We start from the raw sequence: 56,483 nt of genomic DNA, 5'->3' as shown, positions 1-56,483 counted from the left end.
GCGCGGTGGACTGGTATCGCCTGTCGGTGAATGCGCCGCTCTCGAACCCCGCGTATGAATGGCGCACCCGCACCGCATTGCTCGCAGGCGACTGGACGATGGTGCGCTGGTCGATCGAACAGATGCCGGCGGCGCTGCGCAACCAGCCGTCGTGGGTGTATTGGCATGCGCGAGCGCTCAAGCAGGCGGGCGACACGACCACGGCCAATCAGGAGTTCGAGTCGATTTCGCAGGGCTACAACTTCTACGGCCAACTGGCGGCGGAAGAACTGGGCCAGAAGATCACGGTCCCGCCAAAAACCGCGGTGAGCGACGCCGAGGTCCAGCAAGCCGGCAACACGCCCGGCTTCGACCTGGCGCAACGGTTCTATGCGCTGAATCTGCGGCTCGAAGGCAATCGCGAATGGAACTGGCCGCTGCGCAACATGAGCGACCGGCAACTGCTCGCCACGGCCGAATACGCACGCCGTATCCAGCTGTATGACCGCACCGTCAACACGGCGGACCGCACGAAGAGCGAGCACGATTTCTCGCTGCGCTATCTGTCGCCGTTCAAGGATATCGTCGAGCGTGATTCGCAGTCGAATGGGCTGGACGTGGAATGGGCATACGGGCTGATTCGCCAGGAGTCGCGCTTCATCATGAACGCGCGCTCGGAAGTCGGCGCGAGCGGGTTGATGCAGTTGATGCCGGGCACCGCGCAACTGGTCGCGAAGAAGATCGGCCTGGGTCCGATCTCGCGTGAGCAGATGAACGACATCAACACCAACATCCTGCTCGGCACGAACTATCTGTCGATGATCTACAATCAGTTCGACGGGTCCGCCGTGCTAGCCACCGCGGGCTATAACGCAGGCCCGGGCCGTCCGCGCAGCTGGCGGCAATCCTTGCAGCATCCGGTGGAAGGCGCGATCTTCGCCGAGGCGATTCCGTTCCAGGAAACGCGCGACTACGTTAAGAATGTGTTATCCAACACGGTCTATTACGCGGCATTGTTCGAAGGCCGTCCGCAATCGCTGAAGGCGCGTCTGGGTTATATCGCACCGTAAGCGCCGTGCCGCCGCCGCCTCGTTTCGAGCGGCGGCGCGCCACGCCAGCCGTTGCCGCGGCTTCCACCAGGGAGTCGAAAATGCGACACAAAGCCATTGCGATCATCGGCGGTTCCGGTTTTATCGGCAGCCATCTCGTCAACGCCCTCGTCGAAGCGGGCAAAGACGTGCGGATCGCCACCCGGCGGCGCTACAACGCCCGCCATCTCACCCTGTTGCCCATCGACGTGATCGAAGCGGACGTGTTCGATCCGGTTCAACTCGCGCGCTTTGTCGAGGGCGCCGATTGCGTGATCAACCTCGTAGCCACGCTGCACGGCAAACGCGGCACGCCGTACGGCCCGGAATTCGCACGCATGCACGTGGACTTGCCGACCAAAATCGTGGCGGCATGCGAAGGCAAGGGCGTGCACCGCCTGATTCATATCAGCGCGCTCGGCGCCGACTCGAATGGCCCGAGCATGTACGCGCGCTCGAAGGGCGACGGTGAGAAGGCCGTGCATGCGGCCAATCTGGCGTGGACGATTTTCCGGCCGTCGGTGGTATTCGGCCCCGAAGATCAATTCCTCAACAAATTCGCGTTCCTGCAGCGCATGTTTCCAGTGATTCCGCTCGCGATGCCGGACGCCAAATTCCAGCCGGTGTATGTCGGCGATGTGGCAAAGGCAATCGTCAACGTGCTCGATCTGGATGCCGCCAGCGGCCGCACCTACGAACTCGGCGGCCCGACCGTCTATACGCTCGAAGATCTCGTCAAATATTGCGGCGACGTGCTCGGCAAGCATGCACGCATCATCCGTTTGCCGGAAGCGTTCGCGCGCCTGCAGGCGCTGACTTTCGAAATGGCGCCCGGCGAACCGGTGATCTCGCGCGACAATCTCGATTCGATGAAGGTCGACAACGTGTTGAGCGGACCGCTCGCGCCTGAACTCGGCATCGAGCCGGCCAGTATCGAAACGATCGCGCCGATCTATCTGACCGGCGCGTCGACGCGCTCGCGCTTCGACACGTTTCGCGCCAGCGCGGGACGCTGAATTACCTTCACTCATTCCAGATACAAAGCATGAAGCTGATTATTGGTGACAAGAATTATTCGTCATGGTCGATGCGTCCGTGGCTGCTGTTCAAACACTTCGGCATTGCGTTCGAGGAAGTGCTGATTCATCTGAATCAGCCCGACACTAACGCGAAAGTGCTTGCGCTTGCGCCGTCGGGTCCGGGCAAGATTCCGTGCCTGCTAAACGACGACGGGTCCGCCACGTGGGATTCGTTGGCGATCGCCGAAACGCTGGCCGAACGCTTTCCTCAGCATGCGCTATGGCCGCGCGACGCGGTCGCGCGCAGCCATGCGCGCAGCGTGAGCGCGGAGATGCACTCGGGTTTCGGCGAATTGCGCTCGAACATGTGGATGAACATTCGCGCGTCCTTCCCCGGCAAGAATGCCACGCCGGGCGCGCTGGCCGATATCGCGCGGATCGAGGCGCTCTGGCGCGACTGCCTCGACACCTACGGCGGCCCGTTTCTATTCGGCGAGTTCAGCATTGCCGATGCGATGTATGCGCCGGTCGTGATGCGCTTCAGGACCTGGCAGCCGGCGTTGTCGGAAGTGTCCAAAGCTTACGTGCAGCGCGTGAGCGAATTGCCGGCAGTGAAAGCGTGGATCGACGCCGCGCTGAGCGAAACGCATGCGATCGCTTATCAAGACGTATGCCCATGAACATCTATGCAGTAGGCGGCGCGATCCGCGACGAGCTGCTGGGCGTACCGGTGCAGGACCGTGATTATGTGGTGGTCGGCGCGACGCCGGAGCAGATGGTGGCGCAAGGCTACCGTCCGGTGGGCAAGGATTTTCCTGTGTTCCTGCATCCCGAGACACATGAGGAGTACGCGCTCGCCCGCACCGAGCGCAAGACGGCGGCCGGCTATCACGGCTTCCAGTTCTTCTATGCGCCGGACGTCACGCTCGAGGAGGACCTGGCGCGCCGCGACCTGACCATCAACGCGATGGCGCGCGAGGTGCGCCCGGACGGCGAGTTGACCGGCCCGGTGATCGACCCGTTCAACGGCCAGGGCGACTTGCAGGCGCGCCTGTTTCGCCACGTCAGCGACGCGTTTCTCGAAGACCCCGTGCGAATTTTGCGGATCGCGCGGTTTGCGGCGCGCTTTGTCGATTTCACGGTCGCACCGGAGACACTGGCGCTCATGCGCAAGATGGTCGCCGACGGCGAAGTGGACGCGTTGGTGGCCGAACGCGTGTGGCAGGAAGTGTCGCGCGGTTTGATGGAAAAGAAGCCGTCGCGCATGTTCCAGGTGCTGCGCGAATGCGGGGCGTTGGCGCGGATTCTGCCGGAAATCGACGCGCTGTTCGGCGTGCCGCAGCGCGCCGACTATCACCCCGAAGTGGATACGGGCGTGCATGTGATGATGGTGGTTGACCATGCGGCGCAGCAAGGCTATACGCTGCCGGTGCGATTCGCCGCTCTCGCGCACGACCTTGGCAAGGCGACCACGCCCGAAGACGTGCTGCCGCGGCATATCGGCCATGAGGGGCGCAGCGTGGATCTGCTGAAGCCTTTATGCGAGCGGCTGCGCGTGCCCAATGATTGCCGCGACCTGGCGATTCTGGTTGCGCGCGAGCATGGCAATATTCATCGCGTGATGGAGATGGGCGCGGCTGCGCTGGTGAGGTTGATCGAGCGGTGCGATGCGATTCGCAAGCCCGCGCGATTTGCCGAAGCCTTGCAGGCTTGTGAAGCCGATGCGCGTGGGCGGCTTGGGTTTGAGATGCGGGATTATCCGCAGGCCGAGAGGTTGAGAGTGGCGCTCGTCGCCGCGCGTGCCGTGGACGCCGGTGCCGTGGCCAAACGACTTGCCGATGCGCCGGCCGGAATCAAGGACGCCGTGCATCTGGAACGAGTTCGGGCTGTGGAAGGGGTTGTTGGGTGAGGGGTTTTTGGCCTGCCTGGCGGGTTTTTGGGGGTTCTTCGGGCTTTGGCCTTTCCTTGTTTTGTTTGTGGTGTATTAGCGTTGCCCCTGTGCGGGGCGGCACCTACTTTTCTTTGCCGGCCGCAAAGAAAAGTAGGCAAAAGAAAGCGGCTCACACCGCTAACTCTTAAGCGGGTCCCTCGCGCAGTCGCGGTTGTGGTGCATCTGGAATCAGTGTTCTCGCACATTACGCCTCAGTGACAAAGCACTCATTCTTCCCGCCTCGCGCAATGCGCTCGCCGGAAGGGGCTGCTTGAAATGCGTTGGTTTCTCTGTGCGCACGGGGAGCCGTCGGCTCCGCCTCGGCGATGTGCTGTTCAAGAATTCCAGCTTTTTAGCGTGGTTGCGTCAGGGAAACGTTAGCGGTGACCAGTACATTCGCGGTCGCCGCGGCGCGCGCTTCGCGTCGCGCCGCAGTACCCTCGGAATGCGAACGACACATGCGCCTTTCTTCATGGCCGCAGTGCGGTGCCGCGGATCTTCGTCAGTGTGCAGTCACTGTGCGACGTGAAACCGTTTTGAATTGCATTGGCCTGTTATGCGTCCCCCTCGTTGCTCCGATTCGTGCACGGCTATTCGCCGCCGTCCGCGTAGCCTTTGCCAGTAGGTCCGCTGCATGACGCGCCGTGATGCGGCTCCGCGGAATTCCCTTCGCGTCAAGTGCGATGACCTGATACAACTCACAATCATTCTCGACTTCGCGTCGGTAGTCCTCGACGGTGTCCAACAGCAGTTCCAGTAGCCTCCGCTGCCGATGTCTTTCTTCTCGCGTCACCGCCGGACTCCTAACTATCGAAGCCGCAAACGTGGCCAGCTTGTCCAGTTGACTTAGCTGCCGGTCAATCATTCCGAAAGCAGATAAGGCCAGTTTTTCGTATTGAAGTGCATCGACGGGTGGGCGCGGCGTAGTGCGTGAATTCTTGACGGATTTAATCATGGCGCGATCTCCCTGAAACTTACTTGGATCGCCCGACACGCGCTTGCAAGGTGGTGAGCGGGCACAGTGACAAGGTTGGCGGCCGTTACCAAACCGGCAGGCCCGAAGGCCTCCCCATCAAGGCCCGCCCATAAGACGCGCTGAGATAGACACACGCCCCCGCCAAAGCGGGCGCGTGTTTGGTAGCAGGCCGCCAAGCCTGGCCGTCGCTGTCTTGACGGCGAATTGAGTTTAAACGTCTTGCTTCGCGAGTGATCACCCATGCGAGCTAAAAGCTGCGCACCAGCACGATTTCCGAAATTTCCCAAGCACGCCCACGCACGAAATACTACGACGCAGCAGAAACGCCGGGAAGAAACGAAGCGATCGGTTGAAGCCAGACCGCCACGGCGCGCGCAGCGCCGCCGGAAGAATGAGCGCCTTGTCACCGACGCGGAATGTGCGAGAACACAGATTCCAGATGAACCACTACCGGGACTGTGCGAGGGACCCGCTTAAAAATTAGCGGTTCAAAGCGGCTTTCTTTGCCTACTTTCTTTGCCGCGGCAAAGAAAGTAGGTGCCGCCCCGCACAGGGGCAACGCCAATAGACCACGAAGCTAGCAAGGAAAGGCCAACACCCTAGGCGACCAGCAAAAGGACCAACACCCTGGCCAAAACGCAAAAAAACCCTAACCTACAAAAGCCTGGCAACAATCGACAACACCATAGAAAGCACCAACGTCGACATAAACGGAAACGGGTACTCCCGCCCAAAGAGCCGCAAGGTCACGTCGCCTGGCATGCGTCCAATGCCAATTTTCCTGAGCCAGGGCCAGCAGGACGACAACACCGCCACGGCGATAAACGTAGTCAATAGCCAGCGGATCATGGTCAGCTCCTGAAGGCGGAGTTCACAGCGTGTGCGACCGGTCGCCGCTGGAGAACGCTTGCAGCGTGTCGTCCAGCCCACGCGAGAATGCGATCACCTTGAACAGTTCGCCCATCTCCGCCTCAGACAACAGCTTCTGCACCGCATTCGCCGCGGGCAAATATTGTTTGGTGTCCGTGGGATCGATCTCCGATAACGCCTCGGTAATCCCCGCATTGAGCAGAAACCGCGCCTGCGACGTGAACCCCAGCAAGTCCGCGCCGGTTTCGACGCCGGCTTCGGCGATACCGGTGAATTCCACGTGCGCCGTGATGTCCTGCAGCCCCGGATAGAGGAAAGGATCGCCGTGCGCCCGGTGCCGGTAGTGGCACATCAACGTGCCTTGCGCGCGCTGCGCATGGTAGTACTCGTGACGCGGAAAACCGTAGTCGATGAAGAAGGCCGCGCCGCGCGTGAGCATCGTGCAGATGGTGCGCGTGAATGCGCTGGCGGCTTCGTGCGTTTCCGTCACGTAGTCTTCGCCGGCTGCGTCGATCTCAGACAGCAGCGCGAGGTCCGCCGCGGCGGACACAGGCCGGTCGTCGAAGGTGAACGCGTCGCCGCGCCATGCCACGCCGCGCTCGTGCCAGGCGCCGCCGGTAAAGGCGAACAGCCGCACAGGCATCGCGTCCAGCACCTCGTTGCCGATCACCACACCGTCGAACCGCTCCGGCAAAGCGTCCAGCCAACGCACTTTGGCGGCGAGCGCGGGCGCGGCGGCTTCGATCGTCTCGCGTTGGCGCTCGCGAAGCTCACCCGAAAGATCCACGATCGAGTAGCTGTCGAATTGCGCACCCAAAGCGTCGAGCGCTTCGAGCAGGCCGGCGGCGAGCTTGCCCGTGCCGGCGCCGAATTCCATCACGTCGCGCGTGCCGCTCGCCTGCAAGGCTTCCGCGACCGGGCGCGCCAGCGTCGCGGCGAACATCGGCGACAGTTCCGGTGCGGTGACGAAGTCGCTGCCGTCGTCGCCGCGCAGACCGAATTTGCGGGCGCCGCCGCTGTAATAGCCCAGTCCCGGCGCGTACAGCGCGCGTTCCATGTAGCGGTCGAACGGCAGCCAGCCGCCGGCGGCTTCGAGCTCCGCACGGATCTGCGCGACCAGCGCTTCGGACTGCGCAAGCGCGCTCGGGCCGGGAGCAGGTAAACTATCGGGTTGGTGAGCTTTCGGATTCATCCCCGCATTGTAAATGACCGCCTCTCTGGACACCGTCTCCGCCCGCGCGCCTGACACGCCGCGCGTCGTGCTGATTACCGGCGCCGCCCGCCGTATCGGGCGCTCGCTCGCGCTCGGCTTCGCCGCGCGCGGCTGGGACGTGGCCGTCCATTACGGCGCCTCGCGGGCGCAAGCCGAAGAACTGGTCGCTGAAATCGCCGCGTTGGGCCGCCGGGCGGTCGCGTTGCACGCCGAATTGGGCGACGAGGCGCAAGTCGAACGGCTTTTGCCGGCTTGTATCGACGCCTTGGGCCGGCCCTCGTGTATCGTCAACAATGCGTCGCGCTTCGAGGAAGACACGGCGCAAACCGTCGGTTACGAGCTGCTGCTGAAGCTGACCGCAATGAACGTCGGTGCGCCGCTGGTGCTGGCGCGCGGGTTGTACGAATTGACGCCGGAGGCGGCGCGCACGGACGAAAGCCTGCGCAGCGTCGTCATCAACGTGCTGGATCAGAAGCTGTACAACATGAATCCGGACTACCTGTCCTACACGCTGACCAAGGCGGCGTTGCAGACAGCCACGGTCGCGCTGGCTCAGGCGTTGGCGCCGAAAGTGCGCGTGGTCGGGCTCGCGCCCGGCCTGACGATGCAATCCGGCGATCAGACGCCGGACGGTTTTGAAGCCGCTCACCGTACTACGCCTTTGGGCCGCGCGTCGCGGGCCGAGGATATTGTCGCCGCCGCACTGTATCTCGCGGATGCAGCGGGCGTGACCGGAACGACGCTGGTGGTCGACGGCGGGCAGCACCTCGTGCCGCTGCCGCGCGACGTAATGTTTTTGACGGGCGCCTGAAGCGCGCGCGGCCATTCGCCAGATGGGCGGCCGCCGCGCTGTGAAGCGCCCCTTTGCGTGCTCCGCACGCTTTTTTCGACTGGAACGAACATGTTTGCCGCTCTTTCGCATCCCCGGCTCGCCGATTGCCGCCGGCTCTTTCTGCGCAATTACGAAGTGCACATCAACATCGGCGTGCACGACTTCGAAAAGCGCGGCGAACAGCGCGTCGTGATCAACGTCGAACTGTACGTGCCGCTCGCGCTGTCCACACCGGTTCAGGACAAGCTGGACGAAGTGGTCGATTACGACTTCATGCGCTCCACCATCTCGCGCCGCGTCGAGCAAGGCCATATCCACTTGCAGGAAACGCTTTGCGACGATCTCGTGAAGACCATGCTCGAACATCCGCAAGTGCGGGCCGCGCGCGTGTCGACGGAAAAGCCGGATGTGTATCCCGACTGCGACGCGGTAGGCGTCGAAGTCTTCCGTATCAAAGAGGATTGAGCCATGAATGCTCCGCAAATCCTGAACGGCGCCACGGCCGCCGCAGCCGCTGACGCAACCGGCGCCACGCCGGCCGCCGCGCGTGCGAAGTCGCCGCTCACGCGCCGCGAACAGAAAGAAGCGTACGAGAACAACAAGCTGTTCAAGCGGCTTGCGCGCCAGGTTGGCGAGGCGATCGTTGATTTCAACATGATCGAGGACGGCGACAAGGTCATGGTGTGTCTGTCCGGCGGCAAGGACAGTTACGCGATGCTCGAAATCCTGATGCGGCTGCGCGAGCGCGCGCCGATCAACTTCGACATCGTCGCGGTGAATCTCGACCAGAAGCAGCCGGGCTTCCCCGAGCACGTGCTGCCCGAGTACCTGAAGCAACTCGACATTCCGTTTCACATCGAGAATCAGGACACGTACAGCATCGTCAAGCGGCTGGTGCCGGAAGGTAAGACCACCTGCTCGCTGTGCTCGCGGCTGCGGCGCGGCATTCTGTACCGCGTGGCGGGCGAACTCGGCGCGACCAAGATCGCGCTCGGCCATCATCGCGACGACATTCTGCAAACGCTGCTGCTGAACATGTTCTACGGCGGCAAGCTGAAGGGCATGCCGCCCAAGCTGCAATCGGACGACGGCAAGAATATCGTGATCCGCCCGCTCGCCTACGTGAAGGAAACCGATCTGGAGAAGTACGCCGAGTTGCGCGAATTCCCGATCATTCCGTGCAATCTCTGCGGCAGCCAGCCGAATCTCAAGCGCGCGGAAATGAAGGCGCTAGTCCGCGACTGGGAGAAGCGCTTCCCGGGCCGCATCGAAAATATGTTCAATGCGTTGTCGAACGTCGTGCCTTCGCATTTGATGGACCACAAGCTGTTCCCGTTCGCTGGCCTGCGGGCAACCGGCGAGGCCGATCCGCAAGGCGATATCGCGTTCGACGAAGAGCCGTGTTCGACCGATGCCGGTAATAGCGCGACGCTCGGTGGAGCGCAATCGATTGCGATCGTCCAGTTTGACGATCTTTGACCAAAACGCCCGTGGAATGGGCGTCTCCGCCCATTTCAGCTTGCAACGAGGCCGCGACAGCGGCCTTTTTCGTTAGAGGGTGCGTGTTAGAATCGTCGGCTCCAAACTCGTCTATTTGCCGTGCCATGAACATTGTGATTTTGGCGGCAGGCACCGGCAAGCGCATGCGGTCCGCGCTTCCCAAGGTGCTGCATCCCCTGGCCGGTCGGCCGCTCCTCGCTCACGTCATCGAAACGGCTCGCACGCTCAAGCCCACGCATCTGGTGGTGGTGATCGGCCACGGCGCCGAAGCCGTGCGCAAAGCCGTCGCCGCGCCGGACGTGCAGTTCGCCGTGCAGGAACAGCAGCTCGGCACGGGCCACGCGGTGCAGCAAGCGTTGCCGCTGCTCGATCCGTCCGCGCCCACGCTGGTGCTGTATGGCGACGTGCCGCTCACGCGCGCCAGCACGCTGCAGGCATTGACCGAGCGCGCTGGGCAGGGCGGCTACGGCGTGCTCACTGTCACGCTCGCGGACCCGAGCGGCTACGGCCGCATCGTGCGTGATGCAGAAGGCAAGGTGGCGCGCATCGTCGAACAGAAAGACGCTACGCCCGAGCAGCTTAAGATCGCCGAGATCAACACCGGCATCATCGTCGCGCCGACCGAGCGTCTGGGCGGCTGGCTTGCCGCGTTGAAGAACGACAATGCGCAAGGCGAGTTCTACCTGACCGACGCGGTCGAAATGGCGATCGAAGCCGGCCTCGAAGTCGTCACCACGCAACCGGACGACGAATGGGAAACGCTCGGCGTGAACAGCAAGCAGCAGCTTGCCGAACTCGAGCGGATTCATCAGCACAACGTGGCGGATGCGTTGCTGGTCGCGGGTGTGACCCTTGCCGATCCGGCGCGTCTGGACGTCCGCGGCACGCTCGAATGTGGCCGCGATGTTTCGATCGACGTGAACTGCGTGTTCGAAGGCCGCGTCACGCTGGCCGACAACGTCACCGTCGGGCCGAACTGCGTGATCCGCAATGCGAACATTGGCGCCGGCACGCGCGTCGACGCGTTCACGCATATCGAAGGCGCTGAAGTCGGCGCGAATGTCGTGCTCGGACCTTACGCGCGGCTGCGCCCCGGCGCGGCGCTGCACGACGAGTCGCATGTCGGCAACTTCGTCGAAGTGAAGAACGCGGTGCTCGGTCACGGCTCGAAAGCGAACCACCTCACGTATATCGGCGACGCGGATATCGGTGCGCGGGTGAACATCGGCGCGGGCACCATCACCTGCAATTACGACGGCGCGAACAAATTCCGCACGATTATCGAAGACGACGTTTTCGTCGGGTCGGATACACAACTGGTCGCCCCGGTGCGTGTGATGCGCGGCGTGACGATCGCGGCGGGCACCACGGTCTGGAAGGACGTCGAAGCTGACGCGCTGGTCCTGAACGACAAGACGCAAACGAGCAAACCGGGCTACGTGCGCCCGACCAAGAAAAAGAGTTGATCGGCGTGACGCGCGCACAAGGCGCGCTCCTTGAAACCCGGCACTAGCACTGAAAAGGAATGAGCCATGTGTGGCATTGTCGGCGCGGTAGCGCAACGTAATATCGTTCCGGTCCTGATCGAAGGACTGCGTCGTCTCGAATATCGCGGCTACGATTCGTGCGGCGTGGCCGTGCTCGGCGCCGACGGTCCGCGCCGTGCGCGCAGCGTGGCGCGCGTAGCCGATCTCGACGAGCAGGTGCACGAGAGCCATCTCGAAGGCATCACGGGTATCGCGCATACGCGCTGGGCGACGCACGGCGCGCCGGTCACGGACAACGCGCACCCGATCTTCTCGAAAGATGCACTCGCGTTGGTACACAACGGCATCATCGAGAATTACGAAACGCTGCGCGAAATGCTGCGCGGCAAGGGTTACACGTTTGTCTCGCAGACCGACACAGAGGTTATCGCGCATCTGATTCACAGCCTGTATCGCGGCGATCTGTTCGCGGCTGTGCGTGAAGCCGTCGGGCAATTGCACGGCGCGTATGCGATTGCCGTGTTGCATAAGGACCAGCCGCATACGGTGGTCGGCGCGCGGCAGGGCTCGCCGCTGGTGGTCGGGCTCGGCCAGGGCGAGAACTTCCTCGCTTCGGACGCGCTGGCGCTCGCGGGCAGCACCGAACGGTTCATCTTCCTCGAAGAAGGCGACGTTTGCGAACTGTCGCTCGAGGGCGTGCGTATCGCCGATCGCGACGGCTATGAAGCGCAGCGCGAAGTGCGTCAAGTTGCGGCATATGGCGGCGCGGTCGAACTCGGCCCGTATCGCCACTTCATGCAGAAGGAAATTTTCGAGCAGCCGCGCGCGATCACCGACACGATCCCGCAATCGGATTCGTTCGATCCGTCGCTATTCGGCGAGGGCGCGGGCAAGGTATTCGCGGAAATCGACAGCCTGCTGATTCTGGCGTGCGGCACGAGCTACTACTCGGGGCTCACGGCGAAGTACTGGCTCGAATCGATCGCAAAGATTCCCACTCAGGTGGAAATTGCCAGCGAATATCGCTACCGCGAGTCGGTGCCGAATCCGAAGTCGCTGGTCGTGGTGATATCCCAATCGGGTGAGACGGCGGACACGCTGGCGGCGCTCAAGCATGCGCAGGAACTCGGTCATCAACACACGCTGGCGATCTGCAACGTCGGTACGAGCGCCATGGTGCGGCAGACCGGGTTGTCATTCCTGACGCACGCGGGCCGCGAGATCGGCGTGGCATCGACCAAGGCGTTTACAACGCAACTGGTCGCGCTGTTCGTGCTGGCGGCCACGCTGGGCAAACTGCGCGGTCGTGTGAGCGAAGAGCAGGAAGCTGAATATCTGAAGCAACTGCGCCACTTGCCGGCTGCGTTGAATAGTGTGCTGGCGCTGGAGCCGCAGATCATCGCGTGGTCGGAAGAGTTTTCGCGCAAGGAACATGCGCTGTTCCTCGGGCGCGGTTTGCACTACCCGATCGCACTTGAAGGCGCGCTGAAGCTCAAGGAGATCTCGTATATTCACGCCGAGGCTTATCCGGCCGGCGAACTGAAGCATGGGCCGCTTGCACTCGTGACCGAAGCCATGCCGGTGGTCACGGTGGCGCCGAACGACGCGCTGCTGGAAAAGCTGAAGTCGAATATTCAGGAAGTGCGAGCGCGCGGCGGTCAGTTGTATGTGTTCGCCGACGCGGATACGAAGATCGTCAACGACGAAGGCCTGCATGTGATCCGGATGCCGGAACACTATGGTCTGCTGTCGCCGATCCTGCATGTGGTGCCGCTGCAGTTGCTGGCGTATCACACGGCATGTGCGCGGGGTACGGACGTGGATAAGCCACGAAATCTCGCGAAGTCGGTCACGGTGGAGTGAGGGAGCGGGTGCTTGCGTCGCGACGACTCGCGAGCGACGCAAGCAAAACCGCTGTGACCCACGTCGCCGCCTTTCTATTCATGCCCCACTCCGATCCCTCCACGCAGGCTTACTGCTTCTGTGGGACGGGGAATTTCCAAGTGCCGTCAAATACTGACTGCCCCGGACCGTAAATCCGGGCGATGACGTTGTATGCGCCCGTGGGTGCGGGCAGCCAGTTCGATTCCTTCTCCTTGCCGGGCGAGTCGTGCTGAACGTAGATATCGAGAGAACCGTCGGCACCGTATTTCAGGCCCTTCGTGCGGTCACCAATCGAATAACGATTAATGGAATTCGCCACGAGATGACGTCCGGGCAGGTCGTACATTGTCATCGACCAAAAGAACTTCGCGGGCGGCAAGTCCTTCTTGTCAAAGTGAATGACATACGGCTGGGAACCTAGCAACTGTTCGCGGTCTGCATTGACGCGCGTGCCTACGTAGACGGCTTCTTCCTTGGTGTTGCCGTAGATGCCCATGGCCGCGGCGACAGCCCTCTTCATATAGTCGCCGTTCATCTCCTGCCGGGAGCCAAAGATGTCGTAGGAACTCGTCGTATGCTTTTCCGCATCGGCTAGCGCGGCTTTGCCATCCGCCACACCTGCTTCGATAGCTTGCCGGATATCAACTGGCAGCGCGGAAGCATCAAAGGGTCTGCCGGGCGCGATACCAATCTTTGAAAACCGCTCCATCAGTTCGACTTCCGACGGCGCAGGCGGCTGCGTATATTGCAGCAGGAAATTCACGTATGAGATGAAGTCGATGGATGTCGCCTTCGGCTCGTCCCACTTCGGAAAGGCCACCTTTGGAACAGAGGGCGGTGCCTTGACATGCTCAAACGAAGAAAGCGGCGTGAGCCGGTACTGCTTCTGGATAGCCTGCATGGCGCTCACGTCGCCGGGGCCATTTAATGCTGTGCGTCCCAGCGTCAGAATGAAGTCGGTCTCCGAACGGAAGACCTTGTCGATACCTTTGGGCGTCTCGCCGTGCCAGTTCGGTCCCGCAAACAGGTAGTGGCCGCCTTGGTTGCCCGTCGTTCGCGAGCCGACGTAGGCGAAGTTATAGGTGAACAGGTCAATCCATTGAAAGACAAAGTATCGATTCTCGGGTACCGGAGGAACAGTCAGCACCCAAGGCTCTCGCCGGAGGTCGAGCCATGCCCATGAATAAGGCGTGTCGTTATTTGGAGTGACGATTTCCTTGTTCTCAGGGCCATAGGGCTGCGAATAGTTTCTGAATTTCCCAAATCCCCCTACGTAGGCCTTGGCAGTAGGGTCAATCGCCTGCTCGTACATCGTCTTGTAGTTGTAAAGCATCGGATACGCATAGATGAACGCATCTTTTGCAATCGTCCTGGCTTCCTCAGGAGTTGCCGTTACCGATGTCGCTGCCGTTGTTGCACTGGCTGGAGCAGAGGTCAGGCAGCACATTCCCATGGAAATCAATAAGCATATCGAGGTGGAAATAAAGAGCTTGGAAAGTTTCACTATTTAACCTCTCAGAGTCGCTTCGTTATTTTCCGAATGTCAGGTTCAGCCCGGCGAATAGCGTGAACTGAGGTACCCCGGCGCCAGAGTGAGCCACCGAATACTGAGGTTCGATAAATGCGTTATAGATGGTCGAGCCGCTCTTCCATGCTTTGCCCGCACCGAGGCCGACCGGAATGTAATACGTACCACGCTGGAGGTCGAAGGTCCATGTGCCGGTTGACCGGATGTACCATCCGTCAGGTAGATTGAAGATGCCGAATGGCTGGGCCGTGAGCGATTGTGTTGTGGGTCGCCCGCTCTGGCCAGCGAAGGAATGCTGCCACTGTACAAGCGCGCCGAGCAGACGCGCCTTCGTGGCACTGACGGCGACCGCAGCAAGTCCCGCCTGCCATTTCCCTGTGCCCAAGCTTGGGTCCGTGGCGGTCGGCGCCGTGATCAGCGGGCCGACACCTATCTGGATATCCGACTGCGATAATAAAAAAATGTCGAACAGATTGATGTCGCCAAGGCCCGTGTTGTAGCCGCCCGAGGCGTCCGGGCGAGTGCTGACCGGCACCGTCGCCCGGAAAATCTGTGGGACGCCAATGGGCCCAATCGGGCCGACCGGAACTGTCGGCCGCAAAAGTAAATCGTTGGTGTGACCGCTGACCCCGAACAGGTTTGGCGTGAAGTAATTCTGTATGTTGAACGAGGGCGCCGCGTTGAGCGGGTTATTACTCTTGTTCGCGTCGTCCGCTGAGCTTTGTGCGATGGCACTGCTTGCGAGCATGCCGAACCATATCGCGCAAAGAGACTGGCTGCGTAGGTTGGATCTTCTCATCGTTTGAACCCCGGAGAAACGACCGCTTTGAACGCACAATGCCCTATCCCGTTTGGGATCGCATGCTGGAAAAACACCCGCCAGGTCTTTCTTTCGTGCCTACGGTTGCCCGCAAACAACCTTACTCCCGCACCAATTCCACCGCTGCCGCCGAAACAAACTCCGCACGCACGCTATCGCCGACTTTCAACTGTCCAAGCGGAATCCCCTTGGCGGCCCTGAGTTCCTGTTGATGTTTCGGGCCACGCAGCGTCACCATGCGGTTCTTGCGATCGATCTTCATCACGGTCGCGACCACCTTCACGCTATGCGCCGACGAAGCATAGCCTGCCGAAGCCGGTATCGCAGCGGTCGTCTCCACGCGTTCGCGCACACCCCTGGTGGACAATCTGTCGATGCTAAGCAGCAGCGCCTGCTGGTACGCAACGTTGAGCTTGTCGCCGACTCTGAGCCGACTGACATCCGCGAGAGCGGGATTGACGTCCACGTCCGCCAGGTTGCCGCGCGGGCCGCGCAGCGTGACGCTATTCGTGGCGGTGTCGATGGCGACCACACGGACTTGAGCGTGAACGAGCTCGGCGCGTGCGAGCGCCTGCTGCCCGGCGTGGGCATCGGCGTCCTGAGCGAAGCTGGATTGACAGGGCGCAACGGTGAGAATGCTCACCAGCGCGGCCGCCCGCCACATGACAGCGGCCGATGAAGCGAATCTGCGCGGACAGGTCATTCGCTGCTCCCGAAGTGATCATCACGATCGATTAACGCAAGCGCGCAACGCAATCGAAAAACCCCAGTGATCAACGCAAAAACGGCGACTTCTCGCGCCTACAACTCCGGGCGCGCCAGGTCGCTGGCGACAATGTGTTCGCCGTACACCTGGGCCGCCGCGATCGCTTCCAGCTTGGTCGCATACGGCCCGAGCTCTGGCGCGCCGTCGAACGGAAAGAGCACGCGTGCGTCGGTGGTTCGAACCACTTTCAACACGCCGAAAAAACGCTTGTATCCGGCGAGCTTCGACGTCGCTGAAATTTCAAAATCGTCCTCGGACGTCGCGGGGACGCTGGGAATAAATGCGGTCTTGGCCATACCTGAAAACATCGCTTGTTCAATGGGCCGACAGCGGCAAGAACGCCAAGCCTACACCCGGTTGTACCGGGAAAACATTCGCCGGCGGGTTTCATTGTCTCAAATCCCGGCGGATTCGGCCGGTGCGTCCACAAGCGAACCGGCGAGCGGCCGTCGATCAAGCCGGTCGCCGGCATCGTCAGGCGCGTTTATGTGCCGCGCGAGATGACCGTTATATGGCAAGAATGTAGTGCGATTCACGGCTGCGTCATACGCGCTGCATAAAGTTTGTCCCCACTAAAAACGCCAATACAAAGGGGCACTCCATGTCACAACGCAGCGGCTTGCGTGCATTCTTCATGGTCGCTTGCGCGGTCCTGATCGGCCTGATCGTCGCCGCGTGCGGATCGTCATCCTCGTCGCTTAAATTGAGCGGCCAGCAGCAGATCCGCCACGTTTTCGTCATCACGCTCGAGAACGAAAACTATGCGACCACCTTCGGTGCGAACAGCAAGGCGCCGTATCTTTCGCAGACGCTCGCTTCGCAGGGCGCGATGGTGCAGCAGTACTACGGCACGGGGCATGTGAGCCTCGACAATTACATCTCGATGATCAGCGGCCAGGCGGCGACGCCGGAAACGGATAACGACTGCATCACCTATCAGGACTACAAGCTCACGGGCGTGACATCGGACGGCCAGGCGATCGGCTCGGGCTGCGTCTACCCGGCGAGCGTCAAGACGTTGCCGGACCAGTTGAAGGCCGCGGGCTACACGTGGAAGGGCTATGAAGGCGACATGGGCAACGATCCGACGCGTGAAGCCGCCACTTGCGGCCACCCGACGCTCAACACGACCGACCTGACGCAGTCTGCCGAAGCGCCGAGCGCCGCCGTGCCGCTGGGCGACCAGTACGCGACGCGTCACAACCCGTTCATGTACTTCCACTCGATCATCGATTCGGCGGACTGCGGGCAGAACGTCGTTAATCTGAACAAGCTCACGACCGACCTGCAGTCGATCTCGACCACCGCCAACTTCAACCTCATCACGCCGAACCTGTGCGACGACGGCCACGACGCGCCGTGCGTGAACGGCCAGCCGGGTGGCCTGACGAGCGCGAACACGTTTCTCCAGAAGTGGGTGCCGATTATCACGGCGTCGCCGGCGTTTCAGCAGGACGGTTTGCTGATCATCAACTTCGACGAAAGCAGTTACGCGACGGTGACGCAGTCGGGCACGAGCGAGGATCTGATTTTCACCGGCGCGACCTGCTGCAGCCAGCAGCCGGGGCCGAATCTGCCGTCGTTCCCGCAGACGTCTTCGCTGACGTACAAGGGTTTGACGATCAACCTGACCAAGCAGAGCTTCGGCGGCGACCAGACCGGCGCGGTCATGATCTCGAAATTCATCAAGCCGGGTACGGTATCGACGGTGCAGTACAACCACTATTCGATGCTCAAGAGCATTGAAGACATCTTCCAGCTGGACCACCTCGGCTACGCGGGCCAGGCCGGCCTCGTCGGGTTCGGCAGCGACATCTTCACGAACCTGTAAGCGATTCGATGCTGTCTTCTGCAATGCGATTGACCGCGCGCGCCGGCGTGCATTGGTCGGCGCGTGCCGCGCTGCTCGGCGCCGCGCTGATGTCCGGTGCGGCCGCGGCAGCGCCGGCCGCTACGAACCCCGTCTATAGCGACGCCGCCGCGCTCGGCAAGCTGATGTTCTTCGACGCCTCGCTGTCGGCCTCGGGCAAGATGTCGTGCGCGAGCTGTCATAGCCCGTCGCATGCGTATGGGCCGCCCAACGGCCTCGCGGCACAGTTGGGTGGGGCGGACATGCACTCGCAGGGCACGCGCGCCGTGCCGAGCCTGCGCTACGTGCTGAACCGCACGCCGATGTGGAGCCACGCGCAGGCTGCCAGTCTGTCCGAGCGTCTGAGCGAAACGGACAACGCGCCGGTGGGCGGTTTCGGCTGGGACGGGCGCTTCAACCGTTTGCGCGATCAGGCGAGTTTCCCGCTGTTCAATCCCAACGAGATGGCCAACACGGATCCGGCGGCCGTGCTCGCAAAACTGGAGCACGCGCCCTATGCGGCGCGTTTCAAGGAAGTCTTCGGTCAGAACATCTTCGTTGATCGCGCCAAGGCGTTCACGCAGGCCATGTACGCGATCGAGCGTTTCGAGCTTGAAGACCCGAGTTTCCATCCGTACACGAGCAAGTTCGATTACTATCTGGACGGTAAATTGCAACTAACGGCACAAGAATTGAGAGGCAAAAAGCTGTTCGACAATCCCGAGGGTGGCAATTGCGCCTCCTGCCATATCGATCAGGTCGGCGCCGACGGCTCCCATCCGCTTTTCACCGACTTCAACTTCCAGGCGCTCGGCGTGCCGCGCAATCCGGAATTGCGGGCCAACTCCGATCCGAAGTACTTCGATATGGGTCTGTGCGGACCGCTGCGCACCGATCAGGCGAGCGACAAAAGTAATTGCGGGCTCTTCAAATCGGTCTCGCTGCGCAATACGGCGACGCGTCAAGTGTTTTTCCACAACGGCCGGTTCCATACGCTGAAGGACGCGTTGCGCTTCTACGTGCAACGCGACACCAATCCGGCGAAGTGGTATCCAGAAGATGCGCACGGCAAGATCGACAAATTCAACGACTTGCCCGTCGCGCTACGCGTCAACGTCGACACGACAGACGAGCCGCTCACACGCAAAGCCGGCGAGCGTCCGGTCTGGTCGGAGCGCGATATCGACGACGTCGCCGCTTTCCTCGCCACGCTGAACGACGATTACGTTCCAAAGCCGAAACCAACGCATTGAACGCGAAAGAAGCACGGGCGGCCGCAATTCCTAAGACGAATTTCGGCTCGTTCTGGGTCTAATTTGGGGGCAGAGCTATAATGGCCGGATCCCCTTTTCTTTCCCGTCCTCCGTTATGAGCCGGTTACTTTGCCTGATCGTGCTGTCGCTCGGCCTGATGCAGACCGCGGCGGCCGACGAAAACACCGAGCGAATGTCCGCGTATCTCACGCATAAATTCGGCTTGGCAAAGGAAAAGGCTGAAAAGATTTCCGACGCGGTGCAATCCGCCGCCTCGAAATATTCCCTCCCGCCGGCGCTCCTGCTGGCGATCATCTCGATCGAATCCCGCTTCAAGGAAAAGGCCAAGGGCGCCAACGGCGCGACCGGGCTGATGCAGGTGGTGCCTGGCGCGCATCGCGGGCTGCTGAGGAACGTCAAGGATCTCACCGAGCCGACCGCGAACATCGAAGTGGGTTCGGCGATCCTGTACGGCTACATGCGCTCGGCCAACGGCGACATGAACGCCGCGCTCAAGAGCTACGGCGGCTCGCAGGCCTACGCGCAGAAAGTGAGCTTGAAGGTTGAAGATTTCGCGGCGGTCGCCACGCCTCAAGACTCTAATCGACAGGCGGATGCGCAGGCTGTCGCCTGCGCGGCGCAACCCGCGCCCGACCATTGCGCTGCGCTGGATAGCTGGGCCGATGCGTTCACGATTCCGGCCGTCAGCGCCGCCGGGAAAAATGGCGCGACCGCGTCGTCAATTGGACTTCCCGCTACGTCGCACTGAGCGACATCCCGTTTTTGCTGTTTCTTCTTTCACGGCGTCGCGGCCGTGGTAATGCGTTGTCACGTCCTGCGATATGCCGGAGTGCGTGCTTTTTACGCATATTTGCCAACCGCTCTACAATGCATTCCCATTCGCGCTCACGCGGCGTCTCTTCCGATCGACCATGCCGACCTCGTTTTTTAAAGCCCCTGCCGCCGCGCTCGCCGGCCTGCTGACCCTTGCCGCCTGTAGCAGCGCGCCGCAGCAGAAATTCCAACAGGAACTGTTCGAAACTGGCGCGAGCCCGTATGCACGCAATTTCAATTCGAGTGCGACGGATACCTGCGAGGCCGCGCGTCGTGCGCTATTGAGCCAAGGCTATCTGACGACGATGACGCGTAACGACACCGTCGATGGCACCAAGAATTTCCAGCCGACCGGCGATAGCCACGTGGTCGTAGAATTTCACGTGGTCTGCACGCCCGGGGAAGAGGCGAGCGATACCAGCATCGTCTACGTCAATGCCGTTCAGAACGGCTTTGCGCTGAAGAAAAGCGACACCTCGGCGAGTGTCGGGCTGAGTGTGCTGGGTTCGCTGTCGCTGCCGATCCGCTCGAACAGCGATGCGATGGTCAAAATCTCGAGCGAAACGATTCCCTCGGGCAAGTTCTACGACCGGTTCTTCGGCCTTGTCGATCACTATCTGCAAACGGTGGTGCGCACGCAGCCGGTCGCGAACAGCCGCATCGAGACGCGCCTCCTGCCGGTGCCGGTTCAAGCGGCGGCTCCGGCGACTGTTCGCGAGATGCCCGACGCGATCGGCACGGCGGCGTCCGTGCCACCGGCGAGCGGAGTCGGCGTGGCGCCTTGAGTGATCTACGGGAGTTCGCCGGGTGGAGGTTGATCAAGCGCTGATCAGCCTTCAATCTCACCGCGAAGCATCACTTATCCTATGTCTTTTACTTCATATGTATATATATGTAGTAATAGTTAACAAGGGTTAACCCCTTCTGTGGATAACTCCCAAATGTTCCGTCACATCAATGTCATGCAAACTCCACAACCCTGCGGAACACGTCTGTAGAAAAACTACAAACCTGGGATAAGTTCGATGGCGCCTGGCTGATGGGCCGTCTTATCAAGATTCCGCACACAGGCTGTTCCACGCGCTATCCCGAAGTTATTCATAGGGAACTGTGGATAACTCGCCTTCGAGCCCCTTTCTTCAACTGCTGCCGGGCAGGTTTTTCAACTTCGCCATGCGCTCGCCACCGTACAGACCGCAGCCGCCCCGACGCGCACATTCAAGACGGACGGTACAAAGATTGCGTCTCTCTTTTTGCAAGCGCGACTGTTGCTATTTAGTCAAAACCATTTCGGTAACGGCCGATCCAGGCATAGAGTTAAAGTGTTTTCTGAAGTTAATGGTGCGGTGCGGGGGTGTGGAATGAAACGTAGAACAGCACGACAGCTTGTCCGTCTTCTCTCGGATATTCGACATGCCACCCATTGCAGCACGCTACGGGCGGCAGCCACCAACCGGGCCATTACGCTCGCATCCGCTGAACACGACGCGGACGTTGCGGACAGCGACGGCAACACCGATCCCACGCGCGACGCGCATCAAGACAAGCCAGCCCGGAGCGGATCATGAGAATGGCAAGCGAACAGTCGCTGCGGTTTCTAGTGGAAAAATGGCTTGCGCCGGAGCCTTCCGTGCCGGTTCATGTCACCGAATTCAGCCGTACCCGCCTGGGTGGCCGCCGCTATGTACGCGTCGAGACGTCGCTCGAGGCGGGCTCACGCGGGTTGTTCTTCTTTCGTCACGACGACGGCTGCTGGTGTGTGTTTCCGCCCACCGCGGACACGCCGGCTTTGTATGCGCAGTCGCGAGCTGCGTGAAGACGGCCAGCAATCCAGCAACGCCGAGCGCCTACGCAAAATAGCTCGCACTCCTCGACACGCGATAAGTCGACCGTCTACATCCTCAAGCCGATGCATTCAGGACGATGTATGAGGCAAGCGTTCACGCCCGCGTCGCCATGCCGGCATCACCTGACACACGATCAATCCCGCCAGCATCAACGCGCACCCGAACAGCGCGCGCGCCGACAGTGTCTCGCCAAGCACGAGCCAGGCCGCTAGCGCGGCGAACACGCCCTCCATGCTGAAGATCACCGCCGCATGCGACGGCGCCGCATGCTTTTGCGCGACCACCTGAATCGTGTAGGCGATGCCGACTGACAGCGCTCCGCCGTACAAAATGGTCGGCGCGGCACGTGTAATCACCACCAGACTGAACGGTTCGACGGCGAGACCGACGACAAGGCACGCTAGCCCACACGTCACGAACTGCACGAGTGCGAGCATGAGCGTGTCATGACGTAGCGCGAAGCGCCCGACCAGCATCATCTGGATGGAGATGACGAGCGAGCCGGCCAGTTGATACCAGTCGCCGTACAGCATCGAAAACTGCTCGTTCACGCTCAGAAAATACATGCCTACCGCCGCGAGCGCCGCACCGAGCCACGTCCCGATTCCCGTGCGATGTTTGAACAGCACGCCCAGCAGCGGCACGATTACCACGTACAACGAACTGATGAAGCCCGCATTGGCGACCTTCGTGTATTGCAGGCCGATCTGTTGCAACGAAATCGAAGCGGCCAACACCACGCCGAGCAGCACGCCGGCACCTAAGAGCTCGCGAGCGCCACCGGGTTCGCGCTTCGACAGTTCGGCCAGCGCGGAGCGCCGGACACAAACAATCAGCGTCAGCACGACGAGTGCGCCGAGCAGGAAGCGCAGTCCCGTGAAGAGAAACGGTCCGATCGCGTCGAGACTCAGGCGTTGCGCGACGAACGCTGAGCCCCAAATCATCGCGGCGATCAGCATCAGCACATTGGCATGCAGGTGTTGGCGGGTTTCGGCTTTCAAAGGTGGTTTTTCAGGTTCGATGTTGATGACAACGCGTTCGCGGCTGACTGGCGGCGTCGACTCGATGAGCGCGTCGCCGTTCGGCCGCAGACATGATACGTGTGCACCGCGAGGGCTGATGTCCGGGCATCCCGCAGTATCGGCATCTTCGAGCAGACGCACGCGACCTTGAATGATCCGATCGATCCATAGTCGTTCGCAGCGCGCCCGACTCGGGCGATAATCGCGCGACGGCCAACAGTTCAGTGCACGACTGACCCAGCGAGCCGGCTGATTTTCAGGCAAACGCAATGGATGAGAAAGACTGGATCGCCGGCGCGGCCAAAGCGCTGGCGATCATCGAAGCATTCGACGAAGAGCACGCCCGCATGACACCGACCATGGTGGCTGGGCGCGCGGGCCTGTCGCGCACGGCGGCGCGTCGCTATCTGCTGACGTTGCGCGAACTCGGCTATGTGGACACCGACGGCAAGCTATTCTGGCTCGCGCCGCGTGTCTTGCGGCTCGGCCAGTCGTATCTGGATTCAGCGCGCTTGCCGCGCACCGTGCAGCCGTTTCTCCAACGTATTACCGCAACGGTGCAGGAAACCGCGCTGGTGGCGATTCTCGATGAACACGACGTGGTGTATGTGGCGCGCAACGGCGTGAACCGGGCGATGGCGGTCGGCTTCGTGCTCGGCTCGCGCGCGCCCGCGCCGTTGTCGTCGGCGGGACTGGTTTTGCTGGCGTTTCAGGCGCCGGAGAGCATCGAGCAGTGGCTCGCGTCTTACCCGATCAAGGTGTTCACGCCTCACACCTACTCGACGATCGAACAGTTGCGTGATGTGCTCGGCGAAATTCGCCGCAATGGCTACGTGGTCACCGACCAGCAACTGGAGTTGGGCGTGCGCGGCGTCGCGGTGCCGTTGCGTGACCGGCATGGTTCGGTCGTGGCGGCGATCAGCGTCAGCATGCCGATCGGACAGGAGTCGGCGAACGCCGCGTTGCATCGCGTGTTGCCGACCCTTCTGGAGAACGCCAGCCTGTTGCGCAACCTGGTTTGATGCGGTCTAGGTGAATCCCCTGGTAGGCGGCGCTTGACGAGTGAAAGCGTGTCGAAAGCAAGCTGTCTCCCGGAAAATACATATCGAGTTTTGGGCATGACAAACCGCCTACACTGCGTAATACTCTCCCGCGGGGAGCGGGAAGGCGCCTCAAGCCCTGTCTGCTTCACCGTGCAGCTTATTCATTCACATTGACTCAGTCGTCCAGGTTTGGGGAACAACACATGAAAAAAGTTATCGTCTCGCTCGCAGCCGCTTCGATCGCGCTGGTTTCCGTTCAAGCTTTCGCACAAGCGTCGGACGCAGCAGCACCGGCTGCTGCAGCAAGCGCGCCGAAGAAGCATCACGTCAAGAAGCTGAAGACGCACGGCAAGCGCGCTCCGGTTTCGGCAGCCGCTTCGGCAGCTGGCACGAACGACAAGGGCACGCAAAACTAAGCTGCGGCCCGATTTTTCGGGCCAGCCTCGCCGGTTGACCGTTCCGAGCCGCTTGTCGGCAGGTGCAATGTGATCCGGATGAAGGCGTCGTAAGCAAAAAGGCCAGAGCTCGTGCTCTGGCCTTTTGCATTCCGGGCGCGGTTGTCGCGGCGATTAGCCTGCGAGTCCACGCTTGATGACTTCGTTCAGCAGTCCGCTCATTCCTTCGGGATGGGTCGCGGCCCGCTCTTTCAGCTCGGTCACCAAATCGCCGTTCAGCTTGCACGCGAATGCGACCAGGCCCTGCGCCTGATCGAGCTTGCGCTGTTCGCGGCGATCGAGCTTCGGCTCGGCGGCCGCGGCTTTGCCGAAACGGTCGGCCGTCGACAGCTTCATTGCATTGTTCAGCTTGAGTGCCTTGTTCTTTTCAAGGTCGGTCTTTTTCATCGCCATACGGAAGGCCTCTGCCAGATAAGTAATCCCGCATTGTACGCACCGCGCCGGACGTCGGGCGAGCGCGCGGCGCCAGGGGCTTCACCTGCATCGATCGCCGCGCAAAGTGGGATCCAGAGTAAGCACCTCAATCGGAGCTCAGGCAGACCGGCCAGGCGCGGCCGCCACGCTGTCCATGAGCGCGCGCATTCTCTGCCAATGGGTGCCTTCCCAAAACACGCGACGGCACACGTCGCAGGTAACGAACTGTGCATGCCTTTCCAGCACGCCGTCGGGAGCACGTTTGCCGACTTCCTCCTTGGGGATGCGCCGTAGCGGCACATTGCACATCAGACACAAGCGAAATGGTTGCGCGCTGCCGGCCAGATCGAGCCGTTCAAACACTTCGCGCAATTGTTCGCGTGGTCTGAGCGTGCGGACATAGCAGCCATGCGTGATGCTGCGGCGTTTCAATAACTCGCGGTCACGTGTCAGGACGATGCGCTGTTGCGCGGCGGCCAGCGCTTCGATGTCGGCGTCGGGAAAGTGGTTGTCGTACAGCGTATCGAAGCCGGCAAGCCGCAGGAGCGGCGCGAGGCCGCCCAGATGTGCGTCGGCGATGAAGCGCACCACGCGCAGCGGCCGTTCGCGCACGCGCAGAAGCGGCTGGATGTCGAGCGCTTCAAACTTCGGATACACGGCTATGCGATCGCCGTCCGAGAGGGGATGATTGAAACCGACCGACTCGCCGTTGACCAGAATCAGTTCGACCTCGGTGTGCGGCACGCCAAGCACCTCGATCATGTGCTTGGCGGTGGCGCCCGGCGCGCAAGCATAACTGAACGCGCGCCGGCGTAGCGGGCGCGCGAGAAAATCGTTCAGCTCCTCGTAGAAGCGGAATGTCGCGGTCACCATCACCGCAGTATCGCACCGTGTTTCATTGCGTGCTGTCCTGCACGTGTCGCATGGGTGTGCTTTACTTCCAGTTCTTTAGAAGACGGAGCGACAGATGGACATCGGTTTTATCGGTCTCGGCGAGATGGGCGCCGCGATGGTTGCAAACATTTTGAAAGCCGGTCATCAGGTGCGCGTGTGGAATCGCTCGCCGGAACGTGCGCAGCCGCTCGTCGATGCAGGCGCGCGGATCGTCGCGACGCCGGCCGAAGCGTTTGCGGGCGACGCCGTGTTCTCGATGCTCGCCGACGATAGCGCGTTGCGCGAGGTCATCACCGCCGCCCTGCTGGAACATGCTCCGCGTGGACTGATTCACGTGAACATGGCGACGATCTCGGTCGCGCTGGCCGAGGAACTGGCGACGGCGCACGCATCGCGCGGCGTTCACTACGTGGCCGCGCCGGTGTTGGGCCGGCCCGATGTCGCCGCGGCGGGCAAGCTGACCATCGTGGCGGGCGGACCGGCCGAGTCGATCGACCGTGTTCAGCCGATTTTCGACGTAATCGGCCAGAAAACCTGGCGCATCGGTTCGCTGCCGCAGCAGGCGAATGTCATGAAGCTCGCGGCTAACTTCATGCTGGGCGCGGCAGTCGAGACGCTCGGCGAAGCGGCCACTCTGGTGACCGGGCACGGTCTGGCGATGCAGGATTTCCTCGACGTGATTACGAGCGGCCTGTTTCCGGGCCCGGTCTATTCGGGCTACGGCAAGCTGATCGCGGAGCAGCGCTACGAGCCGGCGCTGTTCAAGGCGCGTCTTGGCCTGAAGGACATGCGTCTGGCGCTGGCCGCGGCTGAGGCCGTGACGACGCCGCTGCCGATCGCCAGCGTAGTGCGTGACAGTCTGATCGAAGCGGTGGCTCACGGCGACGGCGAGAAGGATTTCGCCGTGCTGGGCCAGGTCGCCGCACGGCGAGCAGGGCGCTAAGAGGCACTGACATGCGGTGGTGACGGGCGCGGGCGGGCATAATAGGCGCCCGATCCTATTTCGCCGTGATTCCCATGAGCCTGCATACCTGGTGGTTGTTCGTCGCCACTGTCTTTGTCGTTTCCGCGATTCCCGGTCCGAACATGCTGCTCGTGATGACGCACGGCGCCCAGCACGGCTTGCGCCGCTCCAGCGCCACCATGGCGGGCTGCCTGTCGGCGCTGGTGCTGATGCTGGCGGTATCGGCGGCGGGGCTTGGCGTGTTTCTCGAAGCCTGGCCGGCCATGTTCAACGCGCTGCGGATGATCGGCGCGGCCTACCTCGTGTATCTCGGCATCAAGGCATGGCGCGCGCCGGCCGACGAAGCCGCCGCCGGCAACGCCGACGAACTGGCCGCCAGGCCCGCGCGTTCGCGCCTCGCGCTGTTCCGCAACGGGTTCCTCGTCGCGGGCAGCAATCCGAAGGCGATTCTGTTTGCCGCGGCGCTGTTGCCGCAATTCATCGACGCCGCTCAGCCCAAGCTGCCGCAATTTGGTGTGCTCGTGGCGACTTTTGCCGTGATCGAGGTGAGCTGGTATCTGGTGTACGCGGGGTTTGGCACGCGCATTGGCGCGAGATTGAAGAGCCGCAGCGTCGCCAGGATGTTCAATCGGCTGACCGGCGGCGTGTTCGTCGGATTCGGCGCGATGATGGCGCTGGTTCGCCACTGAGCGGACGGGGCAGCGCCTTCGACAACGGTGGAAGCACAAGACACCTGGGAGGCTGTTGCATTTTTGCAACGTTGAGGGTCTACCCTAATTTGCATGTTGCGCCGCACCAAAGCATTTGCTATATTCTGTCTTGTCTCCTCCATGTCTCCTCTGATATGGATTCAGCCCGCCCAATTAGGCGGGCTTTTTTTTGCCCTGAATTTTTTGCACTGAGTTCGCAGCATCCCCGAAAAACACGAGCCGGCTGGCCCTTTCGCAGGGCCGCCGGCTTTGTTGCGTCGGCACGGAACTCAGAACTTGTACGAGACGGCGAGGAAAGAAATGATCGGATCGGCGCTCAAGTCCGCCTTCGAGACCCCCAGCTCCGTGCCATCCGCCGCCTTGATGATGACCGACGAGGTCGTCTTCAGCGGGATGTAGGTGACCGACGCCACGAGCCCCCAGTGATCCGTGATGTTGTACGCGAGCCCCGCGTTGAACACCGGCGCCCACGACGACGACGCCTTCGCCGACACCTGCGTCTGCCCCGGCTTGCCCGCGCCGGCCGCCAGCACCGCGCCGAGGTTGTTCTGCGTCGACTGGACGAAGTTCTGGCTCAACTGAATGTCCGAGAACCAGTTGTACGACACACCCACGCCGACAAACGGGCGGAACTTCGCCGTCGGCTCGTTGAAGTAGTACTGGAACAGCAGCGCCGGGCTCCACTGGCGCACGCTCTTCACGATCGGATTGGCCTGCGGATCGCCCAGATCCTGTTGACCGAGCGCGCCTGCCGGTCCCGGCGGTTTGATGACGCCGTGCCCATAGATCTTGAACACCGGCGGCACACCGGCCACGGTCGTCACGGCAATGTGATCGGTGAGGTAATGGCTGAACACCAGGCCGACGGTATCGGCGCTGCCGGTCGACAAACCCGTACCGGCCGAAGTGAACGAGCTTGGCAGGCGCAGCGGCGTGTTGATCGGCGTCGGCGCGACGTTGGTGGTGAGCGGCGTGCTCGAATCCTGCGGCATCACGTGAAACCAGCCGAGTACCGCGACGTTGTCGCCCGCATGTTGGGCGTGCGCGCCGGCTGACAGGCAGGCGACCATTAACGCGAAACAGATTCTTTTCATGTTGTTCCTCCTGAGGCGCGCGTGAAGCTGATCGCGCGCGGCAAGCGACGGCAGGTCCGCGACCGCGCCGGTGCGCTGCTTATTCGGTGGGCGCCGGCTGCCGCGCTGTGACGCCGCTGTGACGCCGCTGTGACGCCATGCGGCAGCCGGGACGCGAACGCCACGTTGCAACGTGGCGGCGCGTGCGGCGCCCATTACTGGACGAAGGCGCCGATCGTGAAATACGGCGAAGCCGCGTTGGTCAGATCGAGGTAGCCGAACACCCCGCCCGTGAAGATCATCTTTCCGGTCGGCGTGGTGCCGGTCGAGGCGCCCACTCGCGTCGTCGTCACTACGCCCGGCACGGCTTGGGTGAAGTCCAGATTCAGCGCCGTCGCGAGCGATGCCTGCGATGCGTTGAACGGATCGAGCAGCGTAGCCTCGGTGCCTTCGAGCGCGGTGGTGCGGTAGTCGAACTGGCTATCCACGCCGATGTACTCGCCGTTTTGCGAGTTCACCGCGATCGCGCTTCGCGGCGCCAGAATCGAGATGCCCGACTCGTCGTCGGCGTAAGGCCCGAGCGCGCCGTTTTGCGGCACGGTCACCGACGAGTTCGCCGCGCCGGTTCGCACCAGAATCGGCACCAACTGGTTACGCAGCTTGCCGACGATCATGTAGCCGCGCGCTTCCGGGGTCGTCGCGAGGGTGGGCTTCGCCTGGCCAAGGAAGTTGTTGGTCTGGAACGCGCCGCTGCCGTCCGCCGACTGCGCGAAGTTGCCGCCGGGTTGCTGACACTTGCCGGCGTTGATGCCGGAATTGTCACACTCGGTCCACGTGCCGTCCGCGTTGATCGTGATCTTCGAATCGACCGCGACCGGCGCGAAGTTTTGCGACGGTACCTGGTGATAGCCGAGCTGGTTGTACGTGCCGGCCACGTTCGCCAGATTCGTTTCAATCGACGAGAAGCCGATGAACGGGTAGTACGGGAACTTGGTATCCGGCACGGCGCCTACGCCGAGAATCCCGCCGAACGAAATTTCCGCGCCCGGGATCGTGCCGCCCGCCACGCCTTCGCCGACGAAAATCCGCGCCGGACGATTCGGGTCGAGACTCGCGCCGTTCAGGCGGAATGCGCACTGGTTGAGCTTGTTGGTCGGCAGCAGGGTTTCCTGGGTGAGCGTGCCGCTGGCTGACTGCCCTGCGCGCGTTGGGACGACAGTGCCGGTGGTTGCCGGAATCGGCGACTCGATGTAACTGATCTGCCAGGTCATCTTGGTCGTGTCGAGTTGCAGCTTGACCAGCTCGCCGTCGCCGCCGCCGCCCGTGAATACCGTGCCGTAGTCCAGCGACGCAGGGCACAGCCGGACTTCCGTCACGGGCCCGTCACCGCCGCCGCCACCACACGCCCCCAGCAACGGTGCAGCAAGAGCGAGCACCGAAAGGATTCTCCATTTCATACCGCCTCCAGAATTTTCTCGTTGTGTGTGGCCGGCTCCCAGTCCAGCCACCTGATTTATTTATGTCTCGTACTGCGAACTGCCGGTCCGTTGTGACTTACTTGCTGATTTGCGCGCCGATACCGAAGTAAGGTGCGCTCGAAGCCGTGCTGTTGAGTTGCGATGTCGGCGCTACGCCGCCATTGACGGTCCCTTGAATCTCGATCGCATAGAGGCCGCCCGAAGCGATTGCGAGCCCTTTTTGACCGTTGGCCTGCTGGACGCCGACCAGTCCGGGACTCGGCAGGCCGTAGCCCAGACCGAAGCCGTCCTCCGCCGCCGAAGTCGACGGGTTGATGAAGGTGCCGACGCCGCCCTGGATCAATGCCGCCGTGTACTTGAAGTTGGAGTCGGCACCTACGTAGCCGCCGTCGAAGCCGCCGGACGCAAGCGGTTTAGCCGCGGCCAGCAGGGCGATGCCGGATTCGTCGTCGACCTTGGCGTCGGAGTGCAGCAATACCGCGGTGCCCAGGTTGACGGAGCCCGTGCGAATGACGAGCGGCACCGTCGCGCCGTTGATCTGGCCGAGGATCATGTGCGCCTGCGCCGACACGCCGCTCGGCTGGTTCAGTGGCGGCAGCTTGAGCTGAGTGCCGATCTGCGGCGCATTCTGGCTGTCGAAGTAGCCGCTGGCATTGGCGGTCCATGCCGTGCCCGTCGTCAGGCAGCCGCTCGAGCTCGGCGTAAATGCCGCGTTGGCCGGATTCGAGCCCGTGCAGTTGCCGGCCGCGTCGAAGGTTTCGACCGTGTTGGTGGCGGTCGCCGCGTACGAGCCGGACGGTACGAGGTGATACAGCAGACCGTTGTAGGTGCCGGCCAGCTTGGTGATATCGGCGGTCGTGCTGGCAAATCCGAGGAACGGGTAGAAGTCGAAGTGCCGGTTCGGTACCGCGCCGACGTGATCGATGATGCCGGGAATGATGGTCAGGCCGTCGTACTCGACAGTCGCGCCCGGAATGCCGCCGCCGGCCACGCCCTGGCCGACCAGAATCATCGGCGGGTTCGGGTTGTTGACGAAGTCGGGCGTCGTGTAGGTCGTGCCGTTCGCGGGCGCGGTGCCGGTGCCTTTGCCGAGAATGAAAGCGCAGCGGGTTTGCTCCGCGGTCGGCAGCATGCCGGTCGGAGGATGGATCACTGCACCGGTAATCTGTGTGCCTTCGCGCGTGATGGTGACGTCGGCGCTGGTCAGCGGGATCGGCGACTTGAGCCACTTCAGCGAGTAGGTCATCGCTGTCGCGTCGATATTGAGTTGCACGACTTCGCCGCTACCCGCTCCGCCGAGGAACGTGCTCTTGACGATGTCGGCCGTGGCGGGACACAACGCAGTCGCACCGGCGCTCGAGGTCGGCGGACCTTGCACGCCGCAACTCGCGCCTGAGCATTGCGCGGGGTTGACCGGGCCTGGATTGTCGGCCTTGCCGCCACCGCAGGCGATCAGGAATGGGGCCGTGGCAATGGCCATCGCCAAGCCTCGAGTAATGGCGTGCGACATGCTGCTGTCTCCCTTCATGTAATTGTGCGAGCTAATTTCGCTGTGCGGATAATGGCTGTCAATTGAATGAGCCGTCTAAAAAGACTGATTCAAACAGCGTTCCTTTTCGAGGACGCGCACCGCGTGGACACTGGCGGCCCTTTTAAACAAAAAATGTTTTTTCGGCTTGGGGATGACATCGTTGCTTCGCCGCACTGCCTTGCCAGGCAAGCGTTACAGCAAAATGGCTCTATGATCTTCGAACGACCGTTCGCGAAAAAATCCGGAGTTTCCCTATGCGGAAAACTATGCTGTGGGCGTGGTTCTCAGGAATGAATTACCGGCAGTTTCTCAGGTAATCGGATTTTTATTTTTTAAGTAATGCGGGCTACTACCGATTAACTGCGGGAAATGGAATTGAAATCGGCGGGATTTAAAACAGAAAGGCCGATCCTGGTGGACCGGCCTTTTTTGTGACTCGACGGCGCATTGCCGCCGGTAGCGCAGGGTTGATCAGCGTTTCAAGCCGCTGTCTTCGCTGGCGCCGATCGCGAGGTTCATGCACTGGATCGCCGCGCCCGACGCGCCCTTGCCCAGGTTGTCCAGACGCGCGACGGTCACGAAGCGTTCTTCGTTGCCGAACACGAACAGGTCGACGCGGTTGGTTTCGTTGTTCGCCTGCACGTCGAAGAAGCCGCTGTCGAGGTTTGCTTCCGCGTCGAACGGCGCAACGTGCACGAAGGTCTCGCCCGCGTAGTACTCGGCAAACAGCGCCTGCACGTCTTGCGGTGTGGCCTTCTTCGCCAGCTGGTTTGGCGAGAAGAAGGTGGTGACCGCGAGACCCTTGTAGAAGTCGCCGACGATCGGCGTAAAGACCGGCGCCGATTTCAGGCCCGTATGCGCAGCCATTTCCGGCAGATGCTTGTGAGTCAGACCAAGCGCGTACGGACGCGGGCTCTTGAGCTTGTCGTTGCCGCCGGCTTCGTAGTCGGCAATCATTTTCTTGCCGCCGCCGCTGTAGCCGGTGATCGAGTAAGCATGCGCGGCGAACTCGGGCGCCACCACGCCTGCTTCGACCAGCGGACGCATGGCGAGCACGAACGCCGACGCATGGCATCCCGGCACCGCAATGCGTTTCGCCGTGCGCAGACGCTCGCGCTGCGAGCGCGCCAGCTCGGGCAGGCCGTAAGCCCAGTCGGCGGAAGTACGGAACGCGGTGCTGGCATCGATCAGCACGGTGCGATCGTTCTCGACCAGCGAAGCGGATTCGCGCGATGCGACGTCGGGCAGGCACAGGAACGTGACGTCGGACGCATTGATGAGACGACGGCGCTCGTCGAGGTCTTTGCGCTTCGCTTCTTCGATACGCAGGATCTCAACGTCGGCGCGTTGCGACAGGTATTCGAAAATCTTCAGGCCGGTCGTACCTTCCTGTCCGTCGACAAAAACTTTCGTGCTCATCTCGATCTCACTGGCTTGCTGGAAACAGGGCGCGACACCGCGCCGGAACGTTATTTTAAGACCTGATGGCGGCCGACGTGCAAAAGGGGTGAAAAAACGACGATGCACGCCGAACGTGACATCGGCGTGACCCGTTGTGCGGCAGATGCCAGCCGATGCCGGCCGGATCGCGGCAATCCGTGCGTCAGCGGGCGGCGGCGATCCAGCGTGCCGTGACGCCGGCCACCCGTGCGCCGAACATCCGCGCGGTTTCCAGGTCGCCGGCGGGCGGTGCTTCTTCCGGCGATGCATCGGCCGGTGACTGCGTGAGCAGGCCGGTCGAGCCGCCTACATAGTTCAGGTCGTTGCGGGTCGCCGCCTTGGTGTTGGACGGCATCATGCCGGTGCCCGCCCAGATCATGCCGTGCTGCATGGCCAACGTGACGAAGTACTGGATCGTCGAGAACTTGTCGCCGTTCATGGTCGCGGAGTTGGTGAAGCCGGCCGCGATCTTGTCCTTCCACGTCTGTCCGAACCAAGGTTTCGAGCTCGCGTCGGCGAACTTCTTGAAGTCGGCGGAAGGGCCGCCCATGTAGGTCGGCGCGCCGAAGATGATGGCGTCGGCCGCGGCGAGTTCGGCCCAGGCCGCCTCGTCGATCTCGCCGACCGGCAGCAATTTCCCGTCCGCGCCGGCTTCGAGAGCGCCCGCCAGCACGGCCTCGGCGACTTTCTTCGTGTGGCCGTAGCCGCTGTGATAAACGATGACGATCTTCGACATGTAACACTCTCCAGCAAAATGAACGAGGATGGGTGAGGCACGGCAATGGTGCGCAGTGGTGTCGGCGCTGCCCCGGCAAGCTTGACGCGTACCGTCGTCCTGCACATTAGCGTGCGCGAATGACAGAATTTCGGCGCGGGCGGCAATACGACGCAAGCCGTGCGCCAAGCGAGGCTCCGGCCGGCGCTCGTGCGACTGGGTTGCGCGCGCTGCAAGGCGCGAGTCTAGCGACCGTAATTGACCACGAGCCGAGCACTGCCAAGTGTGGCGGTGCTGATCTCGTGGTCGAACATCAGCGCGGGGCGGCCTTGCGCGAGGCGCAGGTCGGCGCTGCTGAGCGCATAAACGGTGATGATGTAGCGATGCGGTTTGCCGGGCGGCGGACATGGACCGCCGTAGCCGTCGGTATCGAAATCGTTGCGCGCTTCGACCGCGCCCAGTTTGCTGAGGAACCCGGAGGAACTCGCATTCTCCGGCAAGCTGCCGACCGTAGCCGGAATGCCCGCAACGGACCAATGCCACCATCCGCGGCCTGGCGCATCCTGATCGAACATGGTGACCGCGAAGCTGCGCGTGCCGGGCGGAGCGTCGTGCCAGGAAAGTTGTGGCGAGCGGTTGCCGCCTTTGCAGTCGTCCTGATTGAAAACCTGAGCGGCTTCCACCGTGCCGCCCGCCCGGAAGCTGGCGCTGGTCAACGCAAACGCACCCTCGGCGAAGGCGTATGGCATGTGCGCCACCCATAACGCGAGCCCGAGCATAGCGCAGGAAAGAAGCGGCAAACGGCGCAACGGTGAAGCATTCGAAACGACCAGGCAACGCGAGCGCATGTGCCGGTTCTCCAGTGAGGGCGCGAGGCGGTAGCGCTCGCGAAAGTTATTGTCCCTATTTTGTTCCCCAAGGTCGGTCCAAGTCTAACATTAGCTCTGCTACGCACCATTGTTGCGCAGTCCGGTGGAATATACGGGCCAGAATCGGCTATAGTCGGAGGAATTGTCCGCGCGAACGCAGGCCGCGTCCTCATCCGTTTACGAAATAGAAAACAAAGGCATGTCAGAAGTTCTGGAGAGTGTTTTATCTGTCGAGGGGAGGGCAATGCAAGATCCTGTCAGGGTCGTGGTCGCTGACGACCACCCGGTTATTCTGTTCGGGGCCGAGCAGGCTTTGCTCAAGTTTCCTGGTCTGCAAGTGGTCGCGCGTGCGCGGCAGTCAACCGAATTGATCAAGGTGCTGCAAACCATGGCTTGCGACGTGCTCGTCACGGATCTGGCCATGCCTGGTGGCCAGTATGGCGACGGCTTGCCGCTGATTGGCTATCTGCGCCGCAATTTCCCTAACCTTCCTATCGTCGTCCTGACGATGCTGGAGAATGCCGCGTTGCTGAAGCGGCTGAGCGAACTCGGCGTGACCTCGGTCGTCAACAAGTCGGACGATCTAAGCCACATTGGGCTCGCGGTGCAGCACGTGAGCCGCAACCTCGAGTACATGAGCCCGTCGGTCAAGGCTTCGTTAGATGCGCTGCGCATGAATGCCGGCGGCAAGAACGACGAAGTCATGCTGTCCAAACGTGAGCTGGAGGTGGTGCGTCTGTTCGTGTCCGGCATGACGATCAAGGAAATCTCCGAGCAACTCAACCGCAGCATCAAGACGATCAGTACACAGAAGAACACCGCCATGCGCAAACTCGGCATTGAGCGGGATTCCGAATTGTTCCAGTACGCGCAGAGCAATGGCTTGCTGAATCTGTCGTCGCATTCGGCGGAAGAGCCCGGTGGAACGTCTTAAGTTCGTTTGCTTTTGCTAAGGCAAAAATAGAAAAAGGGCGCCTGTCGATAAGACAGGCGCCCTTTTTATTCAATCCGCGTCAGGCGGCGAGGCTTATTGCGGCGTCGAGGTCGCGCCACCGTGTGCAGCAGACCATTCAGCCGGTGCGTGCAGGAATTTCTCCACTTCGTCGAGCGTCTTGGTGTCGAAGTACTTGTTTTCCTTCGCGACGCGCAACACGTCCCACCACGTGGCGAGCGCGTGCAGATCGACGTCGATGTCTTTCAGCACCGACACGCTTTCCTTGAAGATGTTGTAGTGGAACAGCACGAAGCAGTGGTTCACCGTCGCGCCGGCGGTGCGCAGCGCGTTGATGAAGTTGATTTTGCTGCGGCTGTCCGTGGTCAGGTCTTCGACCAGCAGCACGCGTTGACCTTCGGTCAGCAGGCCTTCGATCTGCGCGTTACGGCCGAAACCCTTCGGCTTCTTGCGCACGTATTGCATCGGCACCATCAGGCGATCGGAGAGCCATGCCGCGAACGGGATGCCCGCGGTTTCGCCACCGGCGACGGCGTCGATCTGCTCATAGCCGACGTCGCGCAGAATCGTGGTCTCGGCCATTTCCATCAGGCCGCGGCGCACGCGCGGGTACGAGATCAGCTTGCGGCAGTCGATATAAACCGGGCTCGCCCAGCCGGACGTGAAAATGTACGGTTTCTCCGCGTTGAAGTGCACTGCCTGTACTTCCAGCAGCATCTTGGCGGTCGTGTCGGAGATCGTCTGGCGATCGAAGCCTGTCATGGGCGGATCCTTGGGTGTGAGCGGGGAGAAGCGGGCGCGGAGCCCGGTGGCGCAGCAAGCGAGGTATGCCGCACCATGTTGGGCGGCGCCTTGATAGGCAAATACGCAGCCGGTCAGCGGAGTGCGGGCCGGATTTTGCTACGCGCGCAGGCCGATATTTTACCCGAAATGAGTCCTCCCGAGGAGGCCGTCTCGCCTGCCTGCTGCGGATGACGGCGATAACGGCCGCGCTGCGCCGGCTCGGCGTGCGCTGAAGGGATGCGCCGGCAGGCCCGATCCGCTCGCGCTTTTTGGTTCGCTTGTGAGCCGCCTGGGGCGCCTTTACACTCACGCGAATTTATCGGGTGCTTGCCGCCGTCGCCGCCGCCGTTGCCTATCTGACCTACGGAATGCTTTCAATGAATGTCGCTCCTTCCGCCACCGAGACCCGCGCATCCGCGAGGGAAGGCTACGCCGGCCGTGCGCTGATCGCCTCGGTACTCGGTTACGCGATGGACGGCTTCGATCTGCTGATCCTCGGCTTTATGCTGCCGGTGATCGCCGCCGATCTGCATCTGAACACCGCGCAAGGCGGCTCGCTCGTCACGTGGACGCTGATCGGCGCGGTGGCGGGTGGTGTGATCTTCGGCGTGTTGAGCGACTATTTCGGCCGCGTGCGCATGCTGACATGGACCATCCTGATCTTCGCCGTCTTCACCGGCTTGTGCGCGTTGGCGCAGGGCTACACCGACCTGCTGATCTATCGGACTATCGCCGGGATCGGGCTCGGCGGCGAGTTCGGCATCGGCATGACGCTGGTGGCCGAAGCCTGGCCGGCGTCGCAGCGAGCACGCGTGTCGTCCTATGTCGGGCTGGGATGGCAACTCGGTGTGCTGGCGGCAGCCTTGCTGACGCCGCTGCTGTTGCCGCTGATCGGCTGGCGCGGCATGTTCGCGCTCGGGCTGCTGCCGGCCGTGGTGTCGTTCTTTGTGCGGCGCCGCGTCGAAGAGCCGGCGCTTTTCACGGAGCGCGCGGCGCGCGGCAGGCGCAAGCTGCCGCTGAAACTGCTGGTGACCGATGGCCGCACTACGCGCGCCAGCCTCGGCGTGGCGATTCTCTGTTCGGTGCAGAACTTCGGCTATTACGGTCTGATGATCTGGCTGCCGAGCTATCTTTCGAAAACCTTCGGCTACTCGCTGACCAAATCCGGGCTGTGGACCGCCGTGACGGTTCTGGGCATGGCGTGCGGCATCTGGCTGTTCGGCATCGCCGCCGACCGCTTTGGCCGCAAGCCGACCTTTCTGTTCTACCAGGCGGGTGCGGTGGTAATGGTCTTCGTCTACGCGCACCTGAGCACGCCGGTGGCGCTTCTGATCGGCGGCGCGGCGATGGGCGTGTTCGTCAACGGCATGATCGGCGGTTACGGTGCGTTGATCTCCGAACTCTACCCGACCGATGCGCGAGCCACTGCCCAGAATGTGCTGTTCAATCTCGGCCGTGCGGTAGGCGGTTTCGGGCCGGTGGCCGTGGGCGCTTTGGCCGCGCGCTACTCGTTTGCTGCGGCGCTCGCTCTTCTCGCGTCGATCTATTTGCTCGACATCTTCGCGACGCTTTTCCTGATTCCCGAACGACGCGGTGCCGAGCTCGAATGAGCGCGAACAGCTCGCGTATGACCTGCGAATGACAAGCGGCCAGAAGTCCGCCGAATGCGGCGCTGCAGCATGGCAGGCCGTTGTTTCGCGGATGGTGAGCAGCGTTAACCACTCAGTCCATCGACGCTTTCGGGGTGTACACTAACCGACCCGCTAAGCACTCCGCACCGTCCCGTCCTCCGGTGAGGTTCAGCGCCGCGCCCAACCGGCGCATGCGAAAGCCGCGTCGGTCGATTATCCATTCGATAGATGTAAGCGACGCCAACTGTGCGGTGTGCCGGGCCCGATTATTTACGTCTCGCAGGTCAAAAAATGGACGAACAACTCAAGCAAAGCGCTCTCGCATATCACCAGAACCCGAAACCCGGCAAGATTTCGGTCACGCCCACCAAGCCGCTGTCGAACCAGCTCGACCTGTCGCTCGCGTACTCGCCGGGCGTTGCCGCCGCCTGTATGGCGATCTTCGAGGAGCCGCTCGACGCGCAGAAGTACACATCGCGCGGCAACCTGGTCGGCGTGATCACGAATGGCACGGCCGTGCTCGGCCTCGGCAACATCGGTCCGCTCGCAGCGAAGCCGGTCATGGAAGGCAAGGGTTGCCTTTTCAAGAAGTTCGCCGGCATCGACGTGTTCGACATCGAACTCTCGGAGTCGGATCCGGACAAGCTCGTTGAAGCGATCGCCATGCTCGAGCCCACGCTCGGCGGCATCAACCTCGAAGACATCAAGGCGCCCGAGTGCTTCTACATCGAGAAGAAGCTGCGTGAGCGCATGAAGATTCCGGTCTTCCACGACGATCAGCACGGCACGGCGATCATCGCGTCGGCGGCGATCCTGAACGGATTGAAAGTGGTCGGCAAGAAGCTCGACGAAGTGAAGCTGGTGTGTTCCGGCGCGGGCGCGGCAGCGATCGCGTGTCTGGATCTGCTGGTGAACCTGGGTCTGTCGAAGAAGAACGTTCTCGTGACCGACTCCAAGGGCGTGATCTACGAGGGTCGCGGCAACCTGGATCCGTCGAAGGAACGTTACGCGGCGAACACCGAAGCACGCACGCTCGCCGACGCGATTCGCGGCGCCGACGTGTTCCTCGGCTGCTCGAGCGCAGGCGTGCTGAAGCCGGAGATGGTCGCCGAGATGGGCACGCAGCCGCTGATTCTCGCGCTGGCGAATCCGGAACCGGAAATCCGCCCGGAAGACGCGAAGAAGGTTCGTCCGGACTGCATCATCGCGACCGGCCGTTCGGACTACCCGAACCAGGTCAACAACGTGCTGTGCTTCCCGTTCATCTTCCGCGGCGCGCTGGATGTCGGCGCCACCACGATCACGGAAGAAATGAAGCTCGCCTGCGTGCGCGCGATCGCCGAACTGGCCGAAGAAACCGATCAGGGCGATGAAGTCGCAAAGGCGTACGAAGGCCACTCGCTGGAATTCGGTCCCGAGTACCTGATTCCGAAGCCGTTCGATCCGCGCCTGATCATCAAGATCGCGCCGGCTGTCGCGCAAGCGGCAATGGATTCGGGCGTTGCGACCCGTCCGATCAAGGACATGGACGCGTATCGCGAAGAACTCGGCACGACCGTGTATCGCACGGGCATGGTGATGCGCCCGGTGTTCGCCGCGGCGAAGTCGGAACCGGCGCGCATCGTGTTCGCCGAAGGTGAAGACGAGCGTGTTCTGCGTGCAGCGCAGTTCGTGCTGCTGGAAAAGATCGCCAGGCCGATTCTGGTCGGCCGTCCGTCGGTGATCGAGATGCGTCTGAAGAAGATGGGCTCGAAGTTGAAGTGCGGCGAAGACTTCGAAGTGGTCGATCCGGAAGACGATCCGCGCTATCAGCAATCGTGGCAGGCATATCACGAACTCGGCGCGCGCGAAGGCGTGACACCGGACGTGGCGAAGGCCGCCATGCGCAAGTTCAACACGCTGATCGGCGCGATCCTCGTGCGCCTCGGCGAGGCCGACGGCATGATCTGCGGCATGATCGGCCAGTACCACACGCACCTGAAGTTCATCGAGCAAGTGCTGGGCAAGGCGGAAAACGTTCAGAACTTCGCGGCGATGAACCTGCTGATGCTGCCGGGCCGGAATCTGTTCATCTGCGATACGTACGTGAACGAGACACCGACCGCCGAGCAACTCGCCGACATGACGCTGCTGGCAGCGGGTGAGATCGAGAAGTTCGGCATCACGCCCAAGGTCGCCTTGCTGTCGAACTCGAACTTCGGCAGCGCGCCGTCTTCGTCGTCGCAACGCATGGCGGCGGCTCGCAAGCTGATTGTTGAACGCGCGCCCACGCTCGAGATCGACGGTGAGATGCACGGCGACGCGGCGTTGTCGGAAGCGGTGCGCAAGGCCGCATTCCCAGGCACGACGCTGAGCGGCGAAGCCAACCTGCTGATCATGCCGAACGTGGAAGCGGCGAACATCACGTACAACCTGCTGAAGATGATTGGCGGTGAAGGCGTGACGGTCGGTCCGTTCCTGCTGGGCGCCGAGAAGCCGGTGCACATTCTGACGCCGGCGGCGACCGTGCGCCGGATCATCAACATGACGGCGGTGGCGTCGGCCAACGCGCGTAAGCCGGTGAACGCGAAGTAATGCGCATGCTTTGAGGATCGAGACGGCGCCTCGTCGAGGCGCTCGCGACGAACCTGCGAAAACGCCACGGAAGTTGATTCCGTGGCGTTTTTTTCGTGCGCGTGCACATGCATGCCTATGCACAGCCGCGCTGTCGTCCCAAACATTCTTACTGTGTTTTCGCGCGTTTGGGAATGCTCCTATTCGATTGCCAGCGACTCGTTTGTAAAGTGACTTCTGAAGCACAGCACATCACGACAACCGCGGAACAGTCGGCGGGTCAGTCCTCGCTGTCGTCGTGTGCCGCGCTTCGTCTTGTAAATGTTCGTTGTGTAGCAGGAAGTAGCAGTACCGCCCGGTCTCGCGCACATGCATGACGTGTCGAAGCTGGAAACAAAAAAAGGCGACTGTCCGCGAGGACAGCCGCCTTTCTCATTTGAGCCCGACGAGTCGGCTCAGGTCAACACGATCACGCCGCGTGTTGCGTTGTTCCGGTCGCCGGCGAGCGCCACCGCGCCAGCAACTCGTTCCATTTGACGCGCACGCCCTTCAGGTTGTTCTCCTTCACGTGACCATAACCGCGGATGCCGTCCGGCAGATTCGCCAGTTCCACAGCCAGCTCGCGCTTCTGCACAGTCAGGCCGCCGATCAGTTCCCGCACCAGCGCCTCGTACTCGGCGATCAACGCCCGCTCCGTGCGTCGCTCTTCTGTCTTGCCGAACACATCGAACGCCGTGCCGCGCAGGAACTTGAACCGGGCCAGCACATGCATCGCGCTGAAGACCCAGGGACCGTACTTCTTCTTCACCAGATGTCCCTTGGCATCCTTTTTCGAGAACGTCGGCGGCGCGAGGTGAATGTGGAGCTTCCAGTCGCCTTCGAAATTCGCCTTCAGCTTTTCGATGAACGCCGGATCGCTGTACAGACGGGCGACCTCGTACTCGTCCTTGTAGGCCATCAGCTTGTGTAGATTCTTCGCGACCGCCTCGGTGAGCGGCAACTGGCCGTCGCTCGAATCGAGCGCCGACTCCGCCGCGCGCACCTGCGACACCAACCCGCGATAACGGTCGGCATACGCGCTGTTCTGCCACGCCGCCAGGTACTCGGCGCGTTTGTCGATCAGCGTGTCGAGCGCCTTCGGCGTGTGCAGCGAGATGACCTTGCTGCTCATCGCTTCCGCTGCGGCGCCGCGCCCTTGCGATTGCGCGAGCTTGCGCACCGCGGCCAGATCGTGCGCTGCACGGCGGCCCCATTCGAACGCTGCCCGGTTCTTTTCGATCTGGACGTTGTTTAGCTCGATGGCGCGCATCAGCGACTGATAGGTGAGCGGCACCCAGCCGCGTTGCCACGCGTAGCCGAGCACGAACGGATTCGTGTAGATCGCGTCGCCGAGCAGAGCGACGGCGAAGTGATTCGCGTCGACTGTATCGACACCGTCGTCACCCGCGCCGGCCCGCACGTCGGCTTCCGTGCTGCTGCCCGGGAAGCGCCAATTCGGGTTCTTGATCAGCTCGGCGGTCGGCGTATGCGCGGTATTCAACACGACGCGCGTGCGGCCTGCCTGCATGCGCGACACGCACTCGTCGCTGGCGGTGACGATGGCATCGCAGCCGATCACGAGACTGGCTTCACCCATGGCGATACGCGTCGCGTGAATGTCGGCCGGGTTCTTCGCGATCTGCACGTGGCTCATCACGGCGCCGCCTTTCTGCGCGAGGCCGGTGACGTCGAGCACCGTGACGCCCTTGTTTTCCAGGTGCGCGGCCATGCCGAGCAGCGCGCCGATCGTCACGACCCCCGTGCCGCCGACACCCGTCACCAGCACGCCGTAAGGACGTTCCATGGAGGGCAGTTCGGGTTCCGGCACCGGCGGCATTGCGTCGCCGACAATACCGGAGGCGGCCTTGGGCTTGCGCAACTGACCGCCTTCAACCGAGACGAAGCTCGGGCAGAAGCCGTTCACGCACGAAAAGTCCTTGTTGCAGGTCGACTGATTGATCTGGCGCTTCGTACCGTACTCAGTATCGAGCGGCTCGACCGACAGGCAGTTGGACTTCACCGAGCAATCGCCGCAGCCTTCACACACGGCCTCGTTGATCACAACGCGGCGCGCCGGATCCGGATAAGTGCCGCGTTTCCTGCGGCGGCGCTTCTCTGTCGCGCAGGTCTGGTCGTAGATCAGGATCGTCGTGCCGGCCACTTCACGCAGTTGGCGCTGCACCTCGTCGAGTTTGTCGCGATGATGCACGTCGATACCCGGCGCAAGGCCGACGTTCGCCGAGTACTTCTCCGGCTCATCGGTGACGATCACGATTTTCGTCGCGCCTTCTGCGGCGAGCTGGTGGGTGATCTGCGGCACGGTCAGCACGCCGTCGACCGGCTGGCCGCCCGTCATGGCGACCGCGTCGTTATAGAGAATCTTGTAGGTGATGTTCACCTTCGACGCGATCGCCGCGCGAATGGCCAATAGTCCGGAGTGGAAGTAGGTGCCGTCGCCGAGATTGGCGAATACGTGCTTGTCGTTGCTGAACGGCGCCTGGCCGATCCACGCGACGCCTTCGCCGCCCATCTGGCTGAAGGTGCTGGTGTTGCGGTCCATCCAGACCGTCATGTAGTGGCAGCCGATGCCGGCCATCGCGCGCGAGCCTTCCGGCACGTTGGTCGACGTATTGTGCGGGCAACCCGAGCAGAACCACGGCTTGCGTTCGGCTTCGACGCGCGGGCGTGCCAGCGCCTTTTCCTTCGCTTCGATCACGGCGATGCGCGTGGCGATGCGAGCGCGCACGTCGGACGGCAGGTCGAATTTGTCGAGCCGGGTGGCGATGGCCTTCGCGATGATCGCCGGCGAGAGTTCGTAGTGCGCCGGCAGCAGCCAGTTGCCCATCGGCACCGACCATTCGCCGCCCGCGCCGTCCTTTTCGTCGAACTTGCCGAACACGCGCGGGCGCTGTGCGTCGGGCCAGTTGTATAGCTCTTCCTTGATCGCGTATTCGAGAATCTGGCGCTTTTCTTCGACCACCAGAATTTCATCGAGGCCGCGCGCGAACGCCTGCGCGCCTTGCGCTTCGAGCGGCCAGACGCAGCCGACCTTATATAGGCGGATGCCGATGCGCGAACACGTTTCGTCGTCGAGACCGAGGTCGGTCAGCGCCTGACGCACGTCGAGATAGGCTTTGCCGCCGGTCATGATGCCAAAGCGCGCATGCGGCGAATCGATTTCGACGCGGTCGAGCTTGTTGGCGCGCACATAGGCGAGCGCCGCGTACCACTTGTAGTCGAGCAGACGCGCTTCCTGCACCAGCGGCGGATCCGGCCAGCGGATATTCAGGCCGCCCTCAGGCATCGCAAAGTCTTCCGGCAGGACGATCTTGGTGCGGTGCGGATCGATATCGACCGATGCCGACGATTCGACCACATCGGTCACGCACTTCATCGCGACCCACAAGCCGGAGTAGCGGCTCATCGCCCAGCCGTGAAGGCCGAAGTCGAGATATTCCTGCACGTTCGAGGGGAACAGAACCGGCAGGCCGCACGCCTTGAAAATGTGCTCGGACTGGTGTGCCAGCGTGGAGGATTTGGCCGCATGATCGTCGCCGGCGAGGACCAGAACGCCGCCGTGTTGCGCCGAGCCGGCCGAGTTGCCATGCTTGAAGACGTCGCCGGAACGGTCGACACCCGGGCCTTTGCCGTACCACATCGAGAACACGCCATCGTATTTGGCGCTTGGGTACAGATTGACCTGCTGCGAACCCCAGACGGAGGTCGCCGCGAGGTCTTCATTGACGCCTGGCTGAAATACGACCTGATGCGCAGCGAGATGCTGTTTCGCCTTCCACAGGGATTGGTCGAGCCCGCCCAGCGGCGATCCGCGGTAACCGGAGATGAAGCCGGCAGTATTGAGCCCGGCGGCCCGGTCGCGTTCCTGCTGCAGCATCGGCAGACGCACCAGCGCCTGGATGCCGCTCATGTATGCGCGGCCGCGTTCGAGGGTGTATTTGTCGTCGAGCGTGACGGAAGACAACGCGGCTTCGAGCGAGGCTCGCTGACCTGCGTCTAGCGGGGCATTCATTATGTGTACTCCTCCAACCAGTTTGGGATCACCAAAACTTTTTTTGAGCCCCGGCATCTTGTGAATGCGGAGGGCCGGGGCCGCCATATTGACGTGTTTTAAGTGATGGTAGCACTGGTGAAAACCCGCCGCAGGTCCTTCGCAAATGCCGCGTCCCGGCGATCTTGACTGGGTCTTGCGACGTTTTGCGAGCGATGCCACCAGTGCTTGCGCAAATGCCTGTAACAAGCTGTAAAAACTACAAATTTGCGGAACCGTAGTTGAAATTGCTGTCTAACACCCCACCTGCGAGCAATGTCAGCGCAACGCTCCGCATTCTGCGGAGCTTCACGACAGCAGGGCAGTTAGAAAAGGAGTACGCATGAACACGAGAAACATTCAGACCTTCCTGATGGTTTCGGCCGCATTTTTCGCCATGAGCGCACCGGTGCGCTCGAACTCGGGCAGCGCAGGAGCGCTGTCGAACGCAATCACGCGCACGGCGCAGGTCGCGCCCGCACGCATCGCCATGGGTAGCGTCACGCGATCCACCAAGGCCGACGGGCAAGACCAGAATTCGTGATACGCCGCTCATGCGGCGTGTCGGTTAAATAACCGGCCGTTGTTCCATCAAGCCACGCAGGGTCCGCTTGAGACAACGGCATCAATGAAAAGGGCGAGGATCGTGAGATCCTCGCCCTTTTCATTTGCTACCAATGCGCTCCTGCGCAGCCAGTGGCGTCAGGCCTTGTCTTGCACTACGCCACGGCGAATCTGGTCCAGTTCGATCGACTCGAATAGCGCCTTGAAGTTGCCCTCGCCAAAGCCCTGATTGCCCTTGCGCTGAATGATCTCGAAGAAAATCGGTCCGATCTGGTTTTCCGTGAAGATCTGCAGCAGCAAATCGTCGGGCGCGCCGTCGATCAGAATCTTGCGTTTGCGCAGTTCGTCGAGTGGCTCGCCGTGATTCGGCACGCGGCGATCGACCAGTTCATAGTACGTGTCGATGGTATCGAGCAGCGAGATGTTCGCGGCGCGCAAGCCGTCCACCGTACGGTAGATGTCGTTGCTGCCCAAGGCAATGTGCTGAATGCCTTCGCCGTGATACGCGTCGAGATATTCCTGAATCTGCCCGGCGGTGTCCGAGCCTTCCTCATTGATCGGAATGCGGATCTTGCCGCACGGCGAGGTCATCGCCTTCGACTTCACGCCCGTCACTTTGCCTTCAATGTCGAAATAGCGCACCTCGCGGAAATTGAACAGGCGCTCGTAGAACTCCGCCCACTCCTGCATGCGGCCGCGATGCACGTTGTGCGTCAGGTGGTCGATGTAAGTCAGGCCATGGCCGACCGGGTTAGGGTTCGCACCGGGAATGGGCTCGAAGTCGACATCGTAAATGTCGATGTTGCCCACGCTGTTCGGTTCGGCGCCGTTCTTGCCGCGCCAGCGGTCGACGAAATAGATCAGCGAGTCGCCGATACCTTTGATCGCCGGGATATTCAGCTCCATCGGGCCGGTTTTATTGTCGAAGCCCCAGGCGCCTTTTTCCAGCGCCTGCTGGTACGCCTTGGCGGCGTCCTGAACCCGGAAAGCGATTGCGCAGATCGACGGGCCGTGCAGACGCGCGAAGCGTTGCGCGAACGAATCCGGCTCCCCGTTGACGATGAAGTTGATTTCCCCCTGGCGATACAGCGTCACGTCTTTATGGCGATGCCGCGCGATGGCGGTGAAGCCCATCTGTTCGAACAGTTTGCCCAGCGCCTTCGGATCCGGTGCGGTGTATTCAATGAACTCGAAACCGTCGGTGCCGAGCGGATTTTCCCAAGTTGCAACCTGCATTGTCTGTCTCCTGATATGCACCGGCGCGCGGCGCGAGCGGGGATGCGCGGTTAAGCGCGACCGAATGGCGCAAGTGTAAAGGCCTGCCTGCGGCGAAAACTTGCGAACTTAATCGTGTCTCGATACGCTTGCGCTAGTTTCTAGCTCAATAACGTGAAGGGACGGCAGAAAATGGCCAGCATGGAGATAGACGCCATCGATAGGCGGATTCTGGCAATCCTTCAGGAGAACGGCCGGCTGTCAAATCAGGAGATCGCCGAGCGCGTGAATCTGTCGCCGAGTCCGTGTCTGCGGCGTATCCGGCGGCTGGAAGAGAACGGTGTGATCCGCGGCTATGTCGCGTTGCTCGATGCGCAGCGGCTCGGGCTCGACTTGCTCGCGTACGTCAATGTGCGGTTGGAAAAGCGCGGTGGTCCGGCGCTCAGTCCGCGCGGCGACGCCACGCACGCCGATCTGTTTCGCGCGGCCGTTCAGGCGTGGCCCGAAGTCGTCGCCTGCCATGCGATGACCGGCGACATGGACTATCTGCTGCGTGTCCAGGTGGAGGATATGGCGCACTTTTCACGCTTCGTGCAGGACCAGTTGCTGCACCATCCGTCGGTGATCGACGTGAAAACGAGCTTCTCGCTCGAAACGATCAAGGAGACGACCGCACTGCCGATTTTGTGAGTACGACAGGACACGACGCGGCGGCGCGTGCGCGGGTCACGGCAAACAAAAAGGGCGGCCAGAAGGCCGCCCTTTGTTATTCCGACGCGTGAGGCTATCAGGCTGCGGCTGCAACCGCCGCAGGCATGAGCGTTTCGAACAGCTTGGACGCGTGACGCGCCTGGCGCTTCAGCGCGTAGTCGAATACCGCAGCCTGCTCTTGCAGCATTTCGGCGATGATGCTCGATTGGTCCGCCGGCGGCAGCGTCAGGTAGGCATCTGCCTCGCCGTACGAGTATTCGATCTTCATGCCGGCCTTCTTCGCGATGTGCATCATGGTCGAATTGCGCGACAGGCAGTGCATGTAAAGCGTGGTGACGTGTGTATTGCGACTGCGAATGGCGGCGCGCTCAAAGAGCTTCGAGCCGATACCCTGGCCACGAACGCTTTCCAGCACGGACACGCCAAACTCGGCCGTACGCTTGTCGCCTTCAGCCGGCAGATAGGCGAGGTGGCCGACGCCGGTCAATTGCAACTGGTTGTTGAAGACGCCGAAAACGGTGTCGCGCGTGAAGTCGATCGCGCGGACATAGTTCTCAATCACGTGGTCCGGCACGATCTGGCCGAAGCGCAGCAGACGGTCGTCTTCGTCGAGCGCGAGGAAGTGGGTCAGCAGGCGCTCGCGGTCGACGGCGGTGAGTTCGCGGACCAGAGCTGGTGCACGACCGGCGGGCTGCGTCAAACGATCGTGCGCGACGATCGGCTCAGCGGCGCGGGGTGTAATCAAGTTCATGGTCGGGTTCTCCTTTTAATCGAACGGCGTGGTGCACTGCAAAAGCGATTTTAGCCGAAATGCATGCCGATCACTAGGGAAAACCCGTATCTAAATTTGAATGGAGTGCCTAAAAAGTTTGCGCCCTATTTATATGTAATTGATTTTTATAGGTAAATAAATTGGATGAACGGTAGGGGTCAGATACTGCCCGACGGCGACTTGAGCCCATTATTTCGTATGAATATTGTTGCGGTGCGCAATCAGGCCGGATTCGAGCTCAATCCGTGGTCCACCATGCCGACCACCTGCTCGGCGAATTCGCGGTAACCCAGGCGGCCGTCCGGCTTTAGCCACGTGAACGTCCAATTGATCATGCCGAACACCATCATGGTGAGCGCGGTCTGGTTTTCGCGCGTGGCGCGCTCCGGGTAGGCACGCGCCAACTGCCGCGCGAACGCCGCAACCACGTCGCGCTGGCGGTTCAATATCACTTCGCGCTGCGTGTCGACCAGATACTTCACATCGTTCAGCAACGCGACGTGCCGGCTATGAGATGTCTCGTATTCCGACAGAAACGCCCGAATCAGCTCGGCGAAGGTTTCCCGCTCTGACAACCCACGCCGTTGGCTTGCGCCTTCCACCTCGGCGATGATCAGCATGAGCCGCTTGGTGTAACGGTCCAGCAGATCGAACAGAATGGCTTCCTTGCTCGCGTAGTAATGGTAGAGCCGTGCTTTCGAGGTGCCGCTCGCGGCCGCGAGGTCGGCCATCGAGGTGCTGGGGTAGCTGGTTTGCGCGAATTTGGCCGCTGCGAGTTCGAGAATCTGTTCGCGTTGGGTTTCGTGGTCGGGGGCTCGGGTGCGGGCCATAATCGTTGGTTCTATTAGTGTGGACAGGGGGCGAACGCCGCGCACAATTCCAGCGTGCGCCATGCGTTTGCGTCGCCGCGCAGCTTGATGCGCCGGGTCGCGGCCAATTCGCGGATGCGCCACAGCGCAATGCTGTCGCTGACCAGAAATCCGAATTCGGCGCTCATCAATTCGGCGGCGACGCGCGCGGCGGGCTGCCAGTTTTCCGTGACGTGCTCGAGGATGAACGCATCCAGTTCCGCGAAGCTGCCGCTCGTGAACGTGTTGTCGCGCCAGCGCCGCGTTTCGCCGTTCGCGTGTTTGACTTCCTGCCATTCGAGCGCGAGCCGGCTGATGCGCAGCACGGAAATCGGCGCGGCATCGGGCAGTCGTTCTTGCAGCACCGCTGGCGCGAACATGCCGACGGAGGTCGCGCGGTCTTTGCGGCTGTGCGCCCACGCGCCCGGATCGGTGAGGTCGCGAATCGACAGACGCACCTCGTTCAAACGCTGCGGGCTGTTGCGCAAGTGATAACAGACGCGCCGCAGCATCAATTGATCCGACGCGCTGTCGCCGTGCCAGACCACCACATTCGCGTCATCGCGCGCGACATTCTCCAGCGCCGCGGCCTGCTCGCGGAATTCCCGAAGGAAATCGCGCCGGGTGTCCGCGCTCACGCGCTCCCAGAAGTCCGCGCGCACGTCGGGCCCGTCGTCGACACCACGCAGCGGGCCGACCGCGAGATCGTCTCGCAGTGCGTGCACGCGTTCATCGCGGCCGGCATCCCGCAAGGCGGTGCGCAGTGACTCGGCGGCGACGTCGCCGTTGGTGAGGTGGATCGTGCTCATCGGCAGTGGCGTAGGGCAGTTAACGACATTAGGGGCCGCTCAGCGACCGGAACGGGAGTCCGGTCGCGAGCGGCCCCTAGTGTAAGCGGATCGCGGAACCGCTCAAAGCGCGGTTCAACGTTCGTCGTAGCTCACCACCACGCGGTCGCTGACCGGATGGCATTGGCACGTGAGCACGAAACCGTCGCGGATTTCGTGTTCTTCGAGCGTGTAGTTCTTTTCCATTTTCACTTCGCCTTCCAGCACCTTCGCGCGGCAGGTGCAGCAGACGCCGCCCTTGCACGCATAAGGCAGCGCGAGGCCGGCGCGCAGGCCGACGTCGAGCACGCTCACGCCCTGATACGGCAGGCGCAGCTTGCGGCGTTTCCCGTCGAGCACGATTTCGAGGTCGGCGGCCGGCGTGTCTTCGGTGATTTCGACCGGCGGCACGCCCGCTTGCGGCAGCGGCGAACCGAAGCGCTCCACGTGCACCTTGTCCGACGGCACGCCGGCGGCTTTCAGCGCGGCCTCGGCGGCGTCCATCATCGGCGCGGGGCCGCAGATGAAGGCTTCGTCGATCGCGTCGGCCGGCAGCAGATTCTCAATGAAGGCCGCGCACTTTTCCTGGTCCAGCACGCCGTTGAAGAGTTCGACGTCCTGCAGGTCATCGGACAGCACGTGATAGAGCACGAAGCGGTTCATGAAGCGGTTCTTCAGATCTTCGAGTTCTTCCGCGAACATGATCTGATCGACGCTGCGGTTGCCGTACACGAGCGTGAAGGTGCTGCGCGGCTCCACTTCGAGCGTTGTCTTGATGATGGCCAGCACCGGCGTGATGCCCGAGCCGCCCGAGAAGGCCAGATACTGTTGGCCCTGATCGGCGTTCAGGTGGGTGAAGAAACGGCCGTCCGGCGTCATCACGTCGATCGTGTGGCCGGGCTGCAGCGTGTCGAAGGCGAAGTTCGAGAACCGCCCGCCACGCACGCGCTTGATGCCGATACGCAGTTCGCCGTCGCGGTCGTAATCGGTGACGCCGACGCAGATCGAATACGAACGGCGTGTTTCCTCACCGTCGATGTGCGTCTTCAACGTAACGAACTGGCCTTGCGTAAAGCGATACTGTTCACGCAGTTCAGCGGGGACTTCGAAGGCGACCGAGACCGAGTCGGCGGTTTCGGGCCGCACTTCGCGGATACGCAGCGGATGAAATTGCGGGGTGGCCATATCAGTATGGTTTGAAGTAGTCGAAGGGTTCGCGGCAGTCGAGGCAGCGGTACAAGGCTTTGCAGGCGGTCGAGCCGAATTGCGCGAGACGCTCGGTATGCGCCGAGCCGCACCGTGGGCACGACGGCGCGGGCAGCGCCCGTGGCACGAAGCGCATCACTTTTTCCTGCGCGGGCGCGGCCGAAGCGCAATTGCCCGTGGGCGGCGCGATGCCATAGGCGCGCAGTTTTTCGCGCGCGTCGGCGGTCATCCAGTCGGTGGTCCACGCCGGCGCGAGCACGGTGGCGATCCGATACGGCTTGAGTTCCGCCACGTCGAGCGCATGCGCGACGTCCTCGGCAATCTGCGACATCGCCGGGCAACCGGAATAGGTCGGCGTGATCACGACTTCGAGCGTGCCGTCGGCGGCGCGCCGCACGTCGCGCAGAATGCCGAGCTCGCGAATCGACACCACCGGAATCTCCGGATCGGGCACCGTTTCGAGCACGGCCCACGCGCGTTCGAGCGCGGCATCAGTCATGCCGGTCGTATCGGTCGGGCCAAAGGCGGTCGAAGTCGTCATGGTCGGTTTACCAGGTGGCGCCAGGGTGCTGACGCGCAAGGCTCTGCATTTCGGCGAGCACGAAACCCATGTGCTCGGAATGCTCGCCGTGCTTGCCGGTGGTGATGTGCTTCACCGGTTCGGGCAGCTTCAAGGTGGCTTCGTCGAGCGTGGCGCGCACGTCGTCGAGCCACGCTGCTTCGAGGTCCGAGGTCAACGGACCGATACCGGCTGCAGCGACTGTCTCCTCCACCGCATCCGCACTGAAGAATTCGCGGGTGTAAGGCAACAGATAGTCCAGCGCGGCTTGCGCGCGGCGATGCGACTCCTCGGTGCCGTCGCCGAAACGGATCAACCATTCGCGTGCGTGATGCACGTGATAGCTGGTTTCCTTGATCGACTTCGACGCGATCGCCGCCAGTTGCTCGTCGGAGGACGCCGTGAGCGCCGTCCAGAGATGAGCCATCAGCGTCGAGTAGAGGAAATTGCGCACGATAGTGACCGCGTAATCCTTCTCGGCCTTCGCGGTAGCCGACAGTGGCCCGACGTGCGGCAGCTCGGCGAGCGTGTAGTTGGCGAACTCGCGCTCGGCACGAAAGTAAGCGTAGTCGTCTTCCGTGCGGCTCTTCCCGGTGAGCTGCTGCTCAAGCGAGGCGGCGTGCGTGTAGAGCAGGCGCGCCTGGCCGATCAGGTCGAGGCTCATGTTCGACAGCGCGATGTCCTCTTCGAGGATCGGGCCGTGGCCGCTCCATTCGGTATTGCGCTGACCGAGGATCAGCGCGTTATCCGCGAGGCGCAGGACGTATTGGAGATGTTGAGGCGTGATGTCCATGGCCGCGCTTACATGTGGTTGACTTCGTCGGGGAGCGTGTAGAACGTCGGGTGGCGGTAAATCTTGTCGCCAGCCGGTTCGAACAGCTCCGCCTTGTCTTCCGGCGCGGACGCCGTGATCGCCGAAGACGGCACCACCCAGATGCTCACGCCTTCCTGGCGGCGCGTGTAGACGTCGCGCGCCATGCGCAGCGCCATCGGCGCGTCGGCGGCGTGCAGGCTGCCGCAGTGCTTGTGGTCGAGTCCCTGCTTGCTACGCACGAAGACTTCCCAAATCGGCCATTCCTTGTTCATTGCAGATCTCCTGATTCGTTCTCTGGCGTGCCGCGCGGTTCAGGCGGCGTGCTGTTGTGCGCGCTGGCGCTGCTTGTCGGCGTGGGCGAGGGCGGCTTCACGGACCCAGGCGCCGTCGTCGTGGGCTTTGACGCGGGTAGCGAGACGCTCGCGATTGCACGGGCCGTCGCCATTCACCACCCGCCAGAATTCTTCCCAGTCGATGTCGCCGTAGTCGTAATGCCCGCGCGCTTCGTTCCACTTCAGGTCCGGGTCGGGCAACGTGACGCCGAGCACCTTGGCCTGGTCGACCGTGGCGTCGACGAATTTCTGACGCAGATCGTCGTTCGAAATGCGCTTGATGCCCCATTTCGACGACTGGCTGCTGTGAACCGAATCCTTGTCGCTCGGGCCGAACATCATCAGCACCGGCCACCACCAACGATTCACGGCCTGCTGGACCAGCTCACGCTGGGCTTCGGTGCCGGACATCATCGCCATGAGCGCGTCGAAACCCTGGCGCTGGTGAAACGACTCTTCCTTGCAGATGCGGATCATGGCGCGCGCATACGGGCCATACGTGCAACGGCACAGAGGAATCTGGTTCATGATCGCGGCGCCGTCCACCAGCCAGCCGATCACGCCCACGTCCGCCCATGTGGGCGTCGGATAATTGAAGATGCTCGAATATTTGGCTTTGCCCGAGTGCAGCGCGGCGATCAACTGGTCGCGCGACACGCCCAGGGTTTCCGCCGCGCTATATAGATAGAGGCCGTGGCCGGCCTCGTCCTGCACCTTGGCGAGCAGAATCGCCTTGCGCTTCAGGCTCGGCGCGCGCGTGATCCAGTTGCCTTCCGGCAGCATGCCGACGATTTCCGAATGCGCGTGCTGCGAGATTTGCCGTACCAGCGTTTTGCGATAGGCCTCCGGCATCCAGTCCTGAGCTTCGATCTTGCCGTCGGCGGCCATGATCGCGTCGAATTGCGCCTGCTCAGGCGAGTTCGCGCCCGCATCGAGCGGAGCGACATTGCCGGGAATATCCAGGGATTGCGTGTACATGGGGACGCTCTCTGCGGAAAGTTGTCTGTGTGCGCACAGTATAAGCCAACCGACCGGTCGGTTAATAAATTTTTTGAGATGGGTCGATCGGGTCAATAGGGGTGAGGCGGTTTCGCCTTCAGGCGTTTCGTCGGCGCCGATGCCCCGTGCCGACGCTAAACCTATAAAATTGCGAATTGGCCGCAATTTGCGGCCTTCCTGCATCCCCCGGTACTCATGTTACGTCTAAGCGAAATCAAACTCCCGCTCGATCATCCCGAGAGCGCCCTCGAAGCCGCCGTGCGTGCGCGCCTCACGGAACTCGGCGTGGCCGCGGACGGGCTCATCCGATACACCGTGTTTCGCCGCGCGCACGACGCCCGCAAGCGCGCCGACATCAAGCTCACGTATATCGTCGACGTCGAGGTCACGGATGAAGCGGCCGCGCTCAAGCGGTTAGCCGACGTGCCTCACTGCGGCGTGACGCCCGATATGACCTACAAGTTTGTCGCTAAAGCGCCCGCGCAGATGACCGCGCCGCGCCCGGTGGTGATCGGCATGGGGCCGTGCGGGCTGTTCGCGGGGTTGATCCTCGCGCAAATGGGCTTCCGCCCGATCATCCTCGAGCGCGGCAAGGCCGTGCGCGAGCGCACCAAAGACACGTTCGGCCTGTGGCGCAAGTCCGTGCTCAACCCCGAGTCGAATGTGCAGTTTGGCGAAGGCGGCGCGGGCACCTTCTCGGACGGCAAGCTGTACAGCCAGATCAAGGATCCGAAGCACTACGGCCGCAAGGTGCTCGACGAATTCGTGCGGGCCGGCGCGCCGGAAGACATTCTGTATCTGAGCCGGCCGCATATCGGCACGTTCCGGCTGGTGAGCATGGTCGAAAAAATGCGCGCGACCATTCACGAGCTGGGCGGCGAGGTGCGTTTCGAAACCCGCGTCGATGATATCGAGATCGATCAGGGCAAAGTGCGCGGGCTGAAGCTGTCGACCGGTGAAACGCTGCGCTGCGATCATGTGGTGCTGGCGGTCGGCCATAGCGCGCGCGACACCTTCCAGATGCTGAGCGATCGCGGCGTCTATATCGAGGCGAAGCCGTTTTCACTCGGTTTTCGCATCGAACACCCGCAGGGTTTGATCGATCGCAGCCGTTTCGGCAAGTTTGCCGGCCACAAGCAGCTCGGCGCCGCCGACTATAAGGTGGTGCATCACTGCAGCAATGGCCGAGCCGTCTACAGTTTCTGCATGTGTCCCGGTGGCACCGTGGTGGCGGCGACGTCCGAGCCGGGCCGCGTCGTGACCAACGGCATGAGCCAGTACTCGCGGGCGGAGCGCAATGCCAACGCCGGGATCGTGGTCGGCATCACGCCGGACGACTATCCGGGCGGGCCACTCGCCGGCATCGCTTTCCAGCGCAAATGGGAGGAGCGGGCGTTTGAGCTCGGCGGCGGCAACTATATGGCGCCGGGCCAGCTCGTCGGCGACTTCATCGCCGGCCGGCCGTCCACCTCGCTGGGTTCGGTGGTGCCGTCGTACAAGCCAGGCGTGCACCCGACCGATCTGAGCACCGCGCTTCCGGATTACGTGATCGAAGCCATTCGCGAAGCGTTGCCGCAGATGGACAAGAAGATCGCCGGCTTTGCGATGCACGACGCGGTGCTGACCGGTGTCGAGACGAGAACGTCGTCGCCGATTCGTGTGCGGCGCCGGGACGACTATCAGAGCATGAACGTCGAAGGTCTGTATCCGGCAGGGGAAGGAGCGGGCTATGCCGGTGGGATCTACTCGGCGGCGATCGACGGGATCGAAGTCGCCGAAGCGCTCGCGCTGAAGATGAGCGGTGCGCAAGCGGCCTGAGTCAAGCGGGAGCGAAACGCCGTCGCGCCCACCCGCGACGGCCGCGGCGATCGGGCACAATGCACGTTTTGCCTCGAACCGACCTCCCGAATGAGCTTTCGCACCTTGGCTGCCGCATGCGGCGCGGCACTGTTTGTCCAATTTGCCGGTTCCCCGACTGTTTTCGCCGCCGACGCCCCGGCACATTGGGTCACCGCATGGGCGACCGCGCTGCAACCCATTCCACAGCGCGCGGACTTGCCGCCGCTCTATCGCGCACCGGAAGTCGCCGGGCGCACGGTTCGTCAGATCGTCTATCCGACCCTCTCTGGAAGGTCGGCGCGTATCCACCTTAGCAACCGGTACGGCAAGACTCCGCTCGTCATCGAAGATCTGCGCATCGCACGCTCGGCGGGCGGCGCGGCGACGGCTGGGACCGGCGACACGCGCGTGACGTTCGGTGGCAAGAGCACGGTCTCGATTCCGCCCGGCGGCGAGCTGGAGAGCGACCCGGTCGCGATCGATATCGCTGAAGGTTCGCCCTACGCGGTCAGCGCCTTCTTGGGGCCGGAGCAGCGGATCGTGGCGTGGCATCGCGTATCGAACCAGGTGAATTATGTTTCCGCGCCGGGCAATCATGCGGCGGACGCGTCTGCGCAAGCGTTTCGCGGTCGATTTACGCAATATGTGTGGGTGACGGGGTTGGCGGTCGACGCGGCGCCTGCATCTGCCGCTGTTGCCGCCATCGGCGACTCGATTACGGACGGCATGCGCTCCAGCCTGAACCAGAATCGACGTTGGCCCGACGCGCTGGCTCGCCGTTTTGAGGCTACCGGCGACCGTTCGACCGCGATCGTCAATCTGGGCATCAGCGGCAACCGCCTGCTGAGCGACTCTCCGTGCTATGGCGACGCTCTGGCGAAGCGCTTCGAGCATGACGTGCTTGGGCGCCCGGGCGTCAAGACGGCGATTCTGCTGATCGGCATCAATGACATCAATTTCGCGGCGATGCCGCCGCATGGCGGTCTCGACTGCGACTTCCCGCATACCTCGGTGACGGCTGCGGACCTGATCGCCGGATATCAGCGCTTGATCGCCTCGGCTCGGCACGCCGGCGTGAAGGTCTTCGGCGCGACGTTGACGCCGGCATCCTTGCCGCCGCAGCGAGAAAGCATCCGGTTTGCCGTCAACCAATGGATTCGGAGCAGTCACGCCTTCGACGGCGTGGTGGACTTCGACGTTGCGCTGCGCGATCCGGCGCAGCCGGATCGCCTGCAGCGTGGCTTTGATAGTGGGGACCACATCCATCCGAGTGACGCCGGCTATGCAGCAATGGCCGACGCCATTCCCTTGGACGCGGTAGTGAAATCGACTCGCAACTGAGACGCCAAAAAAGAATTCGGTCAAACCCTTGTCATATGGCCGATGTTCGCCTAAGATTCGCCTCCTCGTTTGCGAACGAGGGCCGCGGCAGAAACCAGCGGCCGTAACGCCAACAAGGTTTTAAGCGAAAGCGAAAAAATGTTGTTGACGAAACGAAAAAGAGCCTT

General features: G+C 62.2%; 52 protein-coding genes (1 of these 52 running past the window's edge). 25 read left to right on the top strand and 27 right to left on the bottom strand.

Going from position 1 to position 56,483, the window contains the following annotated elements:
* The 4 genes from P0D68_RS19635 to P0D68_RS19620 all read left to right on the top strand — a co-directional run.
* A protein-coding gene (locus P0D68_RS19635) for a lytic transglycosylase domain-containing protein (protein ID WP_091798190.1) crosses the window boundary here: on the top strand, window positions 1–1,049 show its 3' portion. 919 nt of this gene lie to the left of the window's left edge; the window shows 1,049 of its 1,968 coding nt (coding positions 920–1,968); the start codon falls outside the window, past its left edge; its stop codon occupies window positions 1,047–1,049.
* Window positions 1,050–1,129: 80 nt separating this feature from the next.
* The gene (locus tag P0D68_RS19630; RefSeq protein ID WP_408181511.1) at window positions 1,130–2,083 is read left to right on the top strand and encodes a complex I NDUFA9 subunit family protein; all 954 of its coding nucleotides are present in this window, start codon (window positions 1,130–1,132) and stop codon (window positions 2,081–2,083) included.
* A gap of 29 nt (window positions 2,084–2,112) precedes the next feature.
* Window positions 2,113–2,766, top strand: a complete 654-nt coding sequence (locus P0D68_RS19625; RefSeq protein WP_408299896.1) for a glutathione S-transferase family protein — start codon at window positions 2,113–2,115, stop codon at window positions 2,764–2,766.
* Window positions 2,763–3,995 (top strand): multifunctional CCA addition/repair protein, encoded by a 1,233-nt coding sequence (locus tag P0D68_RS19620; RefSeq protein WP_408181507.1) that lies wholly within the window; start codon window positions 2,763–2,765, stop codon window positions 3,993–3,995. Before P0D68_RS19625 ends, P0D68_RS19620 begins: the two co-directional genes overlap by 4 nt.
* Window positions 3,996–4,518: 523 nt before the next feature.
* Here P0D68_RS19620 and P0D68_RS19615 read toward each other — a convergent pair.
* The 3 genes from P0D68_RS19615 to P0D68_RS19605 all read right to left on the bottom strand — a co-directional run bounded on the left by P0D68_RS19615 (window position 4,519) and on the right by P0D68_RS19605 (window position 7,054).
* Window positions 4,519–4,971, bottom strand: a complete 453-nt coding sequence (locus tag P0D68_RS19615) for a hypothetical protein (RefSeq protein WP_408299898.1) — start codon at window positions 4,969–4,971, stop codon at window positions 4,519–4,521.
* Window positions 4,972–5,646: 675 nt separating this feature from the next.
* The gene (locus tag P0D68_RS19610) at window positions 5,647–5,841 is read right to left on the bottom strand and encodes a DUF2905 domain-containing protein (RefSeq protein ID WP_091798205.1); all 195 of its coding nucleotides are present in this window, start codon (window positions 5,839–5,841) and stop codon (window positions 5,647–5,649) included.
* Between the two features lie 22 nt (window positions 5,842–5,863).
* Window positions 5,864–7,054 carry a class I SAM-dependent methyltransferase gene (locus P0D68_RS19605; RefSeq protein WP_408299900.1) on the bottom strand — a complete coding sequence of 397 codons (1,191 nt, stop codon included), beginning with the start codon at window positions 7,052–7,054 and terminating at the stop codon, window positions 5,864–5,866.
* A gap of 13 nt (window positions 7,055–7,067) precedes the next feature.
* On the opposite strand from P0D68_RS19605, the gene P0D68_RS19600 reads away from it, so the two are divergent.
* The 5 genes from P0D68_RS19600 to glmS all read left to right on the top strand — a co-directional run bounded on the left by P0D68_RS19600 (window position 7,068) and on the right by glmS (window position 12,757).
* Complete coding sequence (locus tag P0D68_RS19600) at window positions 7,068–7,886, top strand: SDR family oxidoreductase (RefSeq protein ID WP_091798212.1); 819 nt, start codon at window positions 7,068–7,070, stop codon at window positions 7,884–7,886.
* 90 nt (window positions 7,887–7,976) lie between these two features.
* Window positions 7,977–8,372, top strand: coding sequence for a dihydroneopterin aldolase (locus tag P0D68_RS19595; protein ID WP_091798215.1), 396 nt, complete (start codon window positions 7,977–7,979; stop codon window positions 8,370–8,372).
* Between the two features lie 3 nt (window positions 8,373–8,375).
* Window positions 8,376–9,386 carry a tRNA 2-thiocytidine(32) synthetase TtcA gene (gene ttcA, locus P0D68_RS19590; RefSeq protein ID WP_408299902.1) on the top strand — a complete coding sequence of 337 codons (1,011 nt, stop codon included), beginning with the start codon at window positions 8,376–8,378 and terminating at the stop codon, window positions 9,384–9,386.
* A 125-nt stretch (window positions 9,387–9,511) separates the two neighbouring features.
* Complete coding sequence (gene glmU / locus P0D68_RS19585) at window positions 9,512–10,873, top strand: bifunctional UDP-N-acetylglucosamine diphosphorylase/glucosamine-1-phosphate N-acetyltransferase GlmU (protein ID WP_408299904.1); 1,362 nt, start codon at window positions 9,512–9,514, stop codon at window positions 10,871–10,873.
* Window positions 10,874–10,939: 66 nt separating this feature from the next.
* Window positions 10,940–12,757 (top strand): glutamine--fructose-6-phosphate transaminase (isomerizing), encoded by a 1,818-nt coding sequence (glmS, locus tag P0D68_RS19580; protein ID WP_408299906.1) that lies wholly within the window; start codon window positions 10,940–10,942, stop codon window positions 12,755–12,757.
* Between the two features lie 109 nt (window positions 12,758–12,866).
* On the opposite strand, the gene P0D68_RS19575 is transcribed toward glmS, so the two are convergent.
* The 4 genes from P0D68_RS19575 to P0D68_RS19560 all read right to left on the bottom strand — a co-directional run bounded on the left by P0D68_RS19575 (window position 12,867) and on the right by P0D68_RS19560 (window position 16,188).
* A complete protein-coding gene (locus P0D68_RS19575) occupies window positions 12,867–14,282 on the bottom strand; it encodes a DUF1254 domain-containing protein (RefSeq protein ID WP_408181383.1) in 1,416 nt (471 codons plus the stop codon).
* Window positions 14,283–14,307: 25 nt separating this feature from the next.
* Window positions 14,308–15,054: a hypothetical protein gene (locus P0D68_RS19570; protein ID WP_408303257.1), complete on the bottom strand. Its 747-nt coding sequence runs from the start codon at window positions 15,052–15,054 to the stop codon at window positions 14,308–14,310.
* 172 nt (window positions 15,055–15,226) lie between these two features.
* Window positions 15,227–15,829: a hypothetical protein gene (locus P0D68_RS19565; protein ID WP_408181379.1), complete on the bottom strand. Its 603-nt coding sequence runs from the start codon at window positions 15,827–15,829 to the stop codon at window positions 15,227–15,229.
* 98 nt (window positions 15,830–15,927) lie between these two features.
* Complete coding sequence (locus P0D68_RS19560; RefSeq protein WP_091798249.1) at window positions 15,928–16,188, bottom strand: DUF6723 family protein; 261 nt, start codon at window positions 16,186–16,188, stop codon at window positions 15,928–15,930.
* Window positions 16,189–16,493: 305 nt separating this feature from the next.
* On the opposite strand from P0D68_RS19560, the gene P0D68_RS19555 reads away from it, so the two are divergent.
* The 5 genes from P0D68_RS19555 (at window position 16,494) to P0D68_RS19535 (ending at window position 21,644) form a co-directional block, all read left to right on the top strand.
* Complete coding sequence (locus P0D68_RS19555; protein ID WP_408303260.1) at window positions 16,494–17,723, top strand: alkaline phosphatase family protein; 1,230 nt, start codon at window positions 16,494–16,496, stop codon at window positions 17,721–17,723.
* A gap of 8 nt (window positions 17,724–17,731) precedes the next feature.
* Entirely contained in the window at window positions 17,732–18,994 is a 1,263-nt protein-coding gene (locus tag P0D68_RS19550; protein WP_408303262.1) for a cytochrome-c peroxidase, read from the top strand.
* Window positions 18,995–19,109: 115 nt separating this feature from the next.
* Entirely contained in the window at window positions 19,110–19,763 is a 654-nt protein-coding gene (locus tag P0D68_RS19545) for a lytic transglycosylase domain-containing protein (protein WP_408303264.1), read from the top strand.
* A gap of 163 nt (window positions 19,764–19,926) precedes the next feature.
* Window positions 19,927–20,613: a DUF2242 domain-containing protein gene (locus tag P0D68_RS19540; RefSeq protein ID WP_408181371.1), complete on the top strand. Its 687-nt coding sequence runs from the start codon at window positions 19,927–19,929 to the stop codon at window positions 20,611–20,613.
* 779 nt (window positions 20,614–21,392) lie between these two features.
* Entirely contained in the window at window positions 21,393–21,644 is a 252-nt protein-coding gene (locus P0D68_RS19535; protein ID WP_091798257.1) for a hypothetical protein, read from the top strand.
* A 99-nt stretch (window positions 21,645–21,743) separates the two neighbouring features.
* Here P0D68_RS19535 and P0D68_RS19530 read toward each other — a convergent pair whose 3' ends face one another.
* Window positions 21,744–22,676 (bottom strand): DMT family transporter, encoded by a 933-nt coding sequence (locus tag P0D68_RS19530; RefSeq protein WP_408303266.1) that lies wholly within the window; start codon window positions 22,674–22,676, stop codon window positions 21,744–21,746.
* 290 nt (window positions 22,677–22,966) lie between these two features.
* Between P0D68_RS19530 and P0D68_RS19525 the strand changes: the two genes are divergently transcribed.
* A complete protein-coding gene (locus tag P0D68_RS19525; protein ID WP_091798262.1) occupies window positions 22,967–23,719 on the top strand; it encodes an IclR family transcriptional regulator domain-containing protein in 753 nt (250 codons plus the stop codon).
* 224 nt (window positions 23,720–23,943) lie between these two features.
* On the top strand, window positions 23,944–24,156 hold the full coding sequence (locus P0D68_RS19520; RefSeq protein ID WP_091798264.1) for a hypothetical protein: 213 nt from the start codon (window positions 23,944–23,946) through the stop codon (window positions 24,154–24,156).
* 153 nt (window positions 24,157–24,309) lie between these two features.
* Here the strand turns inward: P0D68_RS19520 and P0D68_RS19515 are convergent, their stop codons facing one another.
* Window positions 24,310–24,588: a hypothetical protein gene (locus P0D68_RS19515; RefSeq protein WP_091798267.1), complete on the bottom strand. Its 279-nt coding sequence runs from the start codon at window positions 24,586–24,588 to the stop codon at window positions 24,310–24,312.
* A 138-nt stretch (window positions 24,589–24,726) separates the two neighbouring features.
* Entirely contained in the window at window positions 24,727–25,482 is a 756-nt protein-coding gene (locus P0D68_RS19510) for a Mut7-C RNAse domain-containing protein (RefSeq protein WP_408303269.1), read from the bottom strand.
* A 94-nt stretch (window positions 25,483–25,576) separates the two neighbouring features.
* On the opposite strand from P0D68_RS19510, the gene P0D68_RS19505 reads away from it, so the two are divergent.
* Together P0D68_RS19505 and P0D68_RS19500 are read left to right on the top strand one after the other, a co-directional pair.
* Entirely contained in the window at window positions 25,577–26,446 is an 870-nt protein-coding gene (locus P0D68_RS19505; protein ID WP_408303271.1) for an NAD(P)-dependent oxidoreductase, read from the top strand.
* Window positions 26,447–26,520: 74 nt separating this feature from the next.
* Window positions 26,521–27,156, top strand: coding sequence for a LysE family translocator (locus tag P0D68_RS19500; protein ID WP_091798275.1), 636 nt, complete (start codon window positions 26,521–26,523; stop codon window positions 27,154–27,156).
* Between the two features lie 290 nt (window positions 27,157–27,446).
* On the opposite strand, the gene P0D68_RS19495 is transcribed toward P0D68_RS19500, so the two are convergent.
* The 6 genes from P0D68_RS19495 to P0D68_RS19470 all read right to left on the bottom strand — a co-directional run bounded on the left by P0D68_RS19495 (window position 27,447) and on the right by P0D68_RS19470 (window position 34,262).
* A complete protein-coding gene (locus P0D68_RS19495; RefSeq protein ID WP_408303273.1) occupies window positions 27,447–28,271 on the bottom strand; it encodes an OmpW/AlkL family protein in 825 nt (274 codons plus the stop codon).
* A 194-nt stretch (window positions 28,272–28,465) separates the two neighbouring features.
* Entirely contained in the window at window positions 28,466–29,707 is a 1,242-nt protein-coding gene (locus P0D68_RS19490) for a DUF2957 domain-containing protein (protein ID WP_408303275.1), read from the bottom strand.
* A gap of 97 nt (window positions 29,708–29,804) precedes the next feature.
* The gene (locus P0D68_RS19485; protein ID WP_408303277.1) at window positions 29,805–31,238 is read right to left on the bottom strand and encodes a DUF2957 domain-containing protein; all 1,434 of its coding nucleotides are present in this window, start codon (window positions 31,236–31,238) and stop codon (window positions 29,805–29,807) included.
* Window positions 31,239–31,730: 492 nt separating this feature from the next.
* Window positions 31,731–32,678, bottom strand: coding sequence for an N-acetyl-gamma-glutamyl-phosphate reductase (gene argC, locus P0D68_RS19480; RefSeq protein WP_408181351.1), 948 nt, complete (start codon window positions 32,676–32,678; stop codon window positions 31,731–31,733).
* A gap of 184 nt (window positions 32,679–32,862) precedes the next feature.
* Window positions 32,863–33,435 (bottom strand): flavodoxin family protein, encoded by a 573-nt coding sequence (locus P0D68_RS19475; protein WP_091798284.1) that lies wholly within the window; start codon window positions 33,433–33,435, stop codon window positions 32,863–32,865.
* Between the two features lie 224 nt (window positions 33,436–33,659).
* On the bottom strand, window positions 33,660–34,262 hold the full coding sequence (locus P0D68_RS19470; protein WP_408303280.1) for a YbhB/YbcL family Raf kinase inhibitor-like protein: 603 nt from the start codon (window positions 34,260–34,262) through the stop codon (window positions 33,660–33,662).
* Window positions 34,263–34,527: 265 nt separating this feature from the next.
* Here P0D68_RS19470 and P0D68_RS19465 point away from each other — a divergent pair, with 265 nt between their 5' ends.
* Window positions 34,528–35,217, top strand: a complete 690-nt coding sequence (locus P0D68_RS19465; RefSeq protein WP_091798289.1) for a response regulator — start codon at window positions 34,528–34,530, stop codon at window positions 35,215–35,217.
* A 93-nt stretch (window positions 35,218–35,310) separates the two neighbouring features.
* On the opposite strand, the gene P0D68_RS19460 is transcribed toward P0D68_RS19465, so the two are convergent.
* Entirely contained in the window at window positions 35,311–35,997 is a 687-nt protein-coding gene (locus tag P0D68_RS19460; RefSeq protein WP_007179868.1) for an orotate phosphoribosyltransferase, read from the bottom strand.
* Between the two features lie 398 nt (window positions 35,998–36,395).
* Here P0D68_RS19460 and P0D68_RS19455 point away from each other — a divergent pair, with 398 nt between their 5' ends.
* Both P0D68_RS19455 and P0D68_RS19450 read left to right on the top strand, forming a co-directional pair.
* Window positions 36,396–37,628, top strand: coding sequence for an MFS transporter (locus tag P0D68_RS19455; RefSeq protein ID WP_408181344.1), 1,233 nt, complete (start codon window positions 36,396–36,398; stop codon window positions 37,626–37,628).
* A 312-nt stretch (window positions 37,629–37,940) separates the two neighbouring features.
* Window positions 37,941–40,223, top strand: a complete 2,283-nt coding sequence (locus P0D68_RS19450) for an NADP-dependent malic enzyme (protein WP_408303283.1) — start codon at window positions 37,941–37,943, stop codon at window positions 40,221–40,223.
* 448 nt (window positions 40,224–40,671) lie between these two features.
* Here P0D68_RS19450 and P0D68_RS19445 read toward each other — a convergent pair whose 3' ends face one another.
* The gene (locus P0D68_RS19445) at window positions 40,672–44,271 is read right to left on the bottom strand and encodes an indolepyruvate ferredoxin oxidoreductase family protein (protein ID WP_408303285.1); all 3,600 of its coding nucleotides are present in this window, start codon (window positions 44,269–44,271) and stop codon (window positions 40,672–40,674) included.
* A 361-nt stretch (window positions 44,272–44,632) separates the two neighbouring features.
* Between P0D68_RS19445 and P0D68_RS19440 the strand changes: the two genes are divergently transcribed.
* The gene (locus P0D68_RS19440; RefSeq protein WP_408181337.1) at window positions 44,633–44,833 is read left to right on the top strand and encodes a hypothetical protein; all 201 of its coding nucleotides are present in this window, start codon (window positions 44,633–44,635) and stop codon (window positions 44,831–44,833) included.
* 158 nt (window positions 44,834–44,991) lie between these two features.
* Here the strand turns inward: P0D68_RS19440 and hppD are convergent, their stop codons facing one another.
* Window positions 44,992–46,089 carry a 4-hydroxyphenylpyruvate dioxygenase gene (gene hppD / locus P0D68_RS19435; RefSeq protein WP_091798299.1) on the bottom strand — a complete coding sequence of 366 codons (1,098 nt, stop codon included), beginning with the start codon at window positions 46,087–46,089 and terminating at the stop codon, window positions 44,992–44,994.
* Between the two features lie 171 nt (window positions 46,090–46,260).
* Between hppD and P0D68_RS19430 the strand changes: the two genes are divergently transcribed.
* On the top strand, window positions 46,261–46,758 hold the full coding sequence (locus tag P0D68_RS19430; protein WP_408303287.1) for an Lrp/AsnC family transcriptional regulator: 498 nt from the start codon (window positions 46,261–46,263) through the stop codon (window positions 46,756–46,758).
* Between the two features lie 97 nt (window positions 46,759–46,855).
* On the opposite strand, the gene P0D68_RS19425 is transcribed toward P0D68_RS19430, so the two are convergent.
* From P0D68_RS19425 to paaA, 8 genes are all read right to left on the bottom strand, one after another.
* Window positions 46,856–47,530 (bottom strand): GNAT family N-acetyltransferase, encoded by a 675-nt coding sequence (locus tag P0D68_RS19425; protein ID WP_091798304.1) that lies wholly within the window; start codon window positions 47,528–47,530, stop codon window positions 46,856–46,858.
* A 242-nt stretch (window positions 47,531–47,772) separates the two neighbouring features.
* Window positions 47,773–48,381: a TetR/AcrR family transcriptional regulator gene (locus P0D68_RS19420; RefSeq protein ID WP_091798306.1), complete on the bottom strand. Its 609-nt coding sequence runs from the start codon at window positions 48,379–48,381 to the stop codon at window positions 47,773–47,775.
* 14 nt (window positions 48,382–48,395) lie between these two features.
* Window positions 48,396–49,208: a DUF1835 domain-containing protein gene (locus P0D68_RS19415; protein WP_091798309.1), complete on the bottom strand. Its 813-nt coding sequence runs from the start codon at window positions 49,206–49,208 to the stop codon at window positions 48,396–48,398.
* Window positions 49,209–49,322: 114 nt separating this feature from the next.
* On the bottom strand, window positions 49,323–50,411 hold the full coding sequence (gene paaE, locus P0D68_RS19410; RefSeq protein ID WP_408303292.1) for a 1,2-phenylacetyl-CoA epoxidase subunit PaaE: 1,089 nt from the start codon (window positions 50,409–50,411) through the stop codon (window positions 49,323–49,325).
* A gap of 1 nt (window position 50,412) precedes the next feature.
* On the bottom strand, window positions 50,413–50,973 hold the full coding sequence (gene paaD, locus P0D68_RS19405; RefSeq protein WP_408303294.1) for a 1,2-phenylacetyl-CoA epoxidase subunit PaaD: 561 nt from the start codon (window positions 50,971–50,973) through the stop codon (window positions 50,413–50,415).
* Window positions 50,974–50,980: 7 nt separating this feature from the next.
* Window positions 50,981–51,784 carry a 1,2-phenylacetyl-CoA epoxidase subunit PaaC gene (gene paaC, locus P0D68_RS19400; protein WP_408181328.1) on the bottom strand — a complete coding sequence of 268 codons (804 nt, stop codon included), beginning with the start codon at window positions 51,782–51,784 and terminating at the stop codon, window positions 50,981–50,983.
* Window positions 51,785–51,792: 8 nt separating this feature from the next.
* Window positions 51,793–52,077 (bottom strand): 1,2-phenylacetyl-CoA epoxidase subunit PaaB, encoded by a 285-nt coding sequence (paaB, locus tag P0D68_RS19395; RefSeq protein ID WP_007179854.1) that lies wholly within the window; start codon window positions 52,075–52,077, stop codon window positions 51,793–51,795.
* Between the two features lie 39 nt (window positions 52,078–52,116).
* A complete protein-coding gene (gene paaA, locus P0D68_RS19390; protein WP_408181326.1) occupies window positions 52,117–53,115 on the bottom strand; it encodes a 1,2-phenylacetyl-CoA epoxidase subunit PaaA in 999 nt (332 codons plus the stop codon).
* A gap of 216 nt (window positions 53,116–53,331) precedes the next feature.
* Here paaA and P0D68_RS19385 point away from each other — a divergent pair, with 216 nt between their 5' ends.
* Window positions 53,332–54,954 (top strand): NAD(P)/FAD-dependent oxidoreductase, encoded by a 1,623-nt coding sequence (locus P0D68_RS19385; RefSeq protein WP_091798321.1) that lies wholly within the window; start codon window positions 53,332–53,334, stop codon window positions 54,952–54,954.
* Window positions 54,955–55,044: 90 nt separating this feature from the next.
* On the top strand, window positions 55,045–56,316 hold the full coding sequence (locus P0D68_RS19380; protein ID WP_408303297.1) for an SGNH/GDSL hydrolase family protein: 1,272 nt from the start codon (window positions 55,045–55,047) through the stop codon (window positions 56,314–56,316).
* Window positions 56,317–56,483 lie beyond the last annotated feature (167 nt).

The organism is Paraburkholderia sp. RL17-380-BIE-A, from assembly GCF_046028085.1.
GTDB lineage: Bacteria > Pseudomonadota > Gammaproteobacteria > Burkholderiales > Burkholderiaceae > Paraburkholderia.
This window is presented reverse-complemented; position numbering and strand designations above follow the sequence as displayed.

Bases quoted from the DNA above. Each gene is read 5' to 3' on its own strand.
- P0D68_RS19630 (WP_408181511.1), top strand. From the start codon at position 1,130: ATGCGACACAAAGCCATTGCGATCATCGGCGGTTCCGGTTTTATCGGC.
- P0D68_RS19625 (WP_408299896.1), top strand. From the start codon at position 2,113: ATGAAGCTGATTATTGGTGACAAGAATTATTCGTCATGGTCGATGCGT.
- P0D68_RS19620 (WP_408181507.1), top strand. From the start codon at position 2,763: ATGAACATCTATGCAGTAGGCGGCGCGATCCGCGACGAGCTGCTGGGC.
- P0D68_RS19615 (WP_408299898.1), bottom strand. From the start codon at position 4,971: ATGATTAAATCCGTCAAGAATTCACGCACTACGCCGCGCCCACCCGTC.
- P0D68_RS19610 (WP_091798205.1), bottom strand. From the start codon at position 5,841: ATGATCCGCTGGCTATTGACTACGTTTATCGCCGTGGCGGTGTTGTCG.
- P0D68_RS19605 (WP_408299900.1), bottom strand. From the start codon at position 7,054: ATGAATCCGAAAGCTCACCAACCCGATAGTTTACCTGCTCCCGGCCCG.
- P0D68_RS19600 (WP_091798212.1), top strand. From the start codon at position 7,068: ATGACCGCCTCTCTGGACACCGTCTCCGCCCGCGCGCCTGACACGCCG.
- P0D68_RS19595 (WP_091798215.1), top strand. From the start codon at position 7,977: ATGTTTGCCGCTCTTTCGCATCCCCGGCTCGCCGATTGCCGCCGGCTC.
- ttcA (WP_408299902.1), top strand. From the start codon at position 8,376: ATGAATGCTCCGCAAATCCTGAACGGCGCCACGGCCGCCGCAGCCGCT.
- glmU (WP_408299904.1), top strand. From the start codon at position 9,512: ATGAACATTGTGATTTTGGCGGCAGGCACCGGCAAGCGCATGCGGTCC.
- glmS (WP_408299906.1), top strand. From the start codon at position 10,940: ATGTGTGGCATTGTCGGCGCGGTAGCGCAACGTAATATCGTTCCGGTC.
- P0D68_RS19570 (WP_408303257.1), bottom strand. From the start codon at position 15,054: ATGCTCGCAAGCAGTGCCATCGCACAAAGCTCAGCGGACGACGCGAAC.
- P0D68_RS19565 (WP_408181379.1), bottom strand. From the start codon at position 15,829: ATGACCTGTCCGCGCAGATTCGCTTCATCGGCCGCTGTCATGTGGCGG.
- P0D68_RS19560 (WP_091798249.1), bottom strand. From the start codon at position 16,188: ATGGCCAAGACCGCATTTATTCCCAGCGTCCCCGCGACGTCCGAGGAC.
- P0D68_RS19555 (WP_408303260.1), top strand. From the start codon at position 16,494: ATGTCACAACGCAGCGGCTTGCGTGCATTCTTCATGGTCGCTTGCGCG.
- P0D68_RS19550 (WP_408303262.1), top strand. From the start codon at position 17,732: ATGCTGTCTTCTGCAATGCGATTGACCGCGCGCGCCGGCGTGCATTGG.
- P0D68_RS19545 (WP_408303264.1), top strand. From the start codon at position 19,110: ATGAGCCGGTTACTTTGCCTGATCGTGCTGTCGCTCGGCCTGATGCAG.
- P0D68_RS19540 (WP_408181371.1), top strand. From the start codon at position 19,927: ATGCCGACCTCGTTTTTTAAAGCCCCTGCCGCCGCGCTCGCCGGCCTG.
- P0D68_RS19535 (WP_091798257.1), top strand. From the start codon at position 21,393: ATGAGAATGGCAAGCGAACAGTCGCTGCGGTTTCTAGTGGAAAAATGG.
- P0D68_RS19525 (WP_091798262.1), top strand. From the start codon at position 22,967: ATGGATGAGAAAGACTGGATCGCCGGCGCGGCCAAAGCGCTGGCGATC.
- P0D68_RS19520 (WP_091798264.1), top strand. From the start codon at position 23,944: ATGAAAAAAGTTATCGTCTCGCTCGCAGCCGCTTCGATCGCGCTGGTT.
- P0D68_RS19515 (WP_091798267.1), bottom strand. From the start codon at position 24,588: ATGGCGATGAAAAAGACCGACCTTGAAAAGAACAAGGCACTCAAGCTG.
- P0D68_RS19510 (WP_408303269.1), bottom strand. From the start codon at position 25,482: ATGGTGACCGCGACATTCCGCTTCTACGAGGAGCTGAACGATTTTCTC.
- P0D68_RS19505 (WP_408303271.1), top strand. From the start codon at position 25,577: ATGGACATCGGTTTTATCGGTCTCGGCGAGATGGGCGCCGCGATGGTT.
- P0D68_RS19500 (WP_091798275.1), top strand. From the start codon at position 26,521: ATGAGCCTGCATACCTGGTGGTTGTTCGTCGCCACTGTCTTTGTCGTT.
- P0D68_RS19495 (WP_408303273.1), bottom strand. From the start codon at position 28,271: ATGAAAAGAATCTGTTTCGCGTTAATGGTCGCCTGCCTGTCAGCCGGC.
- P0D68_RS19490 (WP_408303275.1), bottom strand. From the start codon at position 29,707: ATGAAATGGAGAATCCTTTCGGTGCTCGCTCTTGCTGCACCGTTGCTG.
- P0D68_RS19485 (WP_408303277.1), bottom strand. From the start codon at position 31,238: ATGTCGCACGCCATTACTCGAGGCTTGGCGATGGCCATTGCCACGGCC.
- argC (WP_408181351.1), bottom strand. From the start codon at position 32,678: ATGAGCACGAAAGTTTTTGTCGACGGACAGGAAGGTACGACCGGCCTG.
- P0D68_RS19475 (WP_091798284.1), bottom strand. From the start codon at position 33,435: ATGTCGAAGATCGTCATCGTTTATCACAGCGGCTACGGCCACACGAAG.
- P0D68_RS19470 (WP_408303280.1), bottom strand. From the start codon at position 34,262: ATGCGCTCGCGTTGCCTGGTCGTTTCGAATGCTTCACCGTTGCGCCGT.
- P0D68_RS19465 (WP_091798289.1), top strand. From the start codon at position 34,528: ATGCAAGATCCTGTCAGGGTCGTGGTCGCTGACGACCACCCGGTTATT.
- P0D68_RS19460 (WP_007179868.1), bottom strand. From the start codon at position 35,997: ATGACAGGCTTCGATCGCCAGACGATCTCCGACACGACCGCCAAGATG.
- P0D68_RS19455 (WP_408181344.1), top strand. From the start codon at position 36,396: ATGAATGTCGCTCCTTCCGCCACCGAGACCCGCGCATCCGCGAGGGAA.
- P0D68_RS19450 (WP_408303283.1), top strand. From the start codon at position 37,941: ATGGACGAACAACTCAAGCAAAGCGCTCTCGCATATCACCAGAACCCG.
- P0D68_RS19445 (WP_408303285.1), bottom strand. From the start codon at position 44,271: ATGAATGCCCCGCTAGACGCAGGTCAGCGAGCCTCGCTCGAAGCCGCG.
- P0D68_RS19440 (WP_408181337.1), top strand. From the start codon at position 44,633: ATGAACACGAGAAACATTCAGACCTTCCTGATGGTTTCGGCCGCATTT.
- hppD (WP_091798299.1), bottom strand. From the start codon at position 46,089: ATGCAGGTTGCAACTTGGGAAAATCCGCTCGGCACCGACGGTTTCGAG.
- P0D68_RS19430 (WP_408303287.1), top strand. From the start codon at position 46,261: ATGGCCAGCATGGAGATAGACGCCATCGATAGGCGGATTCTGGCAATC.
- P0D68_RS19425 (WP_091798304.1), bottom strand. From the start codon at position 47,530: ATGAACTTGATTACACCCCGCGCCGCTGAGCCGATCGTCGCGCACGAT.
- P0D68_RS19420 (WP_091798306.1), bottom strand. From the start codon at position 48,381: ATGGCCCGCACCCGAGCCCCCGACCACGAAACCCAACGCGAACAGATT.
- P0D68_RS19415 (WP_091798309.1), bottom strand. From the start codon at position 49,208: ATGAGCACGATCCACCTCACCAACGGCGACGTCGCCGCCGAGTCACTG.
- paaE (WP_408303292.1), bottom strand. From the start codon at position 50,411: ATGGCCACCCCGCAATTTCATCCGCTGCGTATCCGCGAAGTGCGGCCC.
- paaD (WP_408303294.1), bottom strand. From the start codon at position 50,973: ATGACGACTTCGACCGCCTTTGGCCCGACCGATACGACCGGCATGACT.
- paaC (WP_408181328.1), bottom strand. From the start codon at position 51,784: ATGGACATCACGCCTCAACATCTCCAATACGTCCTGCGCCTCGCGGAT.
- paaB (WP_007179854.1), bottom strand. From the start codon at position 52,077: ATGAACAAGGAATGGCCGATTTGGGAAGTCTTCGTGCGTAGCAAGCAG.
- paaA (WP_408181326.1), bottom strand. From the start codon at position 53,115: ATGTACACGCAATCCCTGGATATTCCCGGCAATGTCGCTCCGCTCGAT.
- P0D68_RS19385 (WP_091798321.1), top strand. From the start codon at position 53,332: ATGTTACGTCTAAGCGAAATCAAACTCCCGCTCGATCATCCCGAGAGC.
- P0D68_RS19380 (WP_408303297.1), top strand. From the start codon at position 55,045: ATGAGCTTTCGCACCTTGGCTGCCGCATGCGGCGCGGCACTGTTTGTC.